Below are 57,671 nucleotides of genomic sequence, written 5' to 3' on the forward strand. Positions count from 1 at the left end.
CGCCGAAGAAGAGCTGGAGCGTTTCCCCATCCTCCGCATGAACAAACAAAACTGCAAAGAGCTTTACGCCAGCCTCAATCTCGCGCCCGCCATCCCTAAAGGCGACGACATTTTCAAAGACAAGCGCTCCGAAAAACTGGCCATTCACCGCCTCCCCATGGAATCAACCAACCCCTCCGACAGTTGGGACTATATGATATGGGGAGAATACCATCACCACATCGACAAACGAGGTGTTCAGCAAGCCTGGAAGCCCACAACCAGCAAGAAAAAGTAAAAATCGAAGTGCGCTTTTAGCCAATTTCCAGGCATAAAACACACTTCATTTTCAAAAACTGTTGATTTTCAGCGTCAAAAAAAATATTTTTTGCGGCAAAAACGTTCGCTCACACAGCGAACCCGGACCCACCCTGCGCTCGTTTTGCAATTGCATACCCCCTCCGGTGGTGATATCTGTAATTGAAATTATGTAAAATTGAAAAATCGTGACAGGTTGGCAGTTCTGCCGCCGGTGGTGGGCTTGCATTTCTCGAAAGTGCGCCATACTTTAGCATCATAATTAATAATTGAACAGGCAGGCCGCCTGGATAAAAAAGGCCTCCAATAAGATGAAACTATTTTTAACAGATTACGCGAGTTATAACGAAGGTACTCAGTTTGAATTTGGCCACTGGGTAGAACTTGAAGGTTTTAGTAGTGCTGATGATTTTATAGATTATATTAAAGATCATTTTGCCGAGTGTGACGAAAAGCGGCCTTTATTGTGTGGAACGCCACGCGAAGAAACAATGTTTACAGATTATGAGGATATGCCTTCCGGTCTTTATTCTGAGTCGATGAGTTTTAAAGAAATTGAAACGCTGTTCAATTTGATTGATTTTATGAATGATAACGGCCTGGACAATCTAAACAATGAAGGAGACAACCTTTTGTTTTTATGGAATGAGTATTGTCAGGAAAACGGATACGAAAACGAAATATATAATTTTGACGACGATTTTTTTAATACATTTCTATCTGATAATCCTATGGAAGCGTTTCGGCTGGGTTGTTTCTCAGATATAAACTGGAATGATGACTATATATATTTTAATGGTTACGGTAATCTAGAAAGCGTTTCAGATCCTTCTGGCGAAATAGATGAAACGGCGCTAATTGATTGGATTATTGAAACAAAGATATAAACCAATACGCACCACAAAACAAGCGGCTACCAGCAACGGGGCCGCTTTTCGTGGTATAAAACAAAACAGGCGGGCCGCCTGGATAAAACCGGCCTATAAAATGATGAAAAAATTACGTTTCTTTTTCCGTCGTCAGCTTACACTAGCCGACTTTTCACCCGCTCAGCAGGATTTCATAAAATCAATCTGCGGACATATCGACCCGTTAACCATTCGATTTAAGCGCACATTTAATAATGTCATTTATGGTAAAAATTTCGAGTTTATTGGCATGTATCCCGTGTTTTTCTCTGCCGAAATTGGCTATTGTTACTTTTCCAAATCAAATGAAATCGATTAATAATTAACCCCGGCGGACCGCCGGCACCCGGTCAATAACAAAATGAAAAATTCATTCGAAACATTCGCTCCACTTTTTAATGGTTTTTATTGCACCGTTTGGGACCTAGACCAAAACGGAGAGATTGAAAGCGAGTTAGAGTATATAAACGAGCAAAGAGATAAAAAAGGACTCCCGCCTGTTGATTCCGATCAATTACAAATCAACTATAAAGGCTATCATTTAGCTTTTTGTGAAAAATTTTGTGACTGGCTGCACTCAGAATTGAGTTATGAATTTGAGAGCATTGAAATTGATTTTCAGAGCCTGCAAAGTCCCCGGTTTTATAACTTTTCAACCGACTCAATAAACTGTGAGGTAAAACTATTAAATGAAGATTTGCAGAAAATTAGGGAGATTATATACAATAATCGGTCCGAGTTTGAAAGCTGGATAAAAGATCATTTTTCCAGTTGCGACGGTTTTATTTCATTTTTCTCAAATGATTTTAACGTCTGGAAGGCCGAAACAAACGATTTTTTTAACTATCCAGAAGATAAACAGTATTTTGGGCATGTTTTACAGTTCGTTTTATCTGAATGCCTGGGAATGTCAGAGTTTGATTTTTACGACTACAAAGAGCTTTATATCTCAGAGTTTATAGAAAATTTTGACGAATTAACAGAAGCCCTGCAGACTTCAGCGGCTTGAAACCTTTATAAATATGTTTTATCTAATCCTTATTATCGCCTTCATTTTCTACATAATCCGCGAATACAACCGAATCAAACCCCCATAAAAAAACCAGCTCAAAGGCTGGTTTTTTTATGGGGGTTATCTAGTTCATTTTTTCTAGGGCTTGTTCTTTGGTTTAATTTCAATCTCAAGTTCTAGTGGCATTAAGAACTCATTAAGCCAGTTTAATTTGTTTTGAACCGTTCGCAGCTTGTTCCCAAAATCTCCAAATCGATATCCCTGATCTTTGCAAAAGGTTTCCTTTTTTCCAAATTTGGTTTTTATTTCGCTTTCAATAGTTCCTATATAATCAAACCATTCTTCTGTGGCTATTTCTCCGCAGGAATCACAAAGGTTACTATTTTTTGTAGTAACCTCTGCACCGCAATTGATACAATTATTTTTTTTCATTAGTTTAGTTTTATTTCGTCACACACCTTTTCCCCAAATTCGTTAACAACGTTGGCCTTTATTTCTGAATTAATATCAGAAAATTGAATTTCCATTTTGTCAGTTAATTGCCCCCATACTTCGCCACGATCAATCAAATCGTAGAAAATCTTTTTTACTTTTTTAATTTCATTCTTATTATTGCCGCTGTGAGCTTCAATAATATTGAAATTACAACCAAATATCATTAATTCATAAGCTTTTGAAGCTACTTGAATTAACGATTCTGTATTTGATTTGTCGCACCTTAACAATAAGCTATTTGCTTTTTGTGCATCATTCGAACAGTTTACGCCTTCAGTTTCCCAGGCCTCTTTGCAGTCAGATAGAAAATCATTCCATTTTTTCATTTTGTTTTGTTTTTTCAAAAGGTTGCTTAATTGCTTCCTTGTTGATACAAATATACGATATTATATCGGATAACACACCATTTATCCGATATAATGTCGTTTTTTTTATTTCAAAATAAAAAAGTGTGTAATTATTGTTTTAATGGTGACCAACCCTCGCCAACCCCCCCCCGCCCCCTTCAAAAAAAAAATCACCCTTTTCTGCAATTTAGAACCATTCTAAATAGCCACCCTGTCAGCCCCAGGTCAGCCCCAGGTCACCCTGAGCGAAGTCGAAGGGTTTACCCCTCAAAACACTTATTTATGTTTTCATTTTTGTGGGGATTTTTTTCACTTTTTTCTCCGTGTTTACTTTTTCAAAAACGTTTCAAAAACCATTTTTTTTTCAAAAACAAAATTCATTTTTTAACCTTTTGCCTTTTGCCTTTCCACTTTTTCCTTACATTTGATCCCGGTTAGCGTAACCACATAACAACAAAAACAGTACGCCATGGCAAAAATTCCACCTTTTATTTATTCAAAGTACAACGATTCTCATTTTATAGTCGATACCAAATCAGGCATAACCAACCAGGTACACATATTCGATAATCTTCCCGATACCATCGAGTTCGAGCACAACTCAATGGGTAAAGCACAGAGCAAAGGATGGCCTGCTTTAGGTAGTCGCACATCACATCAAGGTAAATTCTATGTATTAGTTCCGGTACGTTATGCAGTTCCGGTAGTACTCGAAACACAAGCCGATGCCGACAATGCAGCCAAACACTTCCGCCGCATGGCCGACTGGTTTCTGTACTCCATCCTCCGCGAAAACAAACTGCAATAGCATTCTTTCAAATATTTAAGCAATAACGCATTTAAGCATTAACGCATTTTTTGAGGCGTATCCCATTTTTTTGCCGTATCCCACGTATCCCCAACGTATCCCCATTTTTTGCCGTATCCCCAAATTTTCCATTCTAATATTCCAATACTCTAATATTCCATCCTTCCCCGCGCTGTCCTTTCCGTATCATCACCCACTCATTATACTTGCCTGTATAAAATGCAATAGCATGCCAACAATTAATTTATTCGAAGCACTGAGGGAGATGCGTTCATCGCAAAAACCATTTACAGTTACGGTGGTAAAGTACTCCGTATCCCGCAAAACTGGTGGCCAGGTAGAAACGCTTATCGATGTGCTCGAGGCCGGCCAGGTAAAAGCTGCGGGTACCGAAAACCTTATTGCCTTCCGTGCTGAAGGGTCTGACATTGTTCGCCGCTACAACATTTACGGAATCCGCCGCTACAACGGAATGACAGTAACCATGAAACGTAATTCTTAATACTATGATACGTCGAACACCATCCGGAATCTACCGATCGCAAAGTGCAGCCATACTGCCAAAATCAGGCGGAATGTTCCTGCTCGATACCAACCCACGCGACACCTATTACGAAGAACAGTCGCTTGTTCCCCAGTATGTAGAAGAAACCCGAAAGGATTTCTACATGCTCATTAACGGGAATAAAATAATTCCTAACGGACCAAACAACCTGTTTCCACAGGATCTGAAACGCCTGCTCGATCGCGATAACGATATGCACGGATTGTTGCGTACTAAAATCGATTTATTGCTTTCCGGAGGCTGGTACCTGTACACCGAACGGCTCGATAAAGATGAAAAAGGCCAGACTAAACTTGTTAAAGACGAGGTACTCGATCCCGAAATAGAAGATTACCTCGAGAGTTATGATCTCGACAACTACCTGGCCGAAGCTGCTACCGATATGGTTTATGTGGAAAACAATACACCGGTGTTCCGTCGTAACATTTATTCCCGGTCCAATCTATTCCGCGAAAAATGGCGCCTGCTACCTATGTTGGTAGGATCTGAAGACAGCCGCCTGGAAGCATACGATGAAAATAACCGGATAAACCACATTTTTGCAGCCGACTGGACCGATCCCGAATCATCGCGGAAACCATCGAAAATACCGATGGTAAACACCGACGATCCTTTCTCACAACCCGTATCCGCAAAATTTATCTGCTTCCCGTCGTTCGCCAGTAAATACTACGGCCGCCCTCCGTTTATTGGTGCGGTAAACTATATCGAGCTGGCCACACTTATTCCGTACTGGCATAAGGATAACATTAAAAATGCCGCCTTCAACTGGCATATACAGTCGTCGTTCGAGTACTGGCAAAAAATGTACGAAGAAAACAACATCACTCCCGGATCGAAAGAAGCCGTAGAATTAGAAGACGAGATACTTGCCGAATTCGACAGCATCCTGTATTCCGAAACCGCCGAAAATGCACAAAAGCGCATTCATACCAAGTTTTCGTACAGTGCCGATGGTAAGCCATTGCCAGGAATAACCATTACGCCATTGCAGGATAACACAAAAGAGCGTTCAACAGCTTACACCGATCTGTTTAAAATCGTTAACCAGGCTAAAATCAGTGGCGTTCATCTCGATCCTACGCTGGCCAATACCGTTATCGATGGTAAACTCTCATCCGGAAGCGAAAAAATGCACGCCTTCAACCTACACAACAAAGTAGTTACACCCATGCCGCGCCGCTTAATATTGTGGGCTCCAAACTTCGCACTAAAACACAGCTTCCCAAACAAAAACATAAAAATAGGCTTCCGCGAAATCGAACTCGTTACCCAGGATAATACCACCACCGGAACAAAAGAACCGAAGGAATAATTTAAGCATTCAAGCATTTAATCATTAAAGCATTGCTCATGGAACTCATTCTAAACAAATCCAACAACGGAATACAAGAGGTAAAAACAGTAGCCGGTGGTACCGTACTTAATTTCGGATACGAAAACCTCGAACCCGATTTTCGCCGTGCAATTGGCTTTGTAACCGGCACCATTTCCGGAGCCGTTTACACCGCTGCACTCACGCATTATAAGTCCGAACGATTTCAGGATGCCGATGCAACAGATGAAGAAAAAGTACTCGACGGGTTAGTGCTCCTTATCCAGGAGGCAATAATTTGGAAAGGCATTTACGAGTATGTTCCCGAAGGAAATGTCATCATCGATAACTCCGGTTTCCATCATCAAAAATCAAACGACAACCAGGTGCAAGCCTTCCAGTGGGCTGTAAATGCTGTGGCTGCAAAATATCTCCGCAATGCGTACAACACCATCGAGCAACTGTTGAGCTACCTCGATAAAAAGCGCGATAATATTGCTTCGTGGAAGGATTCAGATGCCGAAAAAGCTTCTCTCGAGCTATTTGTCCCTACTGCAGCAGTATTCCAGGAATCCGTGTATATCGATTCCAGCCGTCGCCTGTTTATTGCCATGATTCCTATTATGCGCCGTATCGAGCGGGTAAACATTAAGCCGGTACTGGCCGATCGTTTCGATACCATTAAAACAAAGCTCCAGGCTAAAACCGACCTCGAAGAAAGCGAAAAGATAATGCTCGAACATATTCGTATTATCGTTCCTAACCTGGCAATGGCCACCGCAATGGTTCAATTTCCAGTACAAGTTATGCCTGAAGGTTTAATCGAGAAATATACTTCTATGTTTGTTACTCAGGATGCTGGTCAGCCGGCACGTACTCCGCTAATTAAAGTGGCAAAAGAGTATTTTACTGCAGCTGGCGAATCCGAGATTACCAAGCTAAATAAGTATATTTACGATCTTGATAAACTCGACGACGATCCCGATTACCGCTATCGTCCCGGAGTATCCCGAAAAGGAATAAGTTTCTAACATCAAATAGCTATTGAATATGATCCCGGTAGAAGTAAACACCGAAACAATCCCAATGCCCGAAACATGGAACGAACTAAGCTTTGAAGCTGCTCTAATTGTTGCCGGCCAGGTAATCAGTAAAACTACCGTTGAAGGAATGAAATTGGCCCTGTTTTGTCATTATTCAAAAGCGGCTGATGCTGCAGTAAAGCAAGCTCAGGAACTCGATAAACAAGGCAAAACATTGCCATTGGTACAACTTTCCGAAACCATTTATATCGAAACACAAGAGCTTTTTAACTTTCTGTTTAAGAAAGTGGGCGATATGCAAATCGTAAATTCAGAGCTAACCATTAACCGGCTCGAAACTTTCGCCGGTCTCTTTGGTCCCGATCATTTTAAACGCCTCGAGGTTTGGGAGTTTGCACTGGCCGAAAAAGCTTACGAAAACTGGCTCGAAACCAATCGTGTTGAATTCATTAACCGGCTGATGGCAATTTTGTATCGACCGGCCCGAAAAAATCTGAAATCCCTGATTAATACTCCGGAATACGACGGAGATCCGCGCGAGCTGTTTAACGATCAGCTAATCGATAACCGCATCCTTAAAATACGCCAGGAAGTTCCATTGCACATGCGTTACCTGGTGCTGTGGTGGTTCGAAGGCTGTATAAAACAGTTGCCGCAAATATTTAAAGTATTATACCGCAATACCATTGCCGAAAAACTCGATCCCGAAGCCGGTAAAATAAAAAAGCCTCGCCTATCGTGGTATGATACCATACTGAAAGTATCGCAACACGAACACCGCGATGCCGACGATATCGCCCGCCGTAACCTCTTCCAGTTTATGCGCGAACGCGAACTGCTTATTCTCGAAAACGACGAACACCAACGCGAACTCGACAAAATAAAAGCAAAAAACAAAAGCTAATAGCTTGTAGCTTGCGGCTTGTAGCTATAATATCATGATAAATTTCACCACATACGAAAACTACTTCGAAGCCCTGGCAACAAAACACGTGGCCATCGAAAAATTCTATCCCATCGATCTGGATGATATGGCCAATGCCACCAACGAAGTACGAAACATGAATGCTCAAACCCTGCTCGTACTTGAAGCCTATGCCATCGGTAAACACGTACAAACCTCCGATCAGGTATTCGACCGCGCTACATCCGGTTATCTGGTATTGAAAAAGCTTACTAATCCACGCGCCGATGTAGCAGCACAGCGCAAGGCAATACTCAACGAAACCGAAATATGGTGCAACGATTTCGAAGCCCGTATAAAAAACGATGCCACTCTGCCGCGTTATACCTTCCTTAATCAGTTGCAAATAGAATCCTTCAACCGCGAAAAAATAGGCCCTGTTTTCGATGGTTATTATGGCTGGCGTACCACCTTCCGTTTCTTCTCTTACAATCCAATGCTGGTCCTAAAATCCCAATGGAGTGATTTATGATTACCGACAAACTAATACAGCAACGCTTTGTAGAGACAATACTCGAAAAATATGGCGCCAGAATAGAAGAGGCCATAAAACAGGGTATTACCGAAAACCGTTACCAGGGAAGCGGTACACTATATAGCTCTGTAAGCAATAGCGTGCAGGCCTCACCCGATTATTTTAACGGACTACTAGCTATTGGGATGAAACTCCGGGGCCGTTTTCTCGATATTCAGGCCACGCACAAATACAAGTGGAACACCGAAAACCCCGAAAAAAACAAAAAGAGCTACCAAAAAACCACAAAGCCAACCGGCTTTTATTCCCGAAATGCCTACGGTTCTATCGGCTCCATTGTTTACTCCCTTATGTACTACCTAACCGACGATGTAGTGCAAGGTATTAAACAGGAGCTGGAAGCTGCAAACGGGTAACGCGGTTTTTAACCGCGTTTTTTATATCTTCACCCCACTTTAAACCTTAAAAATCAAATAGTATGCTTTGGGTAATTCTCGTAATCCTTGGAATTGTGCTAATAGTTAGCATATCAAAAGGAAACAAAAAGAAAAATCTTGAAATAGAAAAATTGCAGCGCGAAAAATGGCAAAAGCAAAAACTAGAGCGCGAAGCAAAAGAGAACGCCGCCAAACAGACCAGCGTTTCCGACGAATTAACAAAACTGAAAAAACTCCTCGACGATGGTATTTTAACGCAGGATGAATTTGAAAAGCAAAAATCAAAACTTTTAAGTTAATATGCTATGGTAAAGATATTTATTGTTGCTTCCGTTTTGTTATTTTGTTTTTCATGTAGGCAAAATAACAACTACGAAGAAAGAATTAGTAAGTTAGAACAGCAGGTAGATAGTTTGAAAAGTGATTTGAAGTACGGGTATCAAACGGATTCAATTATTATACACGAGCTTCTAAAACCAGAAAAAGGAACTCTTTTATACGAGCTAGAAAAGCAATAACAAAAAACCCGGCCATCAAGCCGGGTTTTTTAATGTTTAATTTTAAATTATATAAAATGGAAATGTAGAGCTACCCTTGTTTAAGTAACTCTATTTGTTTGCGTAGTTTGATTACATAGTCTTTCATTGCTATTTCCAGGCAATTTCCTTTTTTTAAACTAATTCCTGTTACTTCTTCATATTCCTTTAATACGGCATCAAATTCGTTTGATGTGTCTTCTTCTGCCTGAAAATTCACGTTTTTCTTAACCATTGGTGTTTTTGTTTACAAATATAATACAATAGAAATTTATATAACAAATAATAATATTCTTTTTAATTCTTGGAAATAAAAGAAAAATATTGAAACTTTGTGTCATTGAATTTTTAAAACGATATATTATGCAAGAATGGACTGAACAAGAAGTAATGTCTGAATTGCTTTCGGAAGGAAAGTTTTCGGAAATAGATGGAAAAATGGAACCAGTTGTTTCATTTGAGAACTTAAAGAGGATTGTTTTTCATCCTCGTTTTCCTGATTCAAAATCAGAAAAAGCAACGGGAATGATCGTTGCAATTCAAAATCATTTTAATGAGTTGAACATCAAAAAATAATTATTATGAAAATTCTAGAATTTATTTACAACGAAAAATCCATCAGTTTCGATTCTACCGGAAATGATAACGTGATGGTAAATGCCACTGAAATGGCAAAAGTTTTTGGAAAAGATTTATTTCAATTTACAAAAAGTGATGCTACAAAAAAGTTTATTTCAGCCTGTTTAAAACCTGCATTTGCAGGTTTATTAAACCTGAAAAGTGAAGAAGATTTGATCATTTCAAGGCAAAAATCTGGAACATGGATGCATCGAATTTTAGCTTTAAAATTTGCTGCCTGGCTTGATCCTGAATTTGAGGTTTGGGTTTGGACAACAATTGACCAAATAATTCTTGGCCATTATCGAGAAATGAAGGAGGCTACTGTTGAAAAACTAAAAGCCGAAAAAGAGTGGAAGGACAAAAAGGAAAAACTGATTAGAGAAAATCCCCAATTGGCAGAGGTATTTGAAGCTGAGCTGAAGATTAGTGCTGCAGATAGAAAAAGGATGAAGGCCATGAAAGCCGCTACTGACCAATTAAAATTTGATTTGTTTGGCGATGATAAAGAGAAAAGGAAATAAATAAACAATCCCCCGGGAGGTGTTACGAGCACCTTTGCCCCGGGGGATTCATTATAAATATATAACACCACAAAGAAATGGAAAATACTGCAAACTGCGGTACTCATTTAATGAGAATTGTACACCGCAACCCCAAAAATCAACCAATAGGAGGTTTTTCAAACCCATCTAAACACAATTCAGATAATTTGGATAAACATATCGATTGTCTTCAAACATTCGTTTGCCGAGTAGCTGACTTGGCAAAGGGAACAAACCACACCTCGCCTGAAGAGATAGCTTATTACGGTCATCTTTGCTTAGAGCATATTATTATGTTGGGGAGTAATAGTTCATTCCGTAGGCATTTTAATAATGTGTCATCGCGCTAACCGGGCTTCAATACAAATAAATATAAAATCAAACCTTCAGGCGTTTCCCAAACCCTGAAGGTTTTTTTATTCCAAAAATAGCAGTCCGAAGGACACCTTATTGTTTCCCCCGCTTGGGGGGAAATGTCAGCGTAAGGAATGTGCGAGGCCGACAAAGGGGGTTAATTTACTTTTCACCCAAAAACTAAAATAAATTAACCTATAGGTTAACTTTTCACCCCAAAACTAAAATAAGCCACTCCATTTTGCCTTTCCACTTTTTACTTTTGCCTTCCAAATTATCGTCCTGAGCGTACCTGTCCCGACCGAAGCATCGGGAGACGAAGGGCTGTCCTTTATTTTCCCCCTTTCCCGCCCTTACTTTGATTGTGTAATCAGCTCGCAGCTCGTAGCTCGTAGCTAATAGCTATAAAAACATGTCAGGCAAAGTAACACAAGAAGAAGTTCAACTCCGGATAACCGTTGGCGGCAACCAGGCTAAAAAAGAACTGGGCCAGCTCGAACAGCAGGCTCGCGAACTCACGCAGGAACAAAAAGCCCTGAGAGCCGAAAAAGCCAAACTAAACAAAGATGTTGCTGCAGAGAAAAAGCAGATTACAGCTTTAAACAAAGAGCTGAAAGTTAACCGCGAAGCCCTTGAAAAAAATAAAGACCGCCAGGCAGCATTGCGTAAAGAAATAGGCCTCACCGGTCTTACAATGCGCCAGCTAAACATGCACATTAAAACCCTTCAGTACCACCTGCACAATGCAACGCCTGGTACCGAAGAGTGGAAACGTTACAATGCTGAGCTAACAAAAGCTATTGCTCATAAACAGCGTCTGCAAAAAGGTGTTACCGTTATGGGGCAGGCAATGCGCCGGGCAGCTACCACCGTTAACCACTATGCCGGTATGATGATGGCTGCAGGTTTTGCAGTTTACAAAGTTTACGACACATTTATCCAGGGAAATGCCAAACTCTCCGACCAGCTTTCCGATGTCGAAAAACACACCAACCTTACCCGAAAAGAACTTAACGCCCTGTATCTCGATCTCCGGAAGGCCGATACCCGCACCAGCAGAGAAGAACTTTTAAAGCTCGCGTCTGTAGCTGGTAAGTTGGGTATCGAAGGTCGCCAGAATATCCTCGAATTTGTAAAGGCATCCGATCAAATTACCGTTGCCCTGGGCGAAGATATGGGCCAGTCTGCCGACGAAGCCGTTAAAATGGTAGGTAAAATTGTCGATGTATTCGATCTCGATAAAATTTATGGAATCGAGCAGGCCATGCTAAAAGCCGGTTCTGCCGTAAATACCCTCGGGCAAAGTTCATCCGCCAACGAAGGGTATATTGTCGAGTGGACCAATCGGGTTCAGGGTATTGCCAAAACTGCCGGAATTGCAATGACCGATGTTATGGGCCTCGCTTCTGCCAACGATCAGCTCGCGCAATCTGCCGAGGTATCAAGTACAGTGTTTACCCAAATCGTACCAAACATGTTTAAAGATACTGCTACCTATGCCAAAGTAGCCGGTATGGAAGTGGGCGATTTTACCAAACTACTTAAAACCGATGCCAACGAAGCTTTTATCGCCCTGCTCGACGGGCTAAACGGCAACAACGACAGCCTCGACACCATGACCCAAAAACTCGATGGCCTTGGTCTCGATGGTAAACGGGTTATCTCCGTTCTGCTCGCCCTTGCCCGCGACACCGATAAAATCCGCGAAGCCCAGGATATCGCCAACGAATCATTTAAACAAGGCACTTCAATAACTGATGAATTCAGCAAAAAGAATGAAAACCTTGCCGGTAACCTTGCAAAAATTGGTAAACGATTAAAGGAGTTGACTACCAATTTTGCACTGGAGTCCTGGTTAACAAGCGTTACAGGTAAGTTTGCCGGAATGATAACTAAAACCCAAACTGAAAGGGTACTAAAACTGGCTGATAACCTGAAGAAATTGGAGCGACAATTCGCGGACCAAAACGATACTGTCGACAAATTACTTATTACTTATGATGAACTTAAGGATAAACAAACGCTTACAAAAGATGAACAAGAGCTGCTAAACGAAACGATCCGTAAGATTGGAGAAATCGTTCCAACCGCAATTTCAGAGTTTAACAAATATGGCGAAGCTGTAGGTATAAATAAGACCAAAATAATGGAAGCCAGGGAGGCTCAACGTTTGTTGAATCTCGAAATGAAACAGGATGTAATAGAGGATCTGGTTAAGAACATCGATAAACAAAACGAATCCATTACCCGGGCAAACGGATCTATCGAGGCCCGTCAGAAACTTTTAGCCGACGAGGATCTGATGACAAAAACAATAGCCTATAGTGGTAAAACTCGAGAAGAAATAGAAAAAACCAACCTCCTGGCCATAAAGGACCAAAACGATGTTATAAAACAAAATAATGTAGAACTGGCTCAGTCAATTCTAAAGCTGAAAGATATCGGACTTACGGAAGAAGAAATTAGCACCAAAACCGGCATTTCTATTGAAAAAATGACCGATATCGTAAATAAGTACATCGAGACAATTAATAAAGCCCCGGGCGAAATAAATGCACCAGATACAAACGACGAAGATATGGGCGCCGGTGCTATATCAAAAAAACAATTAAAATCTCAGGAAGAATTACTCGAGCAATCATTTACGGCTCGTCAAAATATTGTAAAAGAGCAATACCTTCAGGAAAAAATAACCCAGGACGAATACAACAATCAAATGTACGTTCTCGAACAGGCACATTTAATAGCTCTCCGTGAATTGTATAAGAAAAATGGGAATGACATATCCGAAATACAAAGCGATATTTTGGATAAAAGAATCGAGCATGCCAAAAAAATGGTTAAACAGGTTACCGAAGAAAGTCAGGCTGCCATCGATATTGCAATGTCAATCCAAACCGATGAAGAAGAAGAAACTTTCGATCCTGCCACCAATGCCGAGATTCAGAACTTTTTGCAAACACAGGAATTTAAAGAGCTTTTACTTAAAGATAAACGCGATCAGGGATTGATTTCTGAAGCTGAATACCTGCAAAAGTTGGAGCGGTTACGCCAGCAGTATGCAAACAAAGAAAAGGATCGATTAGAAATTATTCAGGAAACCGCTGACGCACGCCTTGAAATAAAAGAAATCGAATTAGCGGCAATCGGCGAAGTTTCAGGAGCCCTATCCGGAATGGTTGAAGAGGGATCGGCAGCTTATTATGCCTTGTTCGGGATTGAAAAAGCAATGGCAATTGCACAGGTATGGTTAAACTATGCAAAAGAATCAGCGGCAATTGCAGCTGCAGCAGCCGAAATGAACGCCGTTAGTTTTGGTATTGCCGGAACAGCCTGGGGTTTAGTTCAGCAAGCAAAAGCAAAAACCCGGGCAATTGCTAATACGGCCCTTATTGCTACTCAATCAATCGCCGCTTTGGCACAGAAACGCGATGGCGGTTACGCCACAGTTTACGGTGCCGACGATGGCCGCCAGTACCGTGCCCGCGTGCTCACCCAGGCAGGTACCGGCATGTTGCCCAATAACCCGGTTGTTATGCCATCCGGTATACTGGCATCCGAAGCCGGGCAGGAATATTACGTAGATAACCGAAGCCTGTCGTCAGAGGTACGCGATGCCATGGGCCTTCGTATTGCCGACCATGTGGCAATGATCGATGCCATGAAAAACAATACCGTGCTCACCCAGCGTATTGCCGGCGGTTACTCGCCGCAGCCAAAAATCGTTAAAGAGGTGGCTAATCAGGGTCAAGACCCTACACAACCTTACACATCCGGAATGGATAAAGAAACAGCTGAAGAATTGACGAAAGCTTTAAAGGCATTTACAAATAAAAAACTGGTTGTATACTCTGAGTTAATCAAAAAAGATCTTGAATTACTCGATCAAATTGAAAAAGAAAGTTAACAATGGCAATAGCAGTAAATATATTAGGAGGTTTGGTACAGCTAACCGGTAACCCGGTAGAAATAAAATGTTCGGGTGCTGCAGCTCCGGCCGGAAGCAGCGATTATAAAATTCTGCTTCGTGTAATTTCGCAAGACGGAAAACTGGAAGGAGCACCTTTTGAAGATGCCAAAGCACCCGACGAAAATGGTGAGCGCATTTTTGATATCAGTGCATATGTTGATCAGCCGGTAAAGAAAAGTTTCGATTACCCTTTTACCGCTGCCATGGTGAGTTACCCCACGCAAACATTTAGCATACAAGTGCAGGCCGGCGAAAGCTACTGGGATAGCAACAACGAATACCAGGAAGTGTGGGGCGAAGTGGAAGCCGATATCGTACAGATGTTAAAGGGCGGAATTAACCCACGCCAATACTCCATGATGGAAGCCGATAACCTGAGCTTTTATAACGTGTATGTTGAAGGCGATAACTTTCTTACTCCACGGCCAAACGGCGAGCTGGTTTATAAAACGCAGATGATAAAACTGTGGTACATGGTGGCTGCCAATACTACAGGAACTTTCGAAATTGAAGCTCATTTCGACGACGACAGCATCGAAACCTATTCGACACCCATTACCTTAACCACCGCCAATTTATACGAGTTTAACTGTAACCCTGCTTTGCATGGCATTGACTTGGAGCAGGCCGATAAACGATGTGTTTTCTTTAAAGTTTGGCTGGCATTGGCATCGGGTAACTCGCAGGTGCGCAACTTTTATTTCGACTGGAATTACTGCGAGCGCCCAACCTACATCCTTTTTGCCAACAGCCTTGGAGGAATCGACGATGTATTTTTTAGCGGAAATGTAAAAGATGCTTTTGCCACCGAAGGCGATTTGGCCGAATTCCCGTTCGATACAGCTAACACAGTGTTCGATCCGACAATTATACCGGCCGCTAAAACCGGGCAAAACAAATGGACCGTTAACACCGGGTGGAAAAACCTTACCACTATTCAGTATTACCGCGATTTAATGGTAACCCGACAAGCATGGTATTTATATGGCTTCGTTACCAAAGATTCATTCCTCGTAATTCCGGTAACCATCGATAATGCCGATAAAGTGATTTACGACCGCCAAAAAGATATGTACAACATTGAATTAACCATTACCGAAGCACATAGCAGCCCATTTGTCTTCGATAACCGAATGTATTAACCATGCTGGGATATTACTTAAATAACAAACCGTTTTTACTGGATGACGATACTTCGGTGCGCCTTACCTGGTTAAATCCTGCCTGCAATTTTGAAGAATTCAAAGGCGATAAAGGAATGGGCATCGATATCCCGGTTAACGATCCTAACCGTGCATTGCTGGGTAATCCTGAGCGTTTTGAAAAATATGCCAATACAAACGATCGCGAATTCCCCAATTTTGAAATCAGGTTTAGCGGAAAATTGCTAATGGCCGGTACATTGGTAATTAATAAGGCCGACGACGAACAATATTCCGGATGGTTGCGTGGCGTGGTTGGCAACCTGAAAAAAGAGCACCAGGAGAAATACATTTACGACATTGATGCTTTTGATCAGGATGTGGATCTCGAACTTAATTCGTTCCCCAATTCGTCAACCGACGATTACTGTTTGCCACGGCTAAAAAATACCAAGTTTTTTTACGATAAAGGCCGTAACAAAAATGTGCCTACCGAAATTGAAAACCCCGATTGGTATTATGGGAGCAAGTTAGACGAATACACAACGGAAGATATTGAAACTGCGATTTACGATTTGGCTTTTAAACGCACTGCCAATTCGATGGTTAACCAGCACCCGCCACTGGTAATTCCCGAATCAACCGTGGCCGCTTATGCTGTTGAACTTTACCTCGATGTGTATGTAATATCGCCCATGTTGTTTTTAAACTACGTGTTGAAAGAATTAATGCGCGATGCGGGTTTTTATATCGATCGTAACGACATTGCCGACGATCCTTCGCTAAGCAAGCTTTTTATCTACAATAATTTCGATATCGGTGTTTTCGATTACGTGAAAGAAAACGAAGAGCAATTTGGCTACAATACCGATCCGTTCGACGGTGGAGGAAACACACTTTATTTCTTAATTCAGGATATTCACCGCCATTACCCTTCGTTTAAATACAAATGGCTGCTTCCAAAAATACAGTTGAAGGAATTTATTATCGGTCTGCAAAACATGCTGAATGTTTGTTTCCAGTTTAAACAAAACGGCAAAGTTGACATTATCGACCGTGAGCAGATAATTACCAAACAGGCTTTTGATATTAGTAAGTACCTGGTAGGCAACTGGGCTATGGACGAGCGAAAAGATGTAAGCCTGAAATTCAGTTTTGAGCACGACGAAGACGATACTTTTTTCCAGGATAATTGGGAAGACATTGACGACCGCCGCGACGATGTAGAAGCAGCGCTCGACAACTGGGAAGATCTTCCGGAACTGGCCGATCCTGAAGTGGGCGACATTCGTTACCTGAAAGAACTGGATATTTATGTGGAGTACTGTTTGATTCAGGAAAGCTACGGCAGCCAGATGTCGGGTAACCAAATGATTGAAGACCGCCTGGGCTGGAAACGTATTTCGTATGGTTTTCAGCATGGTTTTATTAACCGGGCCGACGATAAGGAAGAGGAAGAAATAGAAACCGTTTTCAGCACGCTGTTTAACAACGGTACCGACACCGTTACATACCAACCGGGAAACACCCGGGGAAAACGATTTTTGTATCAGAATTTTTCGCCCCGCCTCCTGTTCCATAATGGGCAAAACTCGTGCAGTAACACCGACTCAACCAACGGCTTAATGCTCGATTGGTTAAAAGAAGGTATTGGATTACTCGCAAAACGTTACCCCAAATGGGGCCGGTTTTGGAGCACTCGGCAACCTGCTTCGCGAAAATCGATGTTACCGCTTAATGTGCTCGATTATATGGTTCGGAATATTACCGATCCATACACCAGCAAAGAGGGAGATTTTATAATTGAGAAAATGGAAGCAACAGTATACAAACACCACGTTGGAGTTACCACGATCGATGTATATAAAAAATAGCACATGGCAGATTCAAGGCTAAGAACAAAACAGGAGCTTAAACGCTTATTCCGAAACCTGAAGCGCAAAGGAATTACCGACGATATGATGAACATTCTTATCGACACGCTTTGGCGCGATCGCGTGGTTAATCGTACGTCCGGATTTTACTTTCCTGGTGGCGAGGATTGTCATATACTTTTTGAAAATTCATCTCGCACTTTTACCATTCAGCCTGTTGATCCGTTGGTTGATGGCTATAAACCGCGATTCCTGTTTTACAGCTTTACCAACCGCCCGGTACTTCAACGCAAGTATTACGTTGAAACCATCGTGCTACCCGATGAAGAGGGTTTGTTTGTTGTTTATTATAAATCCGACGAATCTAACAGCGATTATGTGCTGGCGTATAAAAAGAATCCGACAGAAGAAGAGCTGCAGGCGATTTACGAAGATGAAATTGTAATCACCTTTATTTATTGGGATGCCACAGCCAAACAAGCCCTAACTTTTGGCGAAGACCGTCACGGCAGCGAGTGGAATCCGCAAATACATTGGTACCTGCACAACGCTTTTCATGGCCGACGAAACCCGGGAGGATTAAACGTAACGGGCATGCAGATTAACGAAGACGGATCTGCTGATGCACACGCACAGTTTTCGGTTACTGCAGGCGGTTTTTCGCACGACGATATTCCCATTGCTGTTGATTCAGCTGCCGGAGGAACATCCGCAATACCTGTGCTCTATTTTTCAGGAGCCGGAAGTTATCCCCGCTTTTCGAGCCAAACAGGTTTTCAGGTATTAAACAGCGGCAGATTGGTGTACAACCAAAACAGCCAAAGCCTTACCCAGTGTACCAATGGCTGGTTTGTGGCTTACCACGTTTTTGCCACCAACGACAGACTCGATGGCCAGCAAATTATTTCAGTTGCCGGCCAAAACCAATACGAGAAACTGGCCGAAGCTTTTGCCCAGGTGCAAAACGAAGTAAATACCATTTACGGATTGTCGCCACAACAGGGGCTTTGTTATCTGGGTTCTGTTATCTATCAAACATCCGATGCTTACACCAATGCCGTAAAAGCACGTATTGCCGGGTTTAGTGGCGATGAAGAACACCCTGCAGTAAGCATTGCCCCGGGTAGTGAGGATTATTTAAGCATAAACGAGGATCAGGAACTGGCGTTTGATGCTGATGCGCTTCAGTTTGCCGATGGCCTGTCAGCCTACGAAATAGCCGTACAAAATGGTTTTGTTGGTACCGAAGCCGAGTGGCTGGCTTCGTTGGTTGGAGCTGCCGGAAACGATGGTGCAGGCGTAACAATTGTGGGCAGTGTAACTTCTTCATCAAATCTCGATCCGTCGTACACCGGCGATGTTGGCGATATGTATATTGCCCAGGATACCGGACACGGTTGGGTTTGGGATGGAAGTACATGGAATGATGTTGGCCAGATACAAGGACCGCAAGGCGATACAGGAAACACCGGAGCTTCGGCATACCAGGTAGCTGTTGCCAATGGTTTTACAGGCACCGAAGCCGAATGGCTTGCGAGCTTAGAGGGAACCGATGGAACGAACGGCACAAACGGCACCGATGGAGCCGACGGAGCCGATGGCGATGACGGCCTATCAGCATACGAAGTTGCAGTGCAAAATGGTTTCTCCGGAACTGAAGCCGAATGGCTGGCCAGTTTAAAAGGCGACGATGGCGATCCGGGATTAATTACCGTTGATACAACCTGTGGTGATGAGCAGATTACCAACACCACTGATATTATTGCCATTCTCGATACCACAAGTGGTCCCTATACGAATTCTGATAATGTTGATTCGGTAGTGGCTTCGCTTAACAGCTGGTTTTCGGCGTACCAAACCGCCAATCCCGATTTTCAGGGAAACCTTTACATCGGTAAAAACAACGTGGAAGATTACGTTGCCTGGCTGCCACAATTGCGAACCAATTACGCCAGCGGATTCGTATGGATTAGCGGTTACGAAATGACCGCCAATGCCGGTTCGGAAGTATTCCTGATCTGCTTTGTAAACGAATCAAATCCAAGTTATCACGATTCAACAACACCGGCTGCTGCCGATACGCCAACAGCTGCGTTTATTTCAGATTATAACGAGTTTGTAACAGCACGCGGAGAAATGGATTTCTTTGGAAGTGTGGTTTACCCCGTTGTGGCATTAAATCCTACCGGCGTTGAATCTAATTTTCTGATAAATACCTACGCGGTAATGAATTCGCCTTCTAATTTGTCGGAAACAGCATTTGCCACGCAAGCAGGTACCAACTACGACAATGCCAGCTACGATTTCTCAAGTACTGCAAACCCGTATGCAAGTTACCCGCTTGGTCCGTACGGATTTACTGCAGTGTTAAACAAACATACCGTTGGCGGAAGTACCGCTGCAATATCGTTTACCGCCGCCGAATTTGCTGAAGACATAAACGCAATTCTGTCGGGTGCCAACGCTACAACCAGTCAGGTGAGTTTATTTCAAAGCTACGTGAATCAAATACTCACCTTGCGCGGTTTGCGATCGAACACCATATCGCTCGAAATACTGCCCGGTGGTTGCATACAAATGGAGGTTGACGAAAGTGCTTCGGGAGGCAGCGGTGGCGACCAGGTGCAGTCCGATTGGGCCGAAACCGATCCAACGGCAGCGTCCTTTATCAAAAACAAAGATTTAGTTACAATTGACCGAAATATCAACGGCGGATCTGCAGCATCTGTATATCTGCCCACACAAATAATCTCAGGAGGAGGAGCAAATGGCTGATGTTATACAATTCAGAGTTGATACAACCGCAAACTGGACGAGCGTAAATCCTACGCTTGCTCAGGCCGAAAAAGGTATTGAAATACTTTCGGGAGGTGGTTACAAAGAAAAAATTGGCGATGGCGTTACCGCCTGGAACGATTTGGGTTACTACGAAACTACGCTCGAAGGCGATTTAAACGCCATTGCAGCATTAACAGGCACTTACGGTTTGTTGCGTAAAACTGCCGAAAACACATGGGAAATCGACACATCGGTTTACCTAACCGCTATCACAAAAGCCATGGTTGAGGCCGTTTTAACCGGAACAATCAGCAGCCACGATCACAGTGGCGCTTATTTAGAAAGTATAACCAAAGCGATGATTGAAGCCGTGCTTACGGGTGTAATTTCAACACACTCGCATACGGTAAGCAAAGCTGATGTTGGTTTGGGTAATGTTGACAATACCAGCGATGCCGACAAACCTGTGTCGACAGCTCAGCAAACTGCCCTCGATTTAAAAGCAAACAAAGCCAATGCCGCGTTAACAGGAATACCTACTGCTCCAACTGCATTAGCTACCGACGATTCAACACAGTTGGCAACAACTGCTTTTGTTCAGGCTGTAATTGCTAATTTGATTAACAACTCACCGGCTGCGCTTGATACCCTCGACGAGCTGGCAGCTGCTTTGGGCGACGATCCGAACTTTGCCACAACAGTTACTACCCTAATTGGCGAAAAGCTGGCAAAGGCTTCCAATTTGTCCGATTTAACCGATGTTGCGGCTGCACGTACCAACCTGGGGCTTGGAGCAGTTGCCTTACTGGCCTCGATAGCAATTAGCGATGTAACTGGACTGCAAGCTGCGTTGGATGCAAAACAAGCCTCCGGAAACGAATTAACCGCATTGCAGGCTTTGGCCGATACAGCAGGTTTTATTAAAAAAACAGGAGATGGAGCCTACACAATCGACACTTCAACTTACCTTACAGGAATAACAAAGGCAATGGTCGAGGCAGTGTTAACAGGTACAATCAGCTCGCACAACCACAGTGGTACCTACGAACCAGCCGATTCTACCATATTGAAAGAGGCTGATGTTGCCACCCTGGCATTGATAAATGCTTTGGTAGGTGATGCCACCTTAATAGATACCAACGACACTCGCCTAAGCAACACACGCACACCCACGGACGACAGCGTTACCGAAAGCAAACTGGCCGACGCTTATAAAAACATGGAAGCTGTTGCCGGAACGGTACTGAACTGGGCTAATATGGGCGGAACTAAAACGCTTACTGCCGATACTACTTTTACGTTCTCGAACCTGCGGAAAGGAGCTTACTTTTTTGAAACGCAGGGCGACTTTTCGCCTACGCTTCCGGCCGGTTTTAACTATGCAGGCGGCGAACGAGCAGCAACAGGAACCACGCTTTACCAAATTGTATGCACTGATAGTTCAACGCCTGTTGGTTGGTATATAATCCTTAAAACTGAAAGCTAATGAGTTTGATTGTGCCTATAATGAAGCCGGTAATTTCGACTCCTTCGGGTGGATTGCTTACATATTTGAGGTTATCTACTGAATTAAACGAAGCTTCCGGATCTACAGTATATGATAGCTCAGACAACAATAACGATGGAACAAATGTAAACTGTACAGTAAATCAAACCGGTATTCTGGATAAATGTTACAGCTTTCCGGGATCGAATAGTGGCATAGAAATACCTGATAATAACTCGCTGGATTTAACAGAGGCAATAACGGTATGTTCGTGGGTGTATTTGTCTGATGTTGCAAGCGGTGGTGTGATAGCAGCCAAGAGGAGTAATGCTTATTACGCTTGGGATTTTAGTTCTTCAAGGGTTAGCGGGTATGCTTATTTTGGGCCTAATAATAATGCTTATCGCGCCAACACAGGTGAATCAATTCCAATAGGTGAATGGTGTATGCTTACAGGTACTTTTGACAGGTCGTCTGTTAAAGTTTATATAAACGGAACACTTAAAGGATCTTACACCTATAACACAGCGATTAATACTAACTCTGAACCGGTTTACATTGGACGCAGAGGTAGCGGATTTACGTTTAACGACACTCAATATTGGGGCGGATTAATTGACGCTACGCGAATATTTTCAATTGCTTTGGATGCAACTGCTATAACCTGGCTGTGGAATTCTGGCAATGGCCGTACTTATTCTGAACTTCAAAATTACTCGATATGATAAAAGCACGCTTTGAAAATGGACAAATAAAACGGTATATAGAAATACCTAAATACTGGGCTCACTATGCCGGAAACTTTGCTGAGCAAAGCGATGAAGTACATGAGCAGTTTGGATTTTACCCGGTTGTTTTCCCGGATTATGATCCGCAATTGCAAACCCGTGGAGAGATTTACTGGGATGAAGTTAACCAGGTGTTTACCTACCCGGTAACTGATAAAGCGCTGGATTTGGAAGAGCTAAAAGCCCAAAAACAAGCCGAGGTTAGCGCTGTGGTTGATGAAATTTCGCAGATAATTTCTACAGCAAAAAACCTTTACGATCCGTGGCGCGATACACCGGAGGCAATCCCAACCGATTTTAAAACACTTGTGGCCCAACGCACTACTTGGCTTGCTCGTGCCAATGCCGAAATTGGTGCACTGGCCACTGTTGCCGATGCCGTTAACTACGTGGTTCGTGGCCCCGAGGTAGAGGCTTACATCGATATGTTGAAACAATTTACAAACACCACAAATATTACTGCCGAATGAAGACAATAAAACCAACCGATTTACAACCCGGCGACATACCGGCAATTTGCACCCCAAAAGGCTTTTTACCCAAAGGAATCCGCGCTTTTATGTGGTTGTGGAGTGTAATCCACTACCGCCGCATCCCGAAAGGGAAATTATACAACCACACCATGATCGTGTTCTTTCCGGGTAAAATTGCCGAGGCCGTTAAACGCGGTTACGTGCGCCATTTGTTTATGGAGCACTACGCCGATCGGTTGGAACACATGGTTGTTTTCCGCCCAAGGCAACCACTTACAGCCGCCGAAATTGAAAAGCTTCAGCAGGCATCGCTGGCAATGGCCGACAGAAACGTGGAATACGAGATCCTTAATTTCTTTTACTGGATGGTGTACATCGTTACCAATGGCCGCGTCGATTGGTTTCCGAAAGGAAGTAAAATTGACGATAAGGTTTTCTGCTTCGAAGTATCGGCCACCCACACCAACGATTACCGACCGGGTTTCTTCGCTAGGCCAAGCCATACAAATACGGTAGATCTGCAGAACGATGATCGGTTTGAACAATTGTATTTTAAAGAATAATCTGTCCTTTCAATCAGTAGCCATGTGTCGCATATTTACAATAAAAACAGTTATGAAAGAATTCCTCCAGAAATTCTGGTTAATGATCGCCGGCTTTTTTAGCTCAATATTTTATCAAGGCGTTAACGACTTGCATGCACAGGGCACCAACGCACAGGAAATGGCGGTAAAAGCTGCAGAACAATTTGCCTCGGCTTCGCCTGAGCATACTATGCTGTGGTATTTTATGATTGGTGTTGTTGGAGCAGTTGGCGGCTTGCTGGTTAAAATTATCTGGGCCTGTTTGAAAAGGTTGTTCCCAAAACTTAAAACAATCGACGCATGAAAACTTTAATCAAATTAGCAAAGGGTTTTGTAACCGACTTTTGGATGCTTCCGCTGGCCATTGTTATAATGATTCAGCACGAATACATTGTTGAGCAGCTACAATTAATGCCCACACTTAACGAAGTAAAAGTTGGCAACATTGTACCAACAATTGTAATATTCCTCCTTATCATGTTCTTTGTAAGGCTCTATTTTCTGAGTCAATACCCCGATGTATACCGGAAGAGTTTAATGAACGAAAAAAACGGAACGTTATGGCCAAGCTTATCGCCCTGGCGGCAGTTTATTGTTTTGCGATTGGAACGCTGGGTTTTAATACTATCGGCAACACTGATCTTCCTGGCAATGTTTTAACACGTAAAGAGCGTCAGGAACTTACTACCCGCAACAATGTAATTGAATCGGCAAAACGCTGGCTCGATGTTTACGAGCTTACCGGGAAAAACGATCACCCGATGATTGCTAAATCGATGCGCCTTTGTGGGCTGCCAGGCGATAAAGGTTATCCGTGGTGCGCCAGTTGCCAGTCTGAGATTTTCGATCATGCCGGTGTTTCCACTATAATTTCGGCACGCGTAACCGACTGGTATAAATCGAACCTGGTTTGGGAACGCAGCTGGGGAGTGCCATTACCAAAACAATATTTACAACCGGCCCAAAGCCTCGGGTTTTATTATAAAAGCCTGCACCGCTACGGGCACACAACCTTATTGGTTTATGCAAGCGACAAACGCGTTTATTGTATGGAAGGCAATACTTCGCGCAAAGGATCGTATGATCCGGTTACTTTTGAAATGATTGATTTGGGCGAAGATACCGAACGCGATGGCGATGCCTTTTATCCGAAAACGCACTCTTACTACGAAATCGATGTTGTTTCCGACAAATGCCTGCAGGGAAATGACTTCATACGCAGGTACAACGATTATTTAAAAACCGTAATGCCATAACCATGTTTGCATTTGGATTTTCTTTAGGATTTGCTGTGCTGATAGTATTCGAATTGTACATGTGCAGCTTCGAAGTTGATAATAAAAATTAGAGCTATGAAACAATTTTTTAAAAACTACACGCCATTTAATACCATCGAGAATATTTTGGTGGTGATTTTAACTGTTGTGTTTATGAAGGTTTTTGTCATTAACCCAATGCAAAAAATGTACGAAACGCGACTTGATAAACAAACCGCTGTAATTGTAGAGCTGGCGAAGATCGAAAAATACAAGATCCAGAACGATTTCGAGAAAATGAAAGCCCACAAAGGCAGCGATATTGTTTTGGATTTGAATAATACGCTTAACGCTTTGGAATTGGAAACAATGCCATTGGATACCATTCCGGCACAACCGGAGAAAAAAGGATTTTTTAAACGATTATTTTCAGGAAAATGAAAGGAATGATTAACGTCTTTAGGGAGATATTCAAACTGTACATTACCTATGTGTTTTATCCTTTGCTGATAATTGCGATTGTACTCTATTTTACGCACGAAGTAGATCTGCAATATCTGGTAACAGTTCTGTGCTTTATCCTGTTTTGGTTTTACTACGAAATAAACGCCAAGGATCTGCAGCTGCGAGAAAGGAATAAACTCCCTGACGCAAAAGATAAGTGATAAACCGGAGCTTCCGGTAGCCCAGCATAAGTATGCTAAGGTTTGCAGAATCCCTGCAGCGGTAGGGATTCTTTTTTGTCCTTTCGCTTATTTACGATTATCGACAAATTGAAGTCTCAAAAATGAAACGATAGATTAAAATCAATCAATCAATTAAGTTCAATTTAAAGAAAGTACTATGAGAAAAATGTTTACAAGGCTTATTGTAGTGATGATTCTCCTGGTGGTTTCCAATGCGTACCAAGCCAACGCAGGTCCACCAGACAACATCGGCAATGATTACACCCACGCGGTTGTAATGCCCGACGTTGACAATTTCGTTATTAACCAGGTTACTCCCGATGCTGAAGTATATACCTACTCGGCACCGGAGCTGGCAACAGAAGAAAGTTTTTACGTTGAAATAGAGGTTAACGTAATGGTCCGGGAGGTGACTACCTGCAGGAAGATCTCAACCTTAAAAGCTTTAAGTGGATCTGCTACCGAGAATGCAGCTATAGCTTTAAATTCTGCTTGCACCAATTTGAATAACGTTACTCAAAGTCCACCATTGCTATGCTCAGCAAACGTGGCAATTAATAACTCGTTGAGAAGAGATTTACAGCATTCCAATTTTGGCTATCCGCTTACAGCGAATTAGCGCAATATTTTTTCATAAGTTTGGTTTAGTTAGGTTTAGTTTGAAAGCATCCGCTGGGGCGGGTGCTTTTTTATGGCTCAAAATCCCTTTGGCGAAGGGAAACTCTCGCGCACATGCTCCGATCGTTCTCCAAAGTGCTGCCGGATATATCTGTAGGTTGAAGTAATATCGGTATGCCCCAGCTGGTTCATTAGTTCAACAATGGTTGCTCCACTCTCCAAGAGTTTGCCGGCTCCGGTATGTTTAAACGAGTACCACTTGTAACTTTTCGACAGATCAAGATCATCCCGGAAACTATTGAACCGGTTCCGGAGCGTATTGGTTCCGATCTGCCGGTTGCCTGGTCTTCCAAACGGACCAATCAAAAACATTTCTTTTCCATACGTATGAATTCCATGTTGCTGCAGCACCTCAAAAAGTTGGGTAGGGATGTCGATCACACGCTCTTTGCGTTTTTTTGCAATGTTTTTTGGGATTAAAATTGTCCGGGCTCCAAAGTTAATGTGCTTCACCTGCAGGTTTAATAATTCGTTGCCCGGGCGAACAAAACAAAAGTACTGCAGCAGTGCAGCCAAAAACAATTGCGGATCTTGTTCGCGCATCATCGGCAGGATCTTTTCCATATCATCATCAAGAAAAGGCATCGCCGAAAAATCTTCATCCGTTTCCGGAATATCAATATCGTGCACCGGGTTTTCAATAAGCACATTTCGGATAATCAGGAATTTAAAAAACTTGTGCAGTGTCATTCTGTATTTTTCAACAGTCCGCCTGGCCAGCTGCCGGTCGTTAATCAGGTATGCAAAAAAACGGATGATAACATCGTTATCGAATGTGGTAAGATCATTATCCACAAGTTTCTCAAGCTCAAGCCACGCTGTAAACTCTCTGATCTTGCCTCGGTAGCTCTCATAAGTCTTTTTTGCCGATATACCTTTTATGTGCGAAATGTATTCCGACCCGTAGAAACGTATGTTTTTATTGGCTTTCCGTTTGCGACCGTAAACCCGGGCGGCTTCGTGGTATTCCAGCTCATCCTCGTAAACTACCTGGTTCTTTATATCGTCGAGAGGAGTCCAGCCTTTGTTAAGCTTTGCGGTGTAGATCCTTATCAGCTCTTCGGCTTTCGCGTACCGGGCCTTTTTCGTTTTCAGCAGAGACAAGTCTTCCTGATAACGCTTGCGTTTCATTTTCCCGTCCTTCGGATCTCTGTATCCCAATTCAATCCACCACGATTTCGCGATGTCGCCACCGGCATCGTACAGGTAAGGAGTTCTAAAAAGTTTTTTCCTTCTCATATCCGTTAAAATTTCGCGTTCCCCAACGTGAAAAAATTAACCGACAATCGATGAAATACACGCTTTATTTACACTGACATACACTTAATGTGTGTAACTAACTGTATATCAAATGTGTTGTAAAACATAGTGGAGCTGGCGGGAGTCGAACCCGCGTCCAAACGAGGAAGCTACAAGCTTTCTACATGTTTATCTCTGACTTAATTTTCGAATAGCAGCCGGATCAAAGCCACCAACTACTACCTTATCTCTTTTAATTTCGCAAAAACGCCAGAGCCTCATTTATGCTAGCTTCGATTTATTTGCACCGCCTGATCGGACCGCTTCAAAGCATTAGCATCCGGGCGATGTCTCGTCCTGGCACCTTGTGCCGGGATTAAGTATAACCTACTTGATTCGGTTACGCAGCAAGAGCGTAATTATTTTCGCCAATTATGGTTTTGATCATTATTTTTTACGGGTCAACAACCAAAACCCGACATGCTTACCTGTCTCTTCTACCCGCTGTCAAAACCAGTCAGCCCCATAGAAGTTGTATTTGTCTTAAATACAGAACGTTCGGATTGGCCTTGTTTAAATATGGCAACAAACCTTCTTGTTTATTGCACAAACAATGTGCCTAATCCGCTGCAAATATATTGATTCTGCTTAAATTCTTCTATTTTATCGATTGTATATTGATTGATGAATCGCCCAATCCATCAGAACTTGCTTTGAGTGTAATCATTCCGGCTTGGTCTGAACTTCTTACCACAACCATTGCACGGCCTTTAAATGCTTTTCTTGAAGTGCCAACATAAGGATCAGTATCTCTGATGTCGCTGTTTGAAACTGCTATTATACTTCCAGGACCTTCAATCGCAAAATGTAACTGGTTTGCCGCGTTGGGATCAAGTTGCCCTTTTGCGTCGGTCATTTCAACAGTTATAAACGAAAGGTCTTGTCCGTCTGCATCAATCTCCGTGCGATCAGCAGTTAGTTTTATTTTAGAAGCTTTCTCTGCGGTTGTGAGAACGGTTGACTCCATTTCCTGATCGCCACTTACTCCAACAGCTTTTATTGTGCCGGTTTCGTAAGGTAGCGTAAATAACGCTTTAAATTCTTCTTGTCTGCCTGTTGCTTTTTCTCCAATCAGTTTGTCGTTGCAGTAGAGTCGTACTTTTTCGTATTTCGAGTAGATTTCAACTTCAATAGCTTTTCCTTCGTGGCCCGGCCATGTCCAGCTTTCCCAGGTTGGCCAGGTTCCCCACATAGTTGTAATAATTTTCGAACCTTCTTTTTCCGGCTCATGAACAGCCATGTACAACTTCTCGGTGTCGTTATACAACATGCTGCGATAATGCGAAATCGGTTTTCTCCAGCCATTCAGATCAATGTCGCCACAATAGGCTGCGTGCCACGGGTAAAGGTCTTGGTGCCAGTGTTCTCCTTCAACATCTCCTTCGTAATACCAGCGACCGATGCCCGATTCGCCCAGGTAATCGATGGCTGTCCACACAAAATCACCAATGATATATGGATTTTCTTCTACCAGATCCCAACAAAAGAAAGCATCTTTTGGGTACGATTCTGATTGATAGATAATACGCGACGGAACACGCTCGTGATCAGCTTTTGCTTCGTGTAGCTGGTAATTATAGCCACAAACATCGTGTTCGGCCATAAGCGGATCAAAAATCTCCCAGCCTTGCCCCCAGGTAGTCATTGCCGATGTAACCGGACGCGTTGTATCAATTTCTTTTACGGCAGCTGCCAACTTTCGTGCCGTCTCAACCGCCTCCGGTTTTGTGCGCTCAATAATTTCGTTACCGATGCTCCACATAATAATCGATGGGTGGTTTTTATCGCGTTTCACCATAACCTGAACATCAGTTTTCCACCACTCGTCAAACAGGGTAGAGTAGTCGTGTTCCAGCGCAGTGAAGGCTGATTTCATTTCGCGCCAGCCATCAAAAGCTTCATCGATAACCAGCAACCCTAAACGATCACAGGCATCAAGAAATGCCTCCGATGGAATATTGTGTGATGTTCGTACCGCATTAAAACCGGCTTCTTTTAGTAATTCAACTTTGCGCTCTTCTGCACGGTCGAATGCTGCCGCACCAAGACAACCATTGTCGTGATGTACACAACCACCATTTAAAAGAACTTTTTCGCCGTTAAGCAGAAATCCATTTTCTGCACTAAACTCAATGCTGCGAATTCCAAAAGTATTGTCTGTTTTATCAATGGTTTGTTCACCATTTTTGATACTGATTGTTGCATTGTACAGATTTGGTGTTTCAGGTGTCCACAGCGCCGGATTTTCAACAACGATGTTCTGCAAAATTTCCTTTTCAGAATTCGGCAATAATTCCACTTTTATTTCACTGCCTCCGGCAGTATGTTGTTCTTTATTAGCTATTTGTGTTGAAAGCGTAATTTCCTGTGGCGAAGATGTTTCGTTTTTCAGCGTGGTTTTAATTTCAACGGTAGCTTCCTGTTTGCTTACAGTTGGTGTGGTAATGGAAACTCCCCATTGGGCAATATGAATCGGATCGGTAACGATCATCGATACATGGCGATAAATTCCTGAACCGCTGTACCAACGGCAGTTTTTTTGCTGCGAATTGTCAACGCGCACGGCGATTGTATTTTCTCCGCCAATATTCAGATGAGGGGTGAGGTCGTAATAAAACGATGAATAACCATAGGGATAAACACCCAATGAATGTCCGTTGATAAAAACCTCGGAGTTCATATAAACACCCTCAAAATATATGCTCACCTTTTTATCGTTCCAGCTGGCCGGCACCGTAAACTGTTTTCGGTACCATGCAATTCCGGTTGGCAGATAAGCTCCGTCGTTTCCTGCCGGATTGGAAGGATCAAATTCACCTTCGATACTCCAGTCGTGCGGAAGATCGAGCATACGCCACGATGCATCATCAAATTCCGGTTTTGAGGCTTCTGTATTCTCTCCTAAAAAGAATTTCCAGTTGTTATCGAAGTTTTGTTTGCGTTCCGGGTTTTGTTCAGTCGGATTACTACATGCAAAAATTACCAGCGCAAGAATAAAGGTGATCGTTAGTCTCATCTTATTTATTGGATTTATAATTTCCTGCAAGATGGGATTTTTTGCATAGAATGGGTAACTGAATTTCTGCAAAGGGTGTCATAAATCAGTCAAAAAATATCAATATTTATGATCTTCAGCTTTTTCAGAATAGCTTAGCAATAAAACAAAAGTTAATGATGCATTGCAACGAAGCATGTTCTTATTCTCAATGATTTTTATCGCAAACTTTCTGATTTATTTCTGCAACTTTACGATTACGGAACAGTAATCAAGCCGATTGTTGAATAAATTTGTAACATTTAATTTTTGAAAAAAAGGACCAATACAAATGAGTAAACTAAAACTGAAATTAATAGCCACACTTTTTCTTTATCTGGCAACTAACAGTGTTTTGTGGGCGCAAACGAAATCGATAAATTACTCGGAATTTATCGATGCCAGAGTTCGTGTTATTATTGATAACGACTTTGGCGGCGATCCTGATGGATTATTTCAACTGGCGCATCATTTATTATCTCCGGGTGTTGAAGTGAATGGAATTATTGGCTCGAAACAATATGCCGGTGGATTTTACGATGCTCCGGGTGATGCCAAATTTTCGTGTAAAATGGTGAATGAGTTGTTGGCTGCAATGGAGTTGTCAGAAAGATATTCTGTGTATGAAGGAGCAAGTTCTGAATTGCCGGATACCTTAACTCCAGTAGTAACCGAAGGCGCAGAAGCAATTGTTCGTGAAGCGATGAGAAACGATACCGAAAAGCCCTTGTATGTGGTTTGTGGTGCCGGTTTAACGAATATTGCCAGTGCCTTTTTAATGGAGCCTAAAATTGCAGAAAGACTAACCTTAATCTGGATTGGCGGAACAGAATATGAGGGAATCGCCGTTCCTCCGCCGGGTGCAAGCAAACGTTGGGAGTACAATACCGGGATTGATGTAAAGGCCTGTCAGGTTGTATTTAATCTATCATCGATTCCGATTTGGCAGATTCCACGCGATGCTTACCGGCAGGCACTAACTTCATACAGCGAGCTTATTTATAAAGTGAAAGGAAAAGGGGAGACTGGCAATTACCTTGTTGGCCGTTTGGAACACCTCATGGAACAGGCAAAGAAAACTTTAGGCGAGGCCTATGTTTTGGGCGACAGTCCTTTGGTGCTTTTAACTGCGTTGCAAACTTCGTGGGAATCAGATCCGGCTTCAAGCAAATATGTACTCAAACCGGCGCCAACAGTAAGCGATTCAGGTATGTTTATGGAAAACACAACTGGTCGGGAAATCAGGGTATATTATGATTTGGATATCCGACTGATGTTCGAAGATTTCTTTGCCAAACTGAGCTTATTTAGCGATTCTTCTCAGGATTGACAACCTTAATTATCAAGAAATAAAATTGAACAGCTACAATCGAAAGAACGAATGTAGCTGCTTTAAACGGAAATGAAGCCCGACACAAACTAAAGTTGTCGGGCAAACTCTTTTATCCAGCTTTTTAATGTTTCGCTAATTTCCGGATCTTTCAAGCCAAACTCGAGGTTGGTTTTCAGGAAACCCATTTTATCGCCAATGTCGTATCGTTTTCCGTCGAATTTTAAGCCAAACATCGGATGTTCTTTTACCATATCGCGCATGGCATCGGTCAACTGAATTTCGTTGTTTTTACCGGGAGTGGTGCTTTCCAGGTAGTCGAAAATCTCGGGTGTAAAAATATATCGGCTGGCAATCGCCAGGTTCGATGGCGCCTCTTCCTGCGATGGTTTCTCGATCCATCCGTTTGCTTTGTAAACATCGTCGGAAATAGGTGTCCCGTCAAGAATCCCATAGCGGCTTACCATTTCCGGCTCCACTTCTTCCATGGCAACAACTGAGCCTCCGTGTTCATTGTACACATCAATCAGTTGTCTGGTAATCGGGCCTTTTCCCTGAACGAGTGTGTCGCCCAAAAGAACGGCAAAAGGTTCGTTGCCCACGTGGTATTTTGCATGAAGTATCGCATCGCCCAAACCATTCATTTCTTTTTGCCAAACAAAATGAATGTTGGCCAGGTTGGAAATGCCTTTTAGTTTTTCCAGCATTTCGTAGTTGCCTTTTCTTTCCAACGATTCTTCAATAATCGGATTCCGGTCGAAATGTTCTTCAATGGCGCGTTTCCCTTTTCCTATGATCATTAGAATATCGGTTATCCCGCTGGCAACCGCTTCTTCAACAACATATTGAATAACGGGTGTGTCGATAATCGGGATCATTTCTTTAGGCTGCGATTTAGTGGCCGGCAAAAAACGGGTTCCGTAACCTGCTGCCGGTATAACTGCTTTTTTAATCATGTTCTAATTGTTTACGATATTGGGTTTAATCACTTCAATTCCTTTTCTGCTCAGGGTGTTGTGCAGGTTGTTAAACATTGTTCTGTCGGTGTAAGTGCCAATAATAGCTCCTCCCGATCCGGTGAATTTTGCACTGGCACCAACCGATCGGGCCAATTCTACCATTTCAATATTTCCTTTCGAGATATTGATTGTTTTTCGTCGCAGATCGAAATTCTCGTCTATAAGATCGTGCATGCTTTGGTAGTCGTTGTTGCCCAAAGCCACTTTAAAATCTTCGGTAATTTGTCCCCAGCGCAACATGGCTTGCAACACTTTTGGGTCACCAATTTCAAAGCGTGCTTTCAGGTTGTTGTGCACCACTTCGGTTCCTTCCGAAAGATTTTTACGATAGGCAATATAAAAGTGGGGGAAGTTTTTTACATCCAGTTCCTGATATTCGCCGTAACCACGACTTTCCATCAGGTCGCGGTCAAAATCCATACAAACCGGACATTCGTAGGCTTGCGCCACACGATCCTGCAAACCCGCAGCAATTCCCAATTCTTCCGTTTCAACGGCAAGAACAAGATTGGCAAAAACGGGTTTCGGAATTTTCACTTCGTAGAACATGCACAGTGCACGTAAACATGCTGTAATGATTGCACTCGAACCAGCCAATCCCAAACGAAACGGGATGTTCGATTTATAACGAATGGTAAAATTCCGGTCGTCGATTTTTATGTTGTTTGACTTACAGTACTCATAAAAAATCTTGATCATTGCCTTCAGTAAACGCATTCCTCCGTAGTATCCGGCAAGGTTTACGTCTTCAACCAATTCCTGTATGCTGTTGAAATTTGTACCATCTAAACGTTCAGGTAAAATCTGTAGCTCGGGTGTTTCGTAAAGCTGCACACGCGCCTCGAAATTGGAAAACAAAAAGGCAATTGTTTTTCCGAAATAGCCGTCGGAAGGATTACCAATTACTGCGGCTCTGGGGTATGAATATGTTTCGAAAATCATTCCGGTTATTTTTAGCAGGTAAAACTAATATTTTTTTATTCTTTGGCGAATATGATTTCTCGATGTGTAAAATGATCCTTGAAAGGTGGGATGTTATTTGATGAACCAGATACAAAAATTCCCGACAAACTTTGCCAGGAATTTTTTTGTATAATGGGTTCGGAAAATGTCTTTAAATCAGCACAATAATTACAGCAAATACCAACCCGGCAATGGCCACAATCACTCCTTTTCGTAATACTTTATTGGTTTTGGTATACATGAAAAATGCCGAAACCGAGAAGAACAGCAATGAAATACCAAAGAAAATATTCAGAAAGTACAAGGGCGAATTGGTAGTTGCTTTATGCAGTCTTTCCAGCTTCTGCAAAACAAAAGGAAGCTCTTTTACCGTGTAAGTTGCAACACCCGTTGTTTTGTCGTACGACCCTTGCGCAAATGTTATCGTGTTGGCATCTTCTTCCAAAACCTGCAGATTTCGTATAAAAAGTTTACCACCCAACTCCTCTGCCGGAACGTTTGCTCCAATCTCTCTCTCTGTAATTTTATCTTGTTTCAGAAAATCCGTTGTGCGGAAAATCATAATTGTGCCGCTTAGGGCATAAATTGTCATAATTCCGGCAAGGAAAAATCCAAGATACCGATGATAAACTCTAAACGTTTTGCTAATCTTGCTCATAAGCGTAACTCTTTTTTTTAATCATTAATAATTAATTATTTCCTGGTTTTAAAGTTGGTTGGTTCTGAATTTTGAGAATATGATACTTAAACTAAACGCAGCACCAATGGTTTAATCTGACTTATTATTTTTTCTTGATTTTACCCATTTTGTGAGCATGTCCGTGTAAATGGTAACCACTGTGAAACCGGCAAAAACGATAAAAAACCAGCCGACATTAACCAGCCGAACGCTTTGTCCTCTTCTAAAATCGCGTCCCTGACCCCGGCCTCTGAAATCGCCTCTTTCGCGAGTAACGGTTTGTGCACGGCTTTGGCGTAAACTATCGTTTTCAACACGGGCACCTCTTTCGGCAATTAGCCGTTGCCGCACACTGTCGGGCAGGTTCTCAAAACTCTGGCGCTCTCTGCCGCCAAAATCCTGTGGCCGTGCTCTGAAATCTCGTCCTCCGCGACCACCTCTCTCAAAACCACCACGACGGGCGTTTTGCATATCGTTTGTTTTAAATATCCAGATACTACGTTCGATAAAACGCAGTCGTGATAAGCCGTACAATGCCGCAATAACAATTGCCAGCGAAATTATTCCGTTGATGATCTTTCTGTTCATGATGCTACTTTTTTGAATTTAAAACGTAGTTGTACCCATTTCCAGTGCAGCCCCAGGTGAATGCCAAAAAGCGCCAGTGTTATGAACGATGAGCTGGTATGCATCACGCGCCAAAACATGCCGGAGCCTCCGAGGTTCATCCACGAAAAGTCGATGGTTCGGGCAATGGCAATTCCGCTCAGTATCATCAAAACCATTCCGGCAAGCAGTAATACGTCAAGAATATAATTCAATCGTGCACGGCCCGGCGAGCTCTTAAAAAAGCAAACCGTTACTTTTTTTATCCAGCTCCAGTTTAGTGCTTTGTGCAGAATAAAAAACAATCCAATTATCAGTCCTGCCCATTCATGGAATTCCAGTCCGTAAAACGACCGGGGATCCATTAACAGCAGCATTACTATCAGTAATAAAATGTTTAAAATCAATTTAAATCGGTTCATAGTTTTATAGTCTAAAAGTGTGTGTATATTTCAATAAAATCGTTTGCGAAAGAAATCCCGGAGGAGTGGGCGTTAAGTCTTTTTTATCGGCAAAACGTGTATCGTTCAGCACCAGGTAAAGATCGTTTCCGTCGCGCGGATTGTAGCGAAGCCGGAAGTTCGATAGTACAATGTTTTCCAGCTCGTTGTATTGCATGTACGCGCTCATCGATAATTTGGTATTCAGCATGTAAGTGGCTTTTAAACGCGCCAGGTTATTGGTGAATTCCTGGTTAGTTTCATCAAAACGCACCTTGTCGAATTTGTAGAATGCTGATAGTTGAAAACTGGATGAAATATTGAAGTCGGTTTCCAGATCGATTGCAAACTGGTTACCATCGTAAAATCCGCCACCGTCGATACCGAAATTTGCAACAATCTTTTTAGTTCGTGGCGTGTTAAAATGCGAGCGAAATGCCCAATACGAATAATCTCCCTGTTCAACAATTATACCGCCCGGCAATTCAAAATCAAAAGGAACTCCTTCCTTATTATAGCCAGGACTTATAAACATCCCAATTCCGTTTTTCAGGTCCATTTTAAATTGCGGTGCCAATTCCATGTTTTCAACTTTCCCGTCTTCCATTCGGCTTTTTATGCTGAAATCTCCTTCGAAAGAATATTTGAAAATCGGGGATTTTTCATCAGCTATCCAGCCATAGCCTGTGCTGGCGCGGACTTCGTGAACATTGTTGATAAAAACAAAACCCGATTTGGGATCGAAATTTTCACCCCAGTAAGCATATTTCGCTTCGTATAGGAATCCGGCTTCTGAACGACGGTTAAGCTCTAACGAGAAAAAAGTTGGATCCATAGAAAACACTTTTGTATCCATGGATTTATCCTGCGATTGTGCCAGTTTTACGGTAATGTAATCTACATCGGTGTACTTAAAAATACCATCAAAACCGTAAGCGATATTGTAACTGCCATCGAACCCGAGACGGGTTGTCATCATTCCTCCAACGTATGAATTTTCGTTAATTACCTGTCTTCTCAATCGGGCAACACCAAAGTTTTCCGATGGTGTTTCCTCAAAATCGGCCGTATTCATATCCAGAAAACCAACGTCCCATTTTCCAACTCTTCCCACCATTCGCACTCCACCGTAAATAGTTACCGGCTCGCCTTGTGCAATACCAATATTACGACTGTAAAACAGGTTTTGCGGGCCACCCAGTTCGTAACTGAAAATACCCGAACGTTCCTGGAAGAAAAGCCTTTTCTCGGGGAAAAACAGCGAGTAACGTGTAAGATTAACTTGTTCATCGTCTGCTTCCACCTGGGCAAAATCGGTATTCACTGTAAAGTCAAGCGTTAGGTTGTTGTTGAGGTTATATTTTACATCTAAACCGCCGGTAAGTTCCGGATCATCCGTTTTTTCGTAATCCGTTTCGTTTTCATTCAGTTCGTTCATCCGTGTGGTTCCTGCCAATACATATGGCGATATATAAACCGGATTACGAGGATTAATATCTTCAAAAACAATGGTTTTCGCCAGCGATGGTCGGGTGTTGGCGCCGCGGCCGTATTTTGTGTCGATAGGCGGGAAGGTGTTAATCTCGTTCAGGTGACTGATACTACGGTTAACGATCAAACCCATTTTGGTGATGCCGTTTTTACTCTGAAAACGTAAGCTTGAAAACGGGATGCGCATCTCAACATGCCAGGCTTCGTTTGTGGTCGTGGTTTTTACATCCCAGTAAGAGTTCCAGGTGTAATTTTTCGAGCTCATTCCGGGACCGGGGCCGCCACCTTCGCCATCATTCGAAACCGAATAGTCAATTTTCAGTCCCGATGGCATGGTGAAAAAGGCCAACGCATTTTCATTGTCGTCGTATGAGTCGAGCAGAATCCCGAACGCATCCGAGTTTTCCGATTCCTCGTCTCGTTTTTTACTGGTTGATACAATGTTGTCAACATCGTTGTAATACAAAATTGCACCCACCCACAAATAATCGTTGTCGAAAGTGAGGTAGACCTGGCTTTGTTCCGTTGGTGCATTGTTAAAAACAGGAAAATGCATGGTTAGCGGAAATTGCTGACTTAGTTTCCAGGCCGGTTCATTTACCAGTCCGTCAAATTCAATTTCGCCTGTCAGCGGTTTAATGCCCACTTCGTCTTGCGCCTGAAGAGCGTGAATAGATACAATAACGAAGAGGTTCAACAAAATCATAAAACGAATCAGATTTTTCATAAGGTTATTGGTTGAATTGATTTTCTACGTTTGGCTTTTTGACTTGAAAAAAATGATTTGGATTAATCTACACTTGTTGAGATAGTTATGGAAAAACGAGGCAAAGAATCATATGTTCGAAATAATAAGTAATTTGGGTAATTATATCCGTAATTCGGATAGGTTATTGAATAAAATCATCGCCATCTTTGTTATACTATAATTTGGGCTTTTAAGCTTTTATTTGATTATGAAGAAAACACTAGGAATACTGGGAGCAATCGTTTTATTAATTACTTTAACAACCATGATTACAGTTCGACAGAAAAAATTTGGACAAACACCACGCGGCGAGCGCTTAGAACGCATAAAAAAGTCGCCAAATTACCGTGATGGGGAATTTAAAAACTTCAGCGAAACACCAACAATTACTGCTGATAAAAGCAGAATGCAGGTGATGTTCGATTTTATGACCAGAAAGAAAATAAGGTTAACGCCGGAAGATGAAATTCCAACGATAAAAACCGACATAAAATCAATTAATCCGGAGGAAGATTTTGTGCTTTGGTTTGGGCACTCCTCGTACTTTATTAAAGTGAACAGGAAGACATTTTTAATCGATCCGGTATTTAGCGATTATGGTTCGCCGTTTCCGTTTATCAACAAAATTTTTGAAGGGACCGATGTTTACCATGCTGAAGATTTGCCGGCCATTGATTACCTGGTAATCACGCACGATCACTGGGATCACCTGGATTACAATACGGTAATGAATTTAAAGCCAAAAATAGCGCGTATTATCTGTGGATTAGGCATTGGTCAGCATTTTGAATTCTGGGGATTTGATCCGTCGATGATTAGCGAACTCGACTGGTTTGAAGGAGTTGAATTAGCCGATGGGTGGAAGATGACAGCCACTCCCGCACGACATTTCTCGGGCCGGGGATTAAAAGGAAACCAGACCTTGTGGGTGTCGTTTGTTTTAAAAACACCCGCGTATAATTTATTTTTAGGTGGCGATGGAGGATATGACACGCACTTTGCCGAAATCGGAGCCAAATTAGGACCATTCGATTTGGCTATCCTGGAACAAGGGCAGTACGATAAAAACTGGAACTTAATCCATACCATGCCCGAGCAGGTTTTTAAAATTGCCGGAGAATTGAAAACCAAAAAAATATTCCCGGTTCATAACTCAAAGTTTGCACTGGCCAATCATCCGTGGGATGAACCATTGAATAAAATAACTGAAAACCATGCTGATTCAGGCATTTCGGTTCTTACGCCAAAAATAGGGGAGCCAATATTTCTGAAAGACAGCACACAAACATTCAGTAAGTGGTGGACGGAATTGAATTGATTCGGAAGGAAAGATAAAAAAGCATCCAGCAATAAGTTGGATGCTTTTTTTATATATGCGAATTAGTTAGTCTATCTCAAATTCTTAGAAGGAATATTATATACCGCTAATCCTGCAACTACCAGCGGAATTGAAAAGATAATGAACAGAGTAGAGATGGATAGTTGCATATCGGAAAGGATACCAAAAATTGCAGGTCCTACGATAGCACCAAAACGTCCGGCACCCGTTGCCCAGCCAATTCCTGTTGTTCGCACTTCAGGAGCGTAAACGCGGGTTGTAGCCGGCCAAAAACCATTAAACCCACCTTGCACGAAAATCCCGATCAGGAAAGTAATAATAAACATTAAGGCATTGCTGAGCGGTAAATTACCATAGGCTACCATAATTGCAAACGCAATAATGAAAAAGGTGAAAATGAGTTTGCGTAATTTGAATTTTGCCGCCAGCCAGCCAATTCCGGTACTTCCAATAAATGCACCAACATTTAATGCTGTTCCTACGTAAGTCGCCATTTTAAATGGCATTCCCGCATCGGTGGCAATACTTGGCACCCAGCTGATAAGTGTATACAAGGTCATAAACCCAAAAAAGATTCCTATCCACAAACGAATGGTCGAAAATTTATATTCTTTGTTGAATAAAGTTTTTACACTGGCCGGTTCTGAAACAGTGATCTGCGGAAGCCGATCAATCTCATCGTAGCCGATTCTTCTGAGTATTTTATTTACTTTTTGCAGTGCATTTTTAGGTTGTCTGATCAGCAGGTATTCAATAGATTCGGGCATGAATAATATAACCATAACCAACATGGCTGCAGAAATCAATCCCGCTGCGAGGTATGAAAAACGCCACCCGAATTCGGGAACTGCCCAGGCGGTAAAAAAGCCCATGAAAATAGCCCCGATAGGATATCCGGCCTGCACAAATCCAACCGACAAATCTCTTCGGTAGTTGTTTGAGAATTCTGCTGCAATAGCCGCCATTGTGGGTAGCAAACCACCGATTCCCAATCCGGCAAATAAGCGTAAAACCAACAGTTGGTAGTAGTCGGTTACCAACGACGATAAAATCATGGCAACAGCCTCAACGGCAACGGCATATATAAATAACTTGCGTCGTCCAATGCGGTCGGCGATGGGCGCAACAAAAAGGCAACCCAATGTCATTCCAGCCAAACCGGCACTGTAAATGTAACCTTGCATCGCTTTGGTTAATCCCCATTCAGCCAGAATTTCCGATCCGGTGTACGACACCACCATCACATCAATTCCGTCGTTCATGTTTAAAATGAAACACATAATAACTACCAGCACCTGGAAAGGCGCCATTGCTTTATGTGCGATGATTTGCGTTATATTTTCGTGTGAGAATTGGTTTGATTCGTTAGTCTTGCTCATTTTGTTGGTTTCTTTATTCGGAGATCGTAACTACTATCTTACTTTCATGTCCTTTTACTGCTTCGCTTAGTGCTTCATGCAAATTGGTAAGCGGGTAATATTTTGAAACAATGAAGCCGGGATCGATAACCTTGTTTTCAATCAAACGGATACAACGTTTAAAGTCAAACGGATGATCGTAAATCAGCGATGGAATGATGTGGTTTCCTTTTCTGGAGATTAAGCGTGGATTAAAGGCTGAACCTTCTTCCGAAAGCCCCAGTAAAATAACGTCAACACCGCGAGGAACCGATTGGATAGCCAGTGCAGCAGATTGTTCAGAGCCGGCACATTCAAAAACGGCAGCCACTTCTTCATCATGAAAAACAGTTTCATAAATTTCGGCAGTTTCCTTTAGCGAATTTCCTCCTTTTACATAGTGAGCACCCATTTCAACCGCTTTTTTGATCTTGTCTTCAACCAATTCGGCAACCAAAACTTTATAGCCCAGCGACAATGCTATGTGGGTAAGCAACATACCAATTGCCCCAAGACCAATAACGGCAATGGTGTCGCCCGGTTTGGCTTTCGATCGGTTTAAAGCTGCCAACCCAACTGTTGTAGGTTCAATTGCAACAGCATTAAGTTCCGAAATTGAATCGGGTAGCTTATGAATTATATTATCCGGAAGACAGATGTATTCCGCAAAACAACCTGTTTCATTTACTCCAATTATTCTTTTGTTCCGGCACACGTTTCCTTTGCCACTCCAGCATTCCGGGCAATGCAAACACGGAACATTGGGCTCGATTACCACGCGCTCTCCAACTCTCGATGATGAAACTCCTTCGCCAACTTTCTCGATAACGCCAATTCCTTCGTGACCGATCGTCAGCGGACTGTCGAGCCGGTGTCCATTTTTAAACATGTGAATATCGGAACCACAGATTCCAACCATGGTTAAACGGATTAAAACTTCGCCATTTTTTGGCTCGGGCACGGGAGATTCGGACAACTGAATATTGTTCGGTTCTGTAAGATAGGTCTGTAGCATAAACAATTTACTTTCGATTAAAACAAGTGCTCAAAATTTATACTGGTTTAGTTGAGTTTAGTCGTAATATGAAAAATTTTGGACCATAAAACTATAAAATAATTCGTGATAGCAAGATTTTTATTTTACTTTGAAAGTTAAGTGCGGTAAAAACTAACAAATTGGAATACAAGCTTAACTTTAAACTTGAAAAATCAACTGGTTTTTATTTGCCACACTCATGGCTTTTTGAATAAAAAGCGATTATAAACCAGAAATAAGACAAATAACTAAACTTTTACATATGAAACGCGCGAATCAATTTGTATTGATCCTTACAGCTTTTATGCTGTTTTTTTCCTGCACACAGGTAAGCAACGAAAGTAATCAAGAAGATTCTTTAGCAACCAAAACAGCTCCGGCCTGGACAATCGACGATGTTCCGGTTGCAGCCGGCGTTGTGATGGTAAACCGTTATCCGAAAACAAAAATTAGTTTCCCCGGCGGAGTTATCGGGTACCAGGATCTGGTTTATCAACAGATTTCGGGTTACCGCCCGCAGCGACTTGATATGTACCTTCCTGCAGATACAACCACTACGCATCCGTTGATCATGTATATTCATGGTGGTGGCTGGCAGAACGGACATTCGCGCAATTCCGGCGCTTTTGATAACTGGCCGGCTACATTGGCGATGTTGGCTTCGCGAGGATATGTGGTTACATCCATCAATTATCGTTTGGGCGGGGAAGAGAAATTTCCGGCAGCTATTCAGGATGTAAAAACAGCCATTCGTTGGTTACGTGCAAATGCCGGCGAGTATGGAATCGATAAGGATAAATTTATGGTTTGGGGCGCTTCAGCAGGTGGTCATTTGGCTGCACTGGCCGGAACTTCTGCCGGAGTAGAAGAACTGGAGCCTGTTAATTTACCCGAAGAACTGGCAGCAGAGTCCGACAAAGTTCAGGCAACGGTTTGCTGGTACGGAATTTTCGATCTCACCGGAATGGGTGAGGGGGGCGGTCCCGGCGGATATTTTGCCGGTACCACAAAGTTGGCCAGTCCGGTAAACTATGTCGACGAAACCGATGGTGCTTTCCTGCTTATTCACGGATCGGAAGATCCTGTAATTCCTTACCAGCAGTCGATTGATTTTAATGAGCTGCTGACTTCCAATAACCTGAAATCGAGTGTCCACATCATTCCCGGCGTGGCACACAGTTTTATTGGCGAAAGTGCCGAGAGTACAAAAGGCGCCAGCATTGAGGCGCTGCAAATGGTTATGGATTTTGTGGATGACGTTTTTAATCAAATTAATAACTAATTAACTTTTTAGCATAGATGAAAAACCTTACTAAACTGATCGCCTTATTTGCATTCGCAATTTTGTGTTTCCCTACTGATGCACAACCCGGATTTGGAGGTCCGGGAGAAGATGTGATAAGGGTATTTACACCGAAATCGCTGGATAAAATTGCTCCACCGGACTATGATTTTCAGCGAGCCAATAAATTGCCTTTAACAGGTTATCTTGAAAAATCGTTTGATATAAACGGACAAAGCCGCACTGCTAAGTTTTATATTTCGTCGGTGGCTCCCGTTCGCCCGTTTTTCACTGTAATTGCAGTTCCTGAAAAGGTAAATACCACCGAGTTTTTGGTGGCAAGTGGCTGGCTCGATCTGGTTGAAAAGAATGAAGAATGTTTGGTTCTGCTGGAAGCTGGTAACGATGGCTGGGGAGATGTAAATTCTGAGAAACAGTATATTGATTCGGTAATGACATTTTATTCGGGTAACACCTATTTTTCAACGTTCGGAATTAACTATTTGCTGGGCTTTGATGGGGGAGGTTCGGCACTGGAAGCCTGGTCTGCAGAAAATCCATTGAAAGTAATCAGCCAGGTTTTTATCAATACCGAAAGTCAACGAGATGATTTTTATGAGACACAAGCCAGCAAGTTTATGGATGGAAATTCGTCGGGTTATAAGGCGATTGAAATTCCGGAAGATCTTCTTATCGCGCATAACGAGATTCCGATTCCAACATTGTTTGTCAATTCTGATTTAAGCAAGGTGGAAACCTGTATGGAATACTGGTGCGATGTGAATGATGTATATTCAATCTCTTCTTCGAACGACGACGAATTGTGGGGTGCCAAAGTTTATCCTCAGGCAGAAAATTCAAAAGCATGGGCAACGGCATATTCTGGTCCGGTTTCAAAAGTGGCAACTCTGGAAAGTAAGGTTGATGTTCTCGATCCGAATCTCAATAAGATGATGCATGAATTTCTATCTGAATTCGTTGCTTACGACAATACCACCGCTTATGGTAGACATTTGGCGCTTCGAAAACCTTATGGCGAAATTCGGAATATGCTGGTAAAAGATGAATTGCGCGAATTTCAGGTCTACGTGCCTGAGTCAGCAGCAAAAATGTGGCCGGAGGGAGCGCCTGTAGTTTTTGTTTTTCCGGGAAACAGTCAGACTGACAAAGTCTTTTTTCACAATACGCTTTGGTGGAAAGTTGCCGATCAGGAAGGATGTATTCTGGTGATAATTTGCGAAACATACAGCAATAATTCTGTTTCTGTAAGTCATGCAAATACCGGATTGTTTTACGAGCAACTGGCGGATTACATGAAAAAATATTATCCCGTTGATGCTACCCGGTTTTATGCCACCGGGCAATCGGCCGGAAGTTTTGCAGTTCAGGGATTCGGAATCACCAATCCGGAATATTTTGCTGCCATTGCTTCAACATCGGGTTTAAGTTCGGTTAGTAACGAACCCGGTTTTGGCCGAACTTCGGTTGAAGATGCATCCTATAAAACCATTCCAAACTATTGTATCATTGGTGAGGGCGACATTGAAATGATGACCGGAACACTTTGGGACGATACTGAGAATATGTTGGACGCTTGGGCAGAATATTATCTAAAAGCCAATAAGCTAGGTTCAGTGGGCGACGGTTCAAACATGGAAAAAGACGGTCGTTTTTACACCTGGACCTGGAAGAACGATCAGGATATTCCGCTTTTTAAAGTGGGCCGCACCATGTATCGAGCGCATAATTCTATTCCGGCAGAAATGCCGCGCTTGTGGGATTTTTTGAAACACTGGTCGTTAAAAGATGGCGTTCGGTATTACGATGGTGTTGCGGTGAAATAATCATGGTTGTAAATTATAGATGTTGATTTTCAGTAGTTTGAAGAGAATTTATTGGTTCAGTTTTGGTGGAAATCTCCATCAATTTTCGTAAATTGAATAGGAAACCAAAAATTGATTTAAACTCGCCAGGCATAATCATCTGAATGTTTTAATGCAGCGAGTTTATTAAACTACATGAAATGAGGTTCATCATCGTATCTCTGTTTCTTTCATTTCTGAGTTTTACCCAGTGGAACGCTTGTGCCCAATCGCAGTCATTAAGTTTCTCTTCAAACTATCTTTTTGCACCAATCAATAACACTCAAAAGGTTCAGCACCAATTAAGTCTTTATGCTTATGGAAATTCAAGTGTCACCTATCTCAAATCTAACCATATTAATGCGGTAAACTCCTATTCCGGTTTGACATCCTCAACATACGCCTCCGAGAGAACAAGCGCTGAGAACGGGGCAATATTGGGCGGATTAGCCGGATTTTTAGCTGGAGGAGTTGTTGGAGGTCTCGCGAATCCTGAAACGAATCTTGCAGTATCGGCTATTGCTTTGATTTTAAATGACGAAGAGGAGAATGAAGTTATGGAAGAGCAGGTTCCGTACATCATTATTGGAACTCTGGTTGGAGTTGGAATAGGAGCTCTCATTGGAAAGAGAAGGAACAGAGTAACAATTCATGACAGAGAATATCTTATTGACTTTCAACCGGTATTTGCATCAGTTCCAACTTCTACAAATAACATGGTTCTTGGCTTAAATATCTCGTTTCGTTACTGAGAATACTTTATTCGCAGAGGTATGTGAAGTTGTTCATTTTAACTTATCGCGAAGAATAATTCCAAAAGTAATAGATTCACGCACACTTCAGATTTTCTTCAGAATTAGTAACTATGTTTGTTCGGTTGGAAAGTAAAATGCTCTGGTGCTCTGAAGGTTGTAGAACATTGGAAGGTGGAGTTACGAAACAAAAAAAATGTTCGGTTGTTTTATGTCTGGAAACCATAAACATATGTTTTAAAATTTTGTGATGAAGTATTTTTTATTGATTCTCTTGTTTAGCGGATTGTTGTTTTTCTCGTTTTTGGGAGGAACAAGTGTTTTTCAGGTGGCAGAAGCACGAAATGCCGAATGTGCACGCGAGATGATGGAAAACAAAGAGTGGGTGGTGCCAACTTTTAATGGCGAACTACGCACCGATAAACCTGCGCTGGAATACTACGGAATGATGGCCGGCTACAAACTCTTTGGTATAAATGAAGGAGGTGCCCGTTTTTTTTCGGCTTTGTGCGGATTACTGGTGGTGCTGGCTACTTTTTGGATGGCACGCCGCCATTGGAGCGAAAAAGCTGCCTGGTGGGCTTCGCTAACCATGCTGGCATCAATGCACTTTATTATACAATTCCGTTTGGCCACACCCGATCCTTACCTCATTCTTTGTCACACACTTTCTATTTACTTCTTTTACGAAGGATGGCATTCACGTCGCTGGAAGTGGTTTGCTTTGATGTATATTTTCCTGGGATTGGGGATTTTTGCCAAAGGTCCGGTTGGCCTGTTATTGCCGGGATTGACCTTCCTGCTTTTTATGCTGGTTACAAAAACACTTACCCGGAAACGACTGGTGGAGCTAAAACCCTGGTGGGGAGTTTTGCTGGTTGCAGCTGTAGCTTTACCATGGTATTACGCCGTGCATTTAAAAACAGGTGGGGAATGGACACGAGTATTCTTTTTTGAGCACAATTTAAATCGTTTTGATGCGGGATTAAAAGGGCATCATGGATCGTTCGTAATGCCAGTAGTATTCGTATTGGCCGGATTGCTGCCGTTTTCGGTGTTTGCCATTCGTGCTTTCAAAGAAACCTGGCGCCAGCGAAAAAGTAATCCGTTGATGGTTTTGGCCGCTTTATCCACATTAGTTGTAATCGGTTTTTACGCTGTTTCGCAAACGAAGTTGATCAATTATACATCGCCGGCTTATCCCTTTTTGAGTTTGTTGATAGGTAGTACTATTGCCCGCCTAACTGCAGATAAGGTATCGTTTCGAAAATTGCGCATCGAAATTTATATCATAGTGCTTTTAACCATTGTGTTGCCCGTGGCTGTATTCTTTTTTGCAAGAAATACGTCGCCCCTGCAAAATGTCGGGTGGATTGCATGGTTCCTGTTTTTACTGCCTGTAGGTGGAATTATTGCCCTCGTATTACGAAAAAGATCAACACAATACGGGCTGTGCGCTATTGCCGCCGCTTTTATGGTAACAACCTTTATTATCTTTTGGAAACCGTTTCAGGTGATGGATGATCAGTCGCCGGTTCAAAAATACGAGGCCATGGTAAGTGCTCATAAAGAAGTAGTTGCCTACAAAGATTTCGACCATGCATTTGCCTTTTATGCTAAAAAACGAATTCCGGTTTTTCAACAAGAAAAGCAACTGGAAGATTATTTGGCCCATCATGATAATGTGTTGGTACTGAGTCGAGATCGCGATCTGAGCTACATGGAAAAAATTCCTAACCTGGAGCTTATTGGTGTCCAGCATGACTTGTTTAGCGGACGTTCAACCGGAGTTTATCACGAGCGTTAAACTGAATTTCGAAACAACTTATTCATTATTTCTTCATCTTTTTAAACCACATGTATTCGCCTTTGTGGTAATACTGGTCTTTTAGTTCCGGATTTTGCTCCAATTCGTCAGATGTGTATGGTTTGTGAGGAACAAGAACATCGTCGCCGGGTTGCCAGTTCATTGGTGTAAGCACATTCTCTTTTTGGGTTAGCTGCAAGGCTTCAACGGTTCGCAGTATTTCATCCATATTTCGTCCCACATTCATCGGGTAAAAAGATATGGCCTGAATAATATTGTCCGGATCGATAATAAATACACCTCTAACATCTCTTTTATCATTTATCGAATGATGTAACATGCCGTACTTTTTCGAAACTTCGCCCGAAAGATCAGCCACAATTGGGTACTCAATTTTTGTGGCATTGTTTTCGTCACTAAGCACCCTTTCCATAAATTCTTTCCACAAGAGGTGCCTGTCAAGTTCATCGATTGAAACAACGGCCACTTTCACTCCCAGTGCATCCAGCTTTTCCTGGTTACGCGCCAAACCACACAATTCAGAGGTACAAACGGCTGTAAAATCAAGCGGATGGCTAAATAATATTTTCCAGTTGGTGCCAAAATCCTCCGGAAAGTTCAGAGTTCCATTTGTTGATTTTTCGGTAAACGAAGGTGCTTTATCTCCAATAAGTGGGATGCTTGTTCCTTTTGACCAGCCAGTTATCGAAATAAGTACAATCAGAAAAGTTAATGCAAGTTGTTTCATAATTTCAGCAATAAATTGTTTTAAAAAGTTTACACATTGATTGTGTTACTAGTCAATAACATATTTATGAAATGAAGGTTTGTTAACGGGGTGTTATTTTCTATAATTGTTGACTATCAGTGTGTTATTTTGTAACTTGTTTAGTAAACCAAAAATTAACGGCTATAAAAAAGTTTTTCGTCACCGGATTATTTTTTCTGTTGCTGGTTGTTGCCGGCAATGCACAGCGAACTTACTCTGTAAAAAATCTTCGACAACTTTCGAATGAGGAGCTTAACCTGTATTATCACAAAGCGATGAACCTGGAGCGAATGGGTGAAACTTTATCTTTAGCGGGCGCTGCGGCAGGATTAGTAGGAGTTTTGGGCGGAGCAGTTTTAAACGACGATTGTTCGTCGGCAGGTTCAAGTGTATTGTGCGCAACAGCTGCCACATTGATGGCTGGGGGAGTAGCCGCCACCATAATCGGATTTACGATGTATATGACGGGAATATCGCGTCTCGACAGAATTAGAAGTGTTCAGTTCTCCGATTCCTTTCAGCTGGAGTTAATTCCGGGTGGATTCTATTGCTCACATCCACAAAACTACCCAAGCGGAATAACGCTCCGAATTACCTTTTAAAGAAAGGGGATTTTCATTCGGACAGAACTACGTTATTGATTATTTATGATGTCGTTAAATTGATCGACCGGCAATATCCGTGGTTGATAATCAATACCTCTTTTGTTCAGATCGCTAACAAAAGCCCTGAGGTGATTCTCCGATCCGCTAATCAGGTTTTCGTAAACCTGTACAATGTTCGGAACATCGCTTGCCTCCATTAAAATAGCAATGTCTTCAATATCCGTTTCTTCAATAAGCGCTCCAACGACCAGCGCTGAATCCAGGTTGTTATCTCCCAATATCATCAAATCATCAAAAAGGCTAGCCAGCGCTGGATCTTCAAACTCCCCAATGATATCGATAAACGGATCACGAAGATCGTAGTAATTTAGTAACCTCAAAATAGCGTCGGTATGCACCTGCTCGCTTTGCGAGATATTATTGAAAACCTGGTGCTCATACTTCGCGTACAAAACGAGGTAAGCATCGCGTGCCAGTTTTTCTTCTTCCCGCATAAAAATTAATCCAGTACTATCAATTTCTGTTAAAGCCAAAATCTCTAACAGCGCACCGGTTTTTAACGACTCTTCTTCCGTTTTGTCGGAAATCGAAAGGTCTTCATCCTTTTGACTATCAGTGCATGCCGAAAGCATTAGTACGATAGCCAGGATGGCAATTTTAAATAACAAATGTTGTGTTTTCATGACATGTATTTTTAGTTATTACCGATTTAATCAACTGCAGCCTTTATCGATTCCGGCTGCCGGATAATCATTTTCATTTGTTGATATTTTTATCCAGTTCTTAGTCCATTACAATTTTAGAAGGCATATTTGTGCCGTTCGTAGGTTTGTTTTAATTTTTATGAAATACACCCCGGTTGAGAGAAATGATACGTCGAAATAAGAAGCCGTTGCTGCTTGCTCATTTAGTAGCATTTTGCCGGTAGCCCCAAATACCAAAATCTCGTCAATAAATTCGTTTTGAATTAATTGCACCGTAAAACCTTTGTTTATGGGATTGGGATAAACCAGAATTTCGTCGACATCTTCGTACTCCGAAACCGCATTCACGTTTTCAACCGTAATCAGCATCGTATCCGAAGAATAACAAGAGGTTTCATTTGAAACTTTTACCCAAATCGGATGGATGCCCAAACCAAGTTCGCTGGCAACAATGGTGAGATTGGCTTCGGTTGTTCCATCGCACCAAAGAACCGAACAGTTCAGGTTGGGAATTTGAAGTGATATCGAATCTTCAATTCCCAAAACCTGATCAGGACCAAGATCGACTTCTAATTTTTCGTACACGACAACCAGAAATTCTGTTTCACCAATACATTCGTTTTCTGTAACCGTGTAAGTTAAAGTGTGTGTTCCGGCTCCTGCAACCGACGGATCAAAATATAGATCAGTAACGCCGGCTCCGGAAAGAACTCCGCTTTCTGGAACTGCTTCTATTAAAACGGGCTGCTGGTCTTCGCAAAGCGAAAGGTTGTAATTCAGTATTTCAGGATGGATCACCGAATCCACAATTACCTGAAATTCGATTTCACCAGTGCAGTCGTTTTCAGTTACGGTGTAAGTTAAAGTGTGTGTGCCCGGTCCTGCAACTGAAGGATCAAAGTAAAGTCCTGAGACGCCTGTTCCGGAAAGTACTCCGCCCTCGGGAACTGCTTCAATTAAAACGGGCTGCTGGTCTTCGCAAAACGAAAGGTTGTCATTCAAAATCTCAGCATGGATCATCGAATCTACAATCACCTGAAATTCGATTTCACCAGAACATTCGTTTTCAGTTACGGAGTAAGTTAGTGTGTGTGTGCCCGGTCCGGCAGTCGACGGATCAAAATATAGATCAGAAACGCCGGCACCGAAAAGAACTCCGCCTTCGGGAATTACTTCGATCAAAATAGGTTGCTGGTCTTCGCAAAACGAAAGGTTGTCATTCAAAATTTCAGGATGGATCACAGAATCTACAATCACCTGAAATTCAATTTCTCCTGGGCATTCGTATTCGGTTATTGCGTAAGTCAGCGTATGTATACCGGCGCCTGCGATTACTGGATCAAAGAACAGACCTGAAACACCAGCACCGGAAAGTATTCCGCCTTCGGGAATTGCTTCGATCAAAATAGGTTGCTGGTCTTCGCAGAACGAAAGGTTGTCATTCATAATTTCAGGATGGATCACCGAATCCACAATTACCTGAAATTCGGTTTCACCGATGCAGTCGTTTTCAGTTACGGTGTAAGTTAGTGTGTGTGTTCCCGGTCCTGCAACCGACGGATAAAAATACATACCTGAAACACCTGCACCGGAAAGTAGTCCGTCTTCTGGAACTGCTTCTATTAAAACGGGGTGTTGGTCTTCGCAAAACGAAAGGTTGTCATTTAAAATTTGAGGATGGATTACCGAATCTACAATTACCTGAAATTCTATTTCACCAGTGCATTCGTTTTCGGTTACCGAGTAAGTTAAAGTGTGTGTGCCCGGTCCTGCAATTGACGGATCAAAATATAGATAAGAAACGCCGGTTCCGGAAAGTACTCCGCCTTCGGGAACTGCTTCTATTAAAACGGGTTGTTGATCTTCGCAAAACGAAAGGTTGTCATTTAAAATTTCAGGATGGATCACCGAATCCACAATAACCTGAAATTCGATGTCGACAGTGCATTCGTTTCCCGATACGGAGTAAGTTAAAGTGTGCGTTCCCGGTCCTGCAACCGACGGATCAAAATATAGATCAGAAACACCTGGTCCGGAAAGTACTCCGCCTTCAGGAATTGTTTCAATTAAAACGGGTTGCTGATCCTCACAGAAGGAGAGATTGCTATTCAAAATCTCAGGATGGATCACGGAATCTACAATTACTTGAAATTCTATTTCGCCAGTGCATTCGTTTTCTGTAACCGTGTAAGTTAAAGTATGCGTTCCCGGTCCTGCAACTGACGGATCAAAGTATAGATCAGAAACGCCTGCACCTGAAAGAACTCCGCCTTCGGGAATTACTTGGATCAAAATAGGTTGCTGGTCTTCGCAGAATGAAAGGTTGTTATTCAAAATTTCTGGATGAAATACAGAGTCTACAATTACCTGAAATTCGGTTTCACCAGTGCATTCGCTTTCAGTAACTGTGTAAGTTAAAGTGTGTGTGCCGGGGCCGGCAACCGACGGATCAAAATACAAACCTGAAACGCCATTTCCGGAAAGTACTCCGCCTTCTGGAACTGCCGCGATTAAAACGGGCTGTTGATCTTCGCAAAAAGATAGGTCTGAATTAAGGATTTCCGGCTGTGGCATGGAATCAACAACTACCTGAAACGTTATTTCTCCAATGCAGTTATTGTCGTCGATTACGGTGTAGCTTAAGGTGTGCGTTCCCGGCCCGGCAAGGGCGGGAGAGAAATAAAGATCAGTAACACCATCACCGGAAAGCACGCCTTCTTCTGGAAGAGCTTCGATGAGAACCGGTGACTCGTCTTCACAGAATGAAAGGTCGGCCGTAACGATTGTTGGTTGAGGATTTCCGTATATGTCGATGGTTTTTTCGAATGAATTATTGACGCTGTTGCTGTCGAGCGCTGAAGTCAGCAGAAATTCAAATGTGTAGCTCTGTTCATTGCTTAAATCCGGATGACTGTTCATTTCATAACTCAGTTCCTCGTTTTGTAAAAGGGATGTTGAAAGCACCACAGTTTCTTCAACACTTTCGTTCGAGGTGCAAGTCATTTGAATTGTGATACTGTCGCCGGATAAAGCCGGATATGGCCCAAGGTTTTTGAAGGAAATACCTACCTTTTCATCGTCAGACAAAGCACAGGATGAAACCGGGTAATTCATCGCGGTTATGGTAAGGTCTGTAACACGCGGTTCTTCTTCGCCCGTAACAGAAATATTATCCAGTCCGGCGCCCATTCCCCATTGGTAAAAATCGTCGTAATAAAAGCCCAGTTGCGTACCGTTTTTACAAATTTCCGGTGGCAGTTCTACTGTTTTATTTGTCCAGGCAACGGCCTTTTCCAGGTTAATAAATTCATGCCATTCCGTTTCTTCCTGGTTTTTGTAAACCACATGCATTTCATCAATGGCATCGTAAATTTCTGTTTTTAATAAATAATCGAATGAAAGTGTAACGTTTGAATAATTGGCAAGCAATAACGGGGGAGTGGCAGCAATATCGGAAACGTGCACAGCTTCTCCGGCAGAGTAAGAATCAGTAGCTATAAATTTGGTGCTATTGGCTATAAAGTCGAGGTAGTAACAATTCAATGATTCGCTATCTCCCCATTGAAATCCCGAAATATTGTCCTTAATCTGCACATCATCAGCACCAACTTCGAAATCAACAATATAAGGCAACGAACGCGCAGTTCGAGGATAAACGACAACTTTATTCGTGCCAATACTTTCGGTTTCTTCGTTGTTGATGGTGTAAACAGCTGTTACGTAATACGAGTATTCATTATCGAAAATGATTGTTGCATCGGAATAAGCAGACGTATTACTTTCGGAAAGAAATGTGCCATTCCGGTAGATTTTGTATTTGTCAGGAACTCCCGAAACCGGAGGATCCCAGCTGAGCAAAATGGCGGATTCTCCTATCGAGTAAGTTAAGTTTTGAGGAGGATAAATTTCCGATTGTGTTTCGATTCCGGTTACCACCAGACTAAATGCTTGCGACCCACCGGACAGTGATCCGGAATGTGAAATCTTAATGGCAAAATCATTGGCTCCGGGATTCGTAAAATACACCTGTTCCACATTGTCAACATTATTTGAACCATGAGTAGCCGAAGTTGCCGGACTTTCAACATCGAGTACCCAGGGAAGAAAAGATTGCCCGGTAGCTGTATTTTCTACCGTTAAATTAAGATCGTTTACCAGTTTAGCGGTTCGTTGATTTAAGGCGGGAAAGGAAGCTTGTCCGGCCGGATCTGTCCAACAAACTGTGGCTTTTAAAAATGGGGCATTGTCAGCCGTTTTTACAGGAATTGTTAGCACTTCTCCTTCACTCAATACTTCCTCGTATATATTTTTACCCTGATTGTTTGAGTTGTTGTAAATCAGATCGGCGGCAGCTTTTATATTTATCAGCCCCCAGCCAAAACTGTAATCCGGACCCGGATTGCCTAAGTCGGTGGCCGAATGCATTAAAACACTTTTTAGCGTTGAGGACCTCAATTTTACTCCGGGCTGAAGCAGGTTTTGAAGCTGAAGCAAAAGTGCGATAGAACCTGTGGCAGCTGCTGTCGACATCGATGTGCCGGTGTAAGTATCGTAGCTCGATATTGTTGAAGAGATGGACGAATAAACATCAACACCATCTGAAACCAGATCCGGTTTTATTCGCCCATCATCAGTTGGACCGAAGCCACTAAATACGGTCATGTTTTGGGCATCGTCAACTGCTCCAACAGTCAATATATTTTTGGCGACTGCCACCGGCGACAGACAATCGTAACCATCTTCGCCGCCGTCGGGATCGCGTTCATCGTTTACCAACACCCAGTTTTCGTCCCACACATAATGAGAGACCGCCGTTTCGGGACCATCGTTTCTGTCATTTCCGGCCGATTTTACGATGAGGTAGTAGGGGGCCAGCTTTGCTATGTAATCCAAATCGGCACTTACATCGCTGTAAAAGCCAAACTCGTAATCTTCGGTTGCCGAAATTTCGGGATCGCCGTACCAGTACCAGTTTTCGTTTTGTGCATTATAGTACCAGCCACATAAAGGCCCGTACGAATGATTGGAAATCATTATACCATCGGCGGCAGCACTGGCCATTTCGGCAATATCATTATCTAAATCCCACCCTTTGATGAGGGCTTCTCCGGCCATTCCTTTGGCTTCGGATTTTTTCCCCATGGCGATCATTGTACCTGAAATATGTGTTGAGTGGTCGGATACCGGCAAGTTTAAATCGCGCATTGTAATTCGCGAACCATTGGGGCTTTGAAATTCCTGATGGGTAGCCAAAACCGTTCCTCCATCCCACAAGTTTATTTCAATGCCTTCGCCTGTAAGTTCGGGGTAATCGTTGCTGGCCGACCACACCTGATCGACGGAAAGAGTTGCCGCAACACTCAAATTGTCGGTGGCATAATAAACAGGTTGGTTATTATCCCCCAGGCGTTGAAGGCTAACTACGCGGCCGCTTGCTTCAACGTAAAATATGGGTATTTGTAGGCGGTTAGCAAGTGAATCGGCAATTCGCTTTTGCTCCGTCCATTTGGCATTTTTTTGCCAGGCAAACTGATTTAATTCCAATTGATTTGATTCTGGGGGGCGGTTTTGCTGTGCCGTTAAAATGTGGGGTGTTCCAAAAAATAGGAGCAAAAGTATACATCCATTTAAAAGAAAAGCCGTGGTAAGTTTTGTATACATATTGCCGGATTTTAGAGAACCATCTGCCAGGGATAGGCAGATGGTCACTCTTCAGATTACTACACGGGAAAATTTTGATAAACCCACAATTGCCTGGTGATTATATTTTATGGTTCGTAATTTGGTAAGAAAATAATATTTGAATCGCCATGGACATAATCCAGCACTTGTACTGCATCATCAACGGCTATAGCAAATCCCTTCACTTTTACTTCATCAGTACCTCCCCATCGATCACTAAATTGCGGCTGAGCTCCGATTCCTTTATAAGGTTCTATGCCTTCAAAAATGTCGTAGATTGAGAATACCGGACCTTCCGAAACACCATCTTCATCTAAAGGATAATAAACATTGTCCCAAACCAGAAACTGAATGTACCTATCTTTATAAATTCCACGGTTGTACTGAAATTGTCCATCACCTTCTCTTGGTTCAGTAAAATTGAAGTAGTAATTGTTGTCGTGGTCAAAATCATAGTCATGTTCGTTTAAAATTGGATTCAGTCCACTACAGTCAAGGAAGCCATTGATGTAAACTACTTCATCAATATCAACAGTGCCGGTTTTGTCTGAACCTGCAGAAAAACATCCTGCAGCAAGCAACAACGGATCAATTTGATAAGCTTCTAACAAAGCCAATCGGTTGTTATAATTGTTCTCTGCGGTTTCTTCGAACATAAAATTCATTAGATACTGATACATGGCCATATTTTCGCGAGGAGAGTCGATTGTTTTGGTTAATACCAGTTCTTCATTTTCATCATAATTCCAGATGGATAAACGACCGCAGAAATCGAGTGTAAAATCATCGCCGGCGTCAATTACTTTCATGGCTTCTTCAAAGGCCTGGTCTAAAACCGATTGTGGCGAACGAACAATGTTTAAACGCCCAAAATCTACTTCAGTTGGATTGGCGGATTCAGGGACTTCTCCATATTGGTCAAGCTTTATTACTGTTCCGGTAATTGCATCGATCGGCTGAACAAAGTATTCATCGTCGTCTTGTTCACTATCTTCATCAACATCTACCCAGGTCATAGTCGGAACACCATTGTCATCCCTAAGTAGCACATATAAATCGCCGTAGTCGCCACCACGGGTAGTTCCTGAGTCATCATTTCCCTTAATGTGGGTGTTGTCTTCGGTTTCTCCACCAGCCCACTCGGGGCGGTCTGAGTCATCATCTACATTCGGGAAAACATCGCCTTTTTGGCAGTTACTTAAAAGAATAGTTAAGCTGCTCATTAGGAGCAATAAAAATGCATAGCGAGAATAACGGATAATTGCTTTCATGGTTAAGAAATTTTGGTTAATAAATAATCCCTGGATTTTAATCGGAGCTTAATATTGGTAACCCCAATTTATAAATTTAAAAGAGGCAAGACAATCCGTAAATTGTTGGTTTTGGAGGCCTTTTCAGCCAGACCTTAATCAACACTTTCGTTTGTGCGCTAGCCATTTATGTAGGCGGTGTCGACAAATATTTAATATGAACTAAACAGATGGTTATATAAATTTTTTGTAAATTGTATATCAATTGTTTTCCTATTTGCCATGCTTTCAGTTAAAACAATGAAAATATTAATAGCCTACGATCAACGATTGGTTGCCGACTGCCTCAAGTCTTATCTCACCGATCAAAAGCACTTGTTAGTAGTTGGTATGGTAAATAGTGAGGATAATCTCTACATCGCCATTGAAGAGTTAAAGCCAGATTTGATCGTCTTTGAATTTATGTTGTGGTCGATAAAGTATATCGACTACATGTCGAGCTTAAACATTAGGTTTCCACAATTAAAAATACTGGTAATTTCCGAATTGATTTCGCACGAACTTATGGCGAAGATTATGCCTTATATTAATGGGTATATTGTTAAAACGTGTGCGGCCGAAAAAATTATCATAGCAATTCAGGAGATTAAAAGTTCAGGAAAATATCTGTGTCCTAAAGCGGTAGATAAATATTTTAGCTGTCCACATGGAGAGAAGACAAATTCGCAGTTAACCACCAGAGAGAAACAGATTCTGGGTACGTGGATTACTGAAGATACCTACAATGCAGTGGCAAATACTCTAAATATCAGCGAGTCGACGGTGCGTACGCATTTAAAGAATATTCGTGAGAAACTGGGAAGCATCAATCATTTGCAAATGATGATTTATGCCTGTCAGCACAATTTAATAAGCGACAAGCATAAACCAATTTGCCCGAACTGTCGGTTTTCCATAAGCACCTCCTGATAATTTGTATTTCTATCAAACCCCGAATTCACGTTAATTAATAATGTCTGAAAAGGACAGTTAGTTATATTTCTTGTGAACGAAAAGCGTCTATTTATAGGCGCTTTTAAGTTAAACTTGTACTTAATCCAAATATGTTTTCAATAGCTTACTTCGTGATGTTTGTTGCAGTCG

The 57,671-nt window shown here is 42.3% G+C and carries 54 protein-coding genes and 1 other RNA gene (2 of these 55 cut by a window edge); 36 read left to right on the forward strand and 19 right to left on the reverse strand.

Going from position 1 to position 57,671, the window contains the following annotated elements; all coding sequences use genetic code 11:
* The 4 genes from QZ576_RS07285 to QZ576_RS07300 all read left to right on the forward strand — a co-directional run.
* Positions 1 to 277, forward strand: the end of a protein-coding gene (locus QZ576_RS07285; protein ID WP_297095583.1) for a hypothetical protein. 1,412 nt of this gene lie to the left of the window's left edge; 277 of the gene's 1,689 nt are visible here — the last part of the coding sequence; the start codon falls outside the window, past its left edge; its stop codon occupies positions 275 to 277.
* A 331-nt stretch (positions 278 to 608) separates the two neighbouring features.
* Positions 609 to 1,184, forward strand: a complete 576-nt coding sequence (locus QZ576_RS07290; RefSeq protein ID WP_297095584.1) for an antirestriction protein ArdA — start codon at positions 609 to 611, stop codon at positions 1,182 to 1,184.
* The gene (locus QZ576_RS07295; RefSeq protein WP_297095585.1) at positions 1,168 to 1,524 is read left to right on the forward strand and encodes a hypothetical protein; all 357 of its coding nucleotides are present in this window, start codon (positions 1,168 to 1,170) and stop codon (positions 1,522 to 1,524) included. The genes QZ576_RS07290 and QZ576_RS07295 overlap by 17 nt, the downstream gene beginning before the upstream one ends.
* Positions 1,525 to 1,566: 42 nt before the next feature.
* Positions 1,567 to 2,214 carry a hypothetical protein gene (locus tag QZ576_RS07300; RefSeq protein WP_297095586.1) on the forward strand — a complete coding sequence of 216 codons (648 nt, stop codon included), beginning with the start codon at positions 1,567 to 1,569 and terminating at the stop codon, positions 2,212 to 2,214.
* Positions 2,215 to 2,355: 141 nt separating this feature from the next.
* Here QZ576_RS07300 and QZ576_RS07305 read toward each other — a convergent pair whose 3' ends face one another.
* Both QZ576_RS07305 and QZ576_RS07310 read right to left on the reverse strand, forming a co-directional pair.
* Positions 2,356 to 2,649: a hypothetical protein gene (locus tag QZ576_RS07305; RefSeq protein WP_297095587.1), complete on the reverse strand. Its 294-nt coding sequence runs from the start codon at positions 2,647 to 2,649 to the stop codon at positions 2,356 to 2,358.
* Positions 2,649 to 3,038 carry a hypothetical protein gene (locus QZ576_RS07310; RefSeq protein WP_297095588.1) on the reverse strand — a complete coding sequence of 130 codons (390 nt, stop codon included), beginning with the start codon at positions 3,036 to 3,038 and terminating at the stop codon, positions 2,649 to 2,651. The genes QZ576_RS07305 and QZ576_RS07310 overlap by 1 nt, the downstream gene beginning before the upstream one ends.
* 490 nt (positions 3,039 to 3,528) lie before the next feature.
* Between QZ576_RS07310 and QZ576_RS07315 the strand changes: the two genes are divergently transcribed.
* The 8 genes from QZ576_RS07315 to QZ576_RS07350 all read left to right on the forward strand — a co-directional run bounded on the left by QZ576_RS07315 (position 3,529) and on the right by QZ576_RS07350 (position 8,965).
* A complete protein-coding gene (locus QZ576_RS07315) occupies positions 3,529 to 3,867 on the forward strand; it encodes a hypothetical protein (protein ID WP_297095589.1) in 339 nt (112 codons plus the stop codon).
* A gap of 229 nt (positions 3,868 to 4,096) precedes the next feature.
* Entirely contained in the window at positions 4,097 to 4,369 is a 273-nt protein-coding gene (locus QZ576_RS07320; RefSeq protein WP_297095590.1) for a hypothetical protein, read from the forward strand.
* Positions 4,370 to 4,373: 4 nt separating this feature from the next.
* Positions 4,374 to 5,747, forward strand: a complete 1,374-nt coding sequence (locus QZ576_RS07325; RefSeq protein WP_297095591.1) for a hypothetical protein — start codon at positions 4,374 to 4,376, stop codon at positions 5,745 to 5,747.
* Between the two features lie 38 nt (positions 5,748 to 5,785).
* A complete protein-coding gene (locus QZ576_RS07330; RefSeq protein WP_297095592.1) occupies positions 5,786 to 6,778 on the forward strand; it encodes a DUF6712 family protein in 993 nt (330 codons plus the stop codon).
* Positions 6,779 to 6,797: 19 nt separating this feature from the next.
* Entirely contained in the window at positions 6,798 to 7,694 is an 897-nt protein-coding gene (locus tag QZ576_RS07335; RefSeq protein WP_297095594.1) for a hypothetical protein, read from the forward strand.
* A 34-nt stretch (positions 7,695 to 7,728) separates the two neighbouring features.
* Positions 7,729 to 8,226: a hypothetical protein gene (locus QZ576_RS07340; protein WP_297095596.1), complete on the forward strand. Its 498-nt coding sequence runs from the start codon at positions 7,729 to 7,731 to the stop codon at positions 8,224 to 8,226.
* Positions 8,223 to 8,645, forward strand: a complete 423-nt coding sequence (locus tag QZ576_RS07345) for a hypothetical protein (RefSeq protein ID WP_297095598.1) — start codon at positions 8,223 to 8,225, stop codon at positions 8,643 to 8,645. The genes QZ576_RS07340 and QZ576_RS07345 overlap by 4 nt, the downstream gene beginning before the upstream one ends.
* Before the next feature lie 62 nt (positions 8,646 to 8,707).
* A complete protein-coding gene (locus QZ576_RS07350; RefSeq protein WP_297095600.1) occupies positions 8,708 to 8,965 on the forward strand; it encodes an SHOCT domain-containing protein in 258 nt (85 codons plus the stop codon).
* A 289-nt stretch (positions 8,966 to 9,254) separates the two neighbouring features.
* Here the strand turns inward: QZ576_RS07350 and QZ576_RS07355 are convergent, their stop codons facing one another.
* The gene (locus tag QZ576_RS07355; RefSeq protein ID WP_297095602.1) at positions 9,255 to 9,437 is read right to left on the reverse strand and encodes a hypothetical protein; all 183 of its coding nucleotides are present in this window, start codon (positions 9,435 to 9,437) and stop codon (positions 9,255 to 9,257) included.
* Between the two features lie 89 nt (positions 9,438 to 9,526).
* On the opposite strand from QZ576_RS07355, the gene QZ576_RS07360 reads away from it, so the two are divergent.
* From QZ576_RS07360 to QZ576_RS07435, 16 genes are all read left to right on the forward strand, one after another.
* Positions 9,527 to 9,778: a hypothetical protein gene (locus QZ576_RS07360; protein WP_297095604.1), complete on the forward strand. Its 252-nt coding sequence runs from the start codon at positions 9,527 to 9,529 to the stop codon at positions 9,776 to 9,778.
* Positions 9,779 to 9,852: 74 nt separating this feature from the next.
* Positions 9,853 to 10,344, forward strand: coding sequence for a KilA-N domain-containing protein (locus QZ576_RS07365; RefSeq protein WP_367270452.1), 492 nt, complete (start codon positions 9,853 to 9,855; stop codon positions 10,342 to 10,344).
* Between the two features lie 77 nt (positions 10,345 to 10,421).
* Complete coding sequence (locus QZ576_RS07370) at positions 10,422 to 10,715, forward strand: hypothetical protein (RefSeq protein WP_297095609.1); 294 nt, start codon at positions 10,422 to 10,424, stop codon at positions 10,713 to 10,715.
* Positions 10,716 to 11,131: 416 nt separating this feature from the next.
* Entirely contained in the window at positions 11,132 to 14,626 is a 3,495-nt protein-coding gene (locus QZ576_RS07375; protein ID WP_297095610.1) for a phage tail tape measure protein, read from the forward strand.
* Between the two features lie 2 nt (positions 14,627 to 14,628).
* Positions 14,629 to 15,831 (forward strand): hypothetical protein, encoded by a 1,203-nt coding sequence (locus QZ576_RS07380; RefSeq protein WP_297095612.1) that lies wholly within the window; start codon positions 14,629 to 14,631, stop codon positions 15,829 to 15,831.
* A 2-nt stretch (positions 15,832 to 15,833) separates the two neighbouring features.
* Positions 15,834 to 17,705, forward strand: coding sequence for a hypothetical protein (locus tag QZ576_RS07385; RefSeq protein ID WP_297095614.1), 1,872 nt, complete (start codon positions 15,834 to 15,836; stop codon positions 17,703 to 17,705).
* A 3-nt stretch (positions 17,706 to 17,708) separates the two neighbouring features.
* On the forward strand, positions 17,709 to 20,480 hold the full coding sequence (locus QZ576_RS07390) for a hypothetical protein (protein WP_297095616.1): 2,772 nt from the start codon (positions 17,709 to 17,711) through the stop codon (positions 20,478 to 20,480).
* Positions 20,473 to 21,969: a hypothetical protein gene (locus QZ576_RS07395; protein WP_297095618.1), complete on the forward strand. Its 1,497-nt coding sequence runs from the start codon at positions 20,473 to 20,475 to the stop codon at positions 21,967 to 21,969. Before QZ576_RS07390 ends, QZ576_RS07395 begins: the two co-directional genes overlap by 8 nt.
* Positions 21,969 to 22,694, forward strand: a complete 726-nt coding sequence (locus QZ576_RS07400) for a LamG domain-containing protein (RefSeq protein ID WP_297095620.1) — start codon at positions 21,969 to 21,971, stop codon at positions 22,692 to 22,694. Before QZ576_RS07395 ends, QZ576_RS07400 begins: the two co-directional genes overlap by 1 nt.
* Positions 22,691 to 23,227, forward strand: a complete 537-nt coding sequence (locus tag QZ576_RS07405) for a hypothetical protein (protein WP_297095622.1) — start codon at positions 22,691 to 22,693, stop codon at positions 23,225 to 23,227. Before QZ576_RS07400 ends, QZ576_RS07405 begins: the two co-directional genes overlap by 4 nt.
* Positions 23,224 to 23,793, forward strand: a complete 570-nt coding sequence (locus QZ576_RS07410; RefSeq protein WP_297095624.1) for a hypothetical protein — start codon at positions 23,224 to 23,226, stop codon at positions 23,791 to 23,793. Before QZ576_RS07405 ends, QZ576_RS07410 begins: the two co-directional genes overlap by 4 nt.
* A 52-nt stretch (positions 23,794 to 23,845) precedes the next feature.
* Positions 23,846 to 24,118, forward strand: coding sequence for a hypothetical protein (locus QZ576_RS07415; protein ID WP_297095626.1), 273 nt, complete (start codon positions 23,846 to 23,848; stop codon positions 24,116 to 24,118).
* A complete protein-coding gene (locus QZ576_RS07420; RefSeq protein ID WP_297095628.1) occupies positions 24,115 to 24,474 on the forward strand; it encodes a hypothetical protein in 360 nt (119 codons plus the stop codon). Before QZ576_RS07415 ends, QZ576_RS07420 begins: the two co-directional genes overlap by 4 nt.
* Positions 24,375 to 25,070 carry a hypothetical protein gene (locus tag QZ576_RS07425; RefSeq protein ID WP_297095630.1) on the forward strand — a complete coding sequence of 232 codons (696 nt, stop codon included), beginning with the start codon at positions 24,375 to 24,377 and terminating at the stop codon, positions 25,068 to 25,070. The genes QZ576_RS07420 and QZ576_RS07425 overlap by 100 nt, the downstream gene beginning before the upstream one ends.
* Positions 25,071 to 25,166: 96 nt before the next feature.
* Complete coding sequence (locus QZ576_RS07430) at positions 25,167 to 25,511, forward strand: hypothetical protein (protein ID WP_297095631.1); 345 nt, start codon at positions 25,167 to 25,169, stop codon at positions 25,509 to 25,511.
* Positions 25,512 to 25,913: 402 nt separating this feature from the next.
* Complete coding sequence (locus tag QZ576_RS07435) at positions 25,914 to 26,375, forward strand: hypothetical protein (RefSeq protein WP_297095634.1); 462 nt, start codon at positions 25,914 to 25,916, stop codon at positions 26,373 to 26,375.
* Positions 26,376 to 26,452: 77 nt separating this feature from the next.
* Here the strand turns inward: QZ576_RS07435 and QZ576_RS07440 are convergent, their stop codons facing one another.
* The 3 genes from QZ576_RS07440 to QZ576_RS07450 all read right to left on the reverse strand — a co-directional run bounded on the left by QZ576_RS07440 (position 26,453) and on the right by QZ576_RS07450 (position 30,749).
* Positions 26,453 to 27,673, reverse strand: a complete 1,221-nt coding sequence (locus QZ576_RS07440; RefSeq protein WP_297095636.1) for a site-specific integrase — start codon at positions 27,671 to 27,673, stop codon at positions 26,453 to 26,455.
* A gap of 127 nt (positions 27,674 to 27,800) precedes the next feature.
* Positions 27,801 to 28,198: a transfer-messenger RNA gene (ssrA, locus tag QZ576_RS07445) on the reverse strand.
* 133 nt (positions 28,199 to 28,331) lie between these two features.
* Positions 28,332 to 30,749, reverse strand: a complete 2,418-nt coding sequence (locus tag QZ576_RS07450; protein ID WP_297095638.1) for a glycoside hydrolase family 2 TIM barrel-domain containing protein — start codon at positions 30,747 to 30,749, stop codon at positions 28,332 to 28,334.
* A gap of 310 nt (positions 30,750 to 31,059) precedes the next feature.
* Between QZ576_RS07450 and QZ576_RS07455 the strand changes: the two genes are divergently transcribed.
* Positions 31,060 to 32,097 carry a nucleoside hydrolase gene (locus tag QZ576_RS07455; RefSeq protein ID WP_297095640.1) on the forward strand — a complete coding sequence of 346 codons (1,038 nt, stop codon included), beginning with the start codon at positions 31,060 to 31,062 and terminating at the stop codon, positions 32,095 to 32,097.
* Positions 32,098 to 32,186: 89 nt separating this feature from the next.
* Here the strand turns inward: QZ576_RS07455 and galU are convergent, their stop codons facing one another.
* The 6 genes from galU to QZ576_RS07485 form a co-directional block, all read right to left on the reverse strand.
* Positions 32,187 to 33,053 (reverse strand): UTP--glucose-1-phosphate uridylyltransferase GalU, encoded by an 867-nt coding sequence (galU, locus tag QZ576_RS07460; RefSeq protein ID WP_297095642.1) that lies wholly within the window; start codon positions 33,051 to 33,053, stop codon positions 32,187 to 32,189.
* A gap of 3 nt (positions 33,054 to 33,056) precedes the next feature.
* Positions 33,057 to 34,058 carry a hypothetical protein gene (locus QZ576_RS07465; protein WP_297095645.1) on the reverse strand — a complete coding sequence of 334 codons (1,002 nt, stop codon included), beginning with the start codon at positions 34,056 to 34,058 and terminating at the stop codon, positions 33,057 to 33,059.
* 172 nt (positions 34,059 to 34,230) lie between these two features.
* Positions 34,231 to 34,737, reverse strand: a complete 507-nt coding sequence (locus QZ576_RS07470) for a hypothetical protein (protein ID WP_297095647.1) — start codon at positions 34,735 to 34,737, stop codon at positions 34,231 to 34,233.
* Between the two features lie 111 nt (positions 34,738 to 34,848).
* Complete coding sequence (locus QZ576_RS07475; protein ID WP_297095649.1) at positions 34,849 to 35,346, reverse strand: hypothetical protein; 498 nt, start codon at positions 35,344 to 35,346, stop codon at positions 34,849 to 34,851.
* On the reverse strand, positions 35,343 to 35,786 hold the full coding sequence (locus tag QZ576_RS07480; RefSeq protein WP_297095651.1) for a DUF4405 domain-containing protein: 444 nt from the start codon (positions 35,784 to 35,786) through the stop codon (positions 35,343 to 35,345). Before QZ576_RS07480 ends, QZ576_RS07475 begins: the two co-directional genes overlap by 4 nt.
* Positions 35,787 to 35,790: 4 nt before the next feature.
* Positions 35,791 to 38,022: a DUF5916 domain-containing protein gene (locus tag QZ576_RS07485; protein ID WP_297095653.1), complete on the reverse strand. Its 2,232-nt coding sequence runs from the start codon at positions 38,020 to 38,022 to the stop codon at positions 35,791 to 35,793.
* Between the two features lie 229 nt (positions 38,023 to 38,251).
* Between QZ576_RS07485 and QZ576_RS07490 the strand changes: the two genes are divergently transcribed.
* Complete coding sequence (locus QZ576_RS07490) at positions 38,252 to 39,361, forward strand: MBL fold metallo-hydrolase (protein ID WP_297095656.1); 1,110 nt, start codon at positions 38,252 to 38,254, stop codon at positions 39,359 to 39,361.
* A 71-nt stretch (positions 39,362 to 39,432) separates the two neighbouring features.
* Here QZ576_RS07490 and QZ576_RS07495 read toward each other — a convergent pair whose 3' ends face one another.
* Both QZ576_RS07495 and QZ576_RS07500 read right to left on the reverse strand, forming a co-directional pair.
* Entirely contained in the window at positions 39,433 to 40,761 is a 1,329-nt protein-coding gene (locus QZ576_RS07495) for an MFS transporter (protein WP_297095658.1), read from the reverse strand.
* A gap of 13 nt (positions 40,762 to 40,774) precedes the next feature.
* Positions 40,775 to 41,794: an alcohol dehydrogenase catalytic domain-containing protein gene (locus tag QZ576_RS07500; protein WP_297095660.1), complete on the reverse strand. Its 1,020-nt coding sequence runs from the start codon at positions 41,792 to 41,794 to the stop codon at positions 40,775 to 40,777.
* A gap of 283 nt (positions 41,795 to 42,077) precedes the next feature.
* On the opposite strand from QZ576_RS07500, the gene QZ576_RS07505 reads away from it, so the two are divergent.
* The 4 genes from QZ576_RS07505 (at position 42,078) to QZ576_RS07520 (ending at position 47,518) form a co-directional block, all read left to right on the forward strand.
* Positions 42,078 to 43,097 (forward strand): alpha/beta hydrolase, encoded by a 1,020-nt coding sequence (locus QZ576_RS07505; RefSeq protein ID WP_297095661.1) that lies wholly within the window; start codon positions 42,078 to 42,080, stop codon positions 43,095 to 43,097.
* A gap of 17 nt (positions 43,098 to 43,114) precedes the next feature.
* Positions 43,115 to 44,941, forward strand: coding sequence for a hypothetical protein (locus QZ576_RS07510; protein ID WP_297095663.1), 1,827 nt, complete (start codon positions 43,115 to 43,117; stop codon positions 44,939 to 44,941).
* Positions 44,942 to 45,120: 179 nt separating this feature from the next.
* A complete protein-coding gene (locus QZ576_RS07515) occupies positions 45,121 to 45,711 on the forward strand; it encodes a hypothetical protein (RefSeq protein WP_297095665.1) in 591 nt (196 codons plus the stop codon).
* Between the two features lie 250 nt (positions 45,712 to 45,961).
* Positions 45,962 to 47,518 (forward strand): glycosyltransferase family 39 protein, encoded by a 1,557-nt coding sequence (locus QZ576_RS07520; protein WP_297095667.1) that lies wholly within the window; start codon positions 45,962 to 45,964, stop codon positions 47,516 to 47,518.
* 25 nt (positions 47,519 to 47,543) lie between these two features.
* On the opposite strand, the gene QZ576_RS07525 is transcribed toward QZ576_RS07520, so the two are convergent.
* A complete protein-coding gene (locus tag QZ576_RS07525; protein ID WP_297095668.1) occupies positions 47,544 to 48,266 on the reverse strand; it encodes a peroxiredoxin in 723 nt (240 codons plus the stop codon).
* Between the two features lie 119 nt (positions 48,267 to 48,385).
* Here QZ576_RS07525 and QZ576_RS07530 point away from each other — a divergent pair, with 119 nt between their 5' ends.
* Positions 48,386 to 48,889 (forward strand): hypothetical protein, encoded by a 504-nt coding sequence (locus QZ576_RS07530; RefSeq protein WP_297095669.1) that lies wholly within the window; start codon positions 48,386 to 48,388, stop codon positions 48,887 to 48,889.
* A gap of 32 nt (positions 48,890 to 48,921) precedes the next feature.
* On the opposite strand, the gene QZ576_RS07535 is transcribed toward QZ576_RS07530, so the two are convergent.
* The 3 genes from QZ576_RS07535 to QZ576_RS07545 form a co-directional block, all read right to left on the reverse strand.
* Positions 48,922 to 49,575: a DUF2202 domain-containing protein gene (locus QZ576_RS07535; protein WP_297095670.1), complete on the reverse strand. Its 654-nt coding sequence runs from the start codon at positions 49,573 to 49,575 to the stop codon at positions 48,922 to 48,924.
* 108 nt (positions 49,576 to 49,683) lie between these two features.
* On the reverse strand, positions 49,684 to 55,140 hold the full coding sequence (locus QZ576_RS07540) for a S8 family serine peptidase (protein WP_297095671.1): 5,457 nt from the start codon (positions 55,138 to 55,140) through the stop codon (positions 49,684 to 49,686).
* A gap of 224 nt (positions 55,141 to 55,364) precedes the next feature.
* A complete protein-coding gene (locus QZ576_RS07545; RefSeq protein WP_297095674.1) occupies positions 55,365 to 56,549 on the reverse strand; it encodes a hypothetical protein in 1,185 nt (394 codons plus the stop codon).
* Between the two features lie 279 nt (positions 56,550 to 56,828).
* Here QZ576_RS07545 and QZ576_RS07550 point away from each other — a divergent pair, with 279 nt between their 5' ends.
* A complete protein-coding gene (locus tag QZ576_RS07550) occupies positions 56,829 to 57,497 on the forward strand; it encodes a response regulator transcription factor (protein WP_297095677.1) in 669 nt (222 codons plus the stop codon).
* A 123-nt stretch (positions 57,498 to 57,620) separates the two neighbouring features.
* On the opposite strand, the gene QZ576_RS07555 is transcribed toward QZ576_RS07550, so the two are convergent.
* Positions 57,621 to 57,671, reverse strand: partial view of an RNA polymerase sigma factor RpoD/SigA gene (locus QZ576_RS07555; RefSeq protein WP_297095679.1) — the 3' end only. It continues 810 nt past the right edge of the window; only the last 51 of its 861 coding nucleotides appear in the window; its start codon lies beyond the right edge, outside the window; the stop codon is at positions 57,621 to 57,623.

It is taken from the genome of uncultured Draconibacterium sp., assembly GCF_913060805.1.
In the GTDB taxonomy this organism is placed as follows: domain Bacteria; phylum Bacteroidota; class Bacteroidia; order Bacteroidales; family Prolixibacteraceae; genus Draconibacterium.

Bases quoted from the DNA above. Each gene is read 5' to 3' on its own strand.
- QZ576_RS07290 (WP_297095584.1), top strand. From the start codon at position 609: ATGAAACTATTTTTAACAGATTACGCGAGTTATAACGAAGGTACTCAG.
- QZ576_RS07300 (WP_297095586.1), top strand. From the start codon at position 1,567: ATGAAAAATTCATTCGAAACATTCGCTCCACTTTTTAATGGTTTTTAT.
- QZ576_RS07305 (WP_297095587.1), bottom strand. From the start codon at position 2,649: ATGAAAAAAAATAATTGTATCAATTGCGGTGCAGAGGTTACTACAAAA.
- QZ576_RS07310 (WP_297095588.1), bottom strand. From the start codon at position 3,038: ATGAAAAAATGGAATGATTTTCTATCTGACTGCAAAGAGGCCTGGGAA.
- QZ576_RS07315 (WP_297095589.1), top strand. From the start codon at position 3,529: ATGGCAAAAATTCCACCTTTTATTTATTCAAAGTACAACGATTCTCAT.
- QZ576_RS07320 (WP_297095590.1), top strand. From the start codon at position 4,097: ATGCCAACAATTAATTTATTCGAAGCACTGAGGGAGATGCGTTCATCG.
- QZ576_RS07325 (WP_297095591.1), top strand. From the start codon at position 4,374: ATGATACGTCGAACACCATCCGGAATCTACCGATCGCAAAGTGCAGCC.
- QZ576_RS07330 (WP_297095592.1), top strand. From the start codon at position 5,786: ATGGAACTCATTCTAAACAAATCCAACAACGGAATACAAGAGGTAAAA.
- QZ576_RS07335 (WP_297095594.1), top strand. From the start codon at position 6,798: ATGATCCCGGTAGAAGTAAACACCGAAACAATCCCAATGCCCGAAACA.
- QZ576_RS07340 (WP_297095596.1), top strand. From the start codon at position 7,729: ATGATAAATTTCACCACATACGAAAACTACTTCGAAGCCCTGGCAACA.
- QZ576_RS07345 (WP_297095598.1), top strand. From the start codon at position 8,223: ATGATTACCGACAAACTAATACAGCAACGCTTTGTAGAGACAATACTC.
- QZ576_RS07350 (WP_297095600.1), top strand. From the start codon at position 8,708: ATGCTTTGGGTAATTCTCGTAATCCTTGGAATTGTGCTAATAGTTAGC.
- QZ576_RS07355 (WP_297095602.1), bottom strand. From the start codon at position 9,437: ATGGTTAAGAAAAACGTGAATTTTCAGGCAGAAGAAGACACATCAAAC.
- QZ576_RS07365 (WP_367270452.1), top strand. From the start codon at position 9,853: ATGGTAAATGCCACTGAAATGGCAAAAGTTTTTGGAAAAGATTTATTT.
- QZ576_RS07370 (WP_297095609.1), top strand. From the start codon at position 10,422: ATGGAAAATACTGCAAACTGCGGTACTCATTTAATGAGAATTGTACAC.
- QZ576_RS07375 (WP_297095610.1), top strand. From the start codon at position 11,132: ATGTCAGGCAAAGTAACACAAGAAGAAGTTCAACTCCGGATAACCGTT.
- QZ576_RS07380 (WP_297095612.1), top strand. From the start codon at position 14,629: ATGGCAATAGCAGTAAATATATTAGGAGGTTTGGTACAGCTAACCGGT.
- QZ576_RS07385 (WP_297095614.1), top strand. From the start codon at position 15,834: ATGCTGGGATATTACTTAAATAACAAACCGTTTTTACTGGATGACGAT.
- QZ576_RS07390 (WP_297095616.1), top strand. From the start codon at position 17,709: ATGGCAGATTCAAGGCTAAGAACAAAACAGGAGCTTAAACGCTTATTC.
- QZ576_RS07395 (WP_297095618.1), top strand. From the start codon at position 20,473: ATGGCTGATGTTATACAATTCAGAGTTGATACAACCGCAAACTGGACG.
- QZ576_RS07400 (WP_297095620.1), top strand. From the start codon at position 21,969: ATGAGTTTGATTGTGCCTATAATGAAGCCGGTAATTTCGACTCCTTCG.
- QZ576_RS07405 (WP_297095622.1), top strand. From the start codon at position 22,691: ATGATAAAAGCACGCTTTGAAAATGGACAAATAAAACGGTATATAGAA.
- QZ576_RS07410 (WP_297095624.1), top strand. From the start codon at position 23,224: ATGAAGACAATAAAACCAACCGATTTACAACCCGGCGACATACCGGCA.
- QZ576_RS07415 (WP_297095626.1), top strand. From the start codon at position 23,846: ATGAAAGAATTCCTCCAGAAATTCTGGTTAATGATCGCCGGCTTTTTT.
- QZ576_RS07420 (WP_297095628.1), top strand. From the start codon at position 24,115: ATGAAAACTTTAATCAAATTAGCAAAGGGTTTTGTAACCGACTTTTGG.
- QZ576_RS07425 (WP_297095630.1), top strand. From the start codon at position 24,375: ATGGCCAAGCTTATCGCCCTGGCGGCAGTTTATTGTTTTGCGATTGGA.
- QZ576_RS07430 (WP_297095631.1), top strand. From the start codon at position 25,167: ATGAAACAATTTTTTAAAAACTACACGCCATTTAATACCATCGAGAAT.
- QZ576_RS07435 (WP_297095634.1), top strand. From the start codon at position 25,914: ATGAGAAAAATGTTTACAAGGCTTATTGTAGTGATGATTCTCCTGGTG.
- QZ576_RS07440 (WP_297095636.1), bottom strand. From the start codon at position 27,673: ATGAGAAGGAAAAAACTTTTTAGAACTCCTTACCTGTACGATGCCGGT.
- QZ576_RS07450 (WP_297095638.1), bottom strand. From the start codon at position 30,749: ATGAGACTAACGATCACCTTTATTCTTGCGCTGGTAATTTTTGCATGT.
- QZ576_RS07455 (WP_297095640.1), top strand. From the start codon at position 31,060: ATGAGTAAACTAAAACTGAAATTAATAGCCACACTTTTTCTTTATCTG.
- galU (WP_297095642.1), bottom strand. From the start codon at position 33,053: ATGATTAAAAAAGCAGTTATACCGGCAGCAGGTTACGGAACCCGTTTT.
- QZ576_RS07465 (WP_297095645.1), bottom strand. From the start codon at position 34,058: ATGATTTTCGAAACATATTCATACCCCAGAGCCGCAGTAATTGGTAAT.
- QZ576_RS07470 (WP_297095647.1), bottom strand. From the start codon at position 34,737: ATGAGCAAGATTAGCAAAACGTTTAGAGTTTATCATCGGTATCTTGGA.
- QZ576_RS07475 (WP_297095649.1), bottom strand. From the start codon at position 35,346: ATGAACAGAAAGATCATCAACGGAATAATTTCGCTGGCAATTGTTATT.
- QZ576_RS07480 (WP_297095651.1), bottom strand. From the start codon at position 35,786: ATGAACCGATTTAAATTGATTTTAAACATTTTATTACTGATAGTAATG.
- QZ576_RS07485 (WP_297095653.1), bottom strand. From the start codon at position 38,022: ATGAAAAATCTGATTCGTTTTATGATTTTGTTGAACCTCTTCGTTATT.
- QZ576_RS07490 (WP_297095656.1), top strand. From the start codon at position 38,252: ATGAAGAAAACACTAGGAATACTGGGAGCAATCGTTTTATTAATTACT.
- QZ576_RS07495 (WP_297095658.1), bottom strand. From the start codon at position 40,761: ATGAGCAAGACTAACGAATCAAACCAATTCTCACACGAAAATATAACG.
- QZ576_RS07500 (WP_297095660.1), bottom strand. From the start codon at position 41,794: ATGCTACAGACCTATCTTACAGAACCGAACAATATTCAGTTGTCCGAA.
- QZ576_RS07505 (WP_297095661.1), top strand. From the start codon at position 42,078: ATGAAACGCGCGAATCAATTTGTATTGATCCTTACAGCTTTTATGCTG.
- QZ576_RS07510 (WP_297095663.1), top strand. From the start codon at position 43,115: ATGAAAAACCTTACTAAACTGATCGCCTTATTTGCATTCGCAATTTTG.
- QZ576_RS07515 (WP_297095665.1), top strand. From the start codon at position 45,121: ATGAGGTTCATCATCGTATCTCTGTTTCTTTCATTTCTGAGTTTTACC.
- QZ576_RS07520 (WP_297095667.1), top strand. From the start codon at position 45,962: ATGAAGTATTTTTTATTGATTCTCTTGTTTAGCGGATTGTTGTTTTTC.
- QZ576_RS07525 (WP_297095668.1), bottom strand. From the start codon at position 48,266: ATGAAACAACTTGCATTAACTTTTCTGATTGTACTTATTTCGATAACT.
- QZ576_RS07535 (WP_297095670.1), bottom strand. From the start codon at position 49,575: ATGAAAACACAACATTTGTTATTTAAAATTGCCATCCTGGCTATCGTA.
- QZ576_RS07545 (WP_297095674.1), bottom strand. From the start codon at position 56,549: ATGAAAGCAATTATCCGTTATTCTCGCTATGCATTTTTATTGCTCCTA.
- QZ576_RS07550 (WP_297095677.1), top strand. From the start codon at position 56,829: ATGAAAATATTAATAGCCTACGATCAACGATTGGTTGCCGACTGCCTC.